The organism is Nocardioides silvaticus (assembly GCF_003160695.1).
GTDB classification, from domain to species: domain Bacteria; phylum Actinomycetota; class Actinomycetes; order Propionibacteriales; family Nocardioidaceae; genus Nocardioides; species Nocardioides silvaticus.
In genome coordinates this window covers 962,559-1,017,162 of record NZ_QGDD01000001.1, presented here as the reverse complement: position 1 = coordinate 1,017,162, position 54,604 = coordinate 962,559, and the positions used below count along the sequence as shown (strand labels likewise).

Below are 54,604 nucleotides of genomic sequence, written 5' to 3'. Positions count from 1 at the left end.
GGCCAGCCGCCGGTCGGAGACCCGGGCGACCCGGCCGCCCGTCGCCACCTTGGCCGCGTAGGAGGCCCGGTCGGCGACCGTGTTGTGCGGCGTCTGCAGGAAGAGGACCCCGCCCGGAGCGAGCATCTGGTGGACCTCGCGCATCATCCGCTCGCCGTCGCGGACGTGCGCCAGCACGCACCACATCGTGACGACGTCGAACTCGTCCTCGTGCTCCTGCTCGGAGAGGTCGCCGAGGTCGAGGTCGATGCCGCTCAGCTCGCGGGCGACGGCGATCGCGCCCTCGAGGATGTCGTTGCCGGCGACCACGAAGCCGTACTCGTCGCGGGCGACGGAGAGGAACTCACCGGCACCGGCCCCGACGTCGTACAGCTTCGGCTTGTCGAGGTGGGCGACCTCCTTGGCGAGCCAGTCCAGCTTCTCCCGCCAGACCGCGGGGCCGACGCCCTCGCGCTTCTTCTCGACCCAGTCGGCGACGTACTCCACCGACACCTCGTCGGTGGTGACGACCTCGGTCGGCGCCTTGGTCTCCTCGACGATGAACTGGGCGCGGCACGACGAGCAGCGGGCCACGACGATCTCGGTACGACGGGAGGCGGGCCCCACGTGCACCGCGGACGAGCCGCAGGCGGGGCAGCTCATCGGCCGGCCTCCGCAGCAAGCACCTCGTTGATCTTGGCCCGGACCACCGCGCGCCCCTCGTCGTTGGTGTGCAGGCCGTCGTAGGTGTAGCGCCACTGCCAGATGCCGTTCTCGTCGGAGAACTCGTCAATGCAGTCGACCAGCACGATCCGCGGCCCGTCGTCGGACATCGCGGCCGCGGCCTTGTGCATCGCGTCGCGCATCAGGTGGAGGGCGCGGGTGCGCTCCTCGAGGGTGCCGACGACCGGGAAGCCGGTCTGCTCCTCGGCGACGTCGCTCTCCGGCGGCGGAACGTAGACGAGCACCCGCTCGCTGCCGGTGGCCCGGGCGGCCTCGCGGATTCGCTCCAGGTACTGCGGCACGAAGTCGTAGGTGCCCGGCTGCTCCATCCGGGGCACCAGGTGGCAGCGCACGTCGATCTCGCCGAAGCTGTAGATCCACAGCACGTTCTTGGCGTTCTTGGCGCGGCCGACCAGCCGGAAGATGCGCAGGACGGCCGGCGGCAGGCCCTGGCGGGCGATCGAGAACTGCAGCCGCGGGCCGAGGTGGCAGACCCAGCGGCCGTCCTCGATGTGGCGCAGCGGAGCGCCGAGCTCGCGGGCGGGGGTCAGGGCGGCGTGCGAGTCGCCGACCCAGATCTCCTTCAGCCTGCCGGTGAACGCGGCCCGGAGCAGGCGGGTCGACATCACCAGAAACGCGGTGCGGGCGATCGTCACCCGGATGATGTGCCGCGTCCGGTGGAACGGGACGCGGTGCGGGTCGGCGTTGCTCACTGCGCCGCCCACGACGCACAGGCCTCGGCGACGGTCGTGGTGCCACCCGTCGTCACGTCGACCACGGGGAGGTTGCCGATCAGCTTGATCCGGTCGGGCACGCTGCGCATCCGCGACATGGTGCCGTCGGGGTTGCGGGACGTCAGGAACCGGCTGGCGCGGTAGCCCTCGGCCGAGGTCAGGCTCGGCAGGTCGCCGCCGATGTCGTCGCGCACGAAGAACGCGTTGGCGCCGTTGCTCGAGCAGCCGACGAAGCGGTAGCCGCGCTGGTTGGCGAGGTGGACGAAGGCACCGACCGATGCCCCGAAGTAGAGCTGGGAGTAGTGCGCCTCGCTGTTCACGAACGCCGGGTCGTAGGGCACGGTGATCGCGGCGTCGGGCCCGAAGAGGGCGTTGTACTCCATGACGACGATGGCCGGGTTGACCACGTCGACGGCCTCCCACAGCCAGTAGTCGGTGCCGTCGACGTCGATGGACAGCACGCCGATCTCACCGCTGAAGCCGTTGTCGCGGATCAGGTCGTTGATGTTCTCGCGGGTGACGAACGCGCTCACGGGCTCGACGTCGTGCCGCCAGGCCATCCCGGTGCGGAGCACGAACTCCACGTGCGACTCGCCGCCGTCGATCACCAGGCCCCGCCAGTTGTTGTTCTGCACCAGGAACCGGGTGTTGGACTCCCGGTAGTCGCCGGTGCCGATCTCCACGAACGTGTCCGCGTGCGGTCCGATCGAGCGGATCAGGTACTGCAGGATCCCGTCCTCGCCGAACTGGGAAAACACCCGGAACTCGATGTCCTCGAGCTTCTCGGGCTTGGTGACCGAGGAGAGCAGGTGGGTCTCGAGCCGGCCGATGCGGAGGAGCAGCTCGTCGTGCTGGGCGCGGAGGCGCTGCACCACCTGGCGGGCGACCGGGGCGGACGCCACCCGTCGGAGCGAGCGGTAGGCAAGAGCGGACGGCACGGGGCTGACCTCCACGAAGGGCATGCGGGTTTCTGGGATGACCCACGGACGATAGCCGACCTGTCTGCGAGGATTCCGGGCATGGCGGAAACCGGACAGATGACGGCCGAAGAGGTCGGCGGCGGTGCTGCCGGTGCCCGGCGCCGGATGAGCGCCGTCACGATCGACAACATCATCTTCAGCGTCTCCAGCCTGGTCGTCTTCATCTGGTCCGCGCACGTCCTGGAGCCGGTCGACTTCGGCCGGTTCGCCCTCGTCCTCCTCGTCTTCGTCTTCGTCCAGGGCAGCCTGGTCCGGTCCCTGGTCTCGTGGACGGTGATGGTCCACCCCGAGGACGCCGACACCCGTCCACGGGCCGTCCTGGGCAGCGCGCTGCTCCTCGCGCTCGGCGCCGGCGCCCTCTGCCTGGCCGCCGGCGGGCTGTTGCTGCTGGGCGACAGCGGGCTCGGCGCCTCGCTGCTCGTCGTCGGCGCGCTGATGCCCCTGCTCGCCGTGCAGGAGGTCGGGCGGTTCCTCTCCTTCGCCCAGGCCAAGCCGTCCCGCGCGATCGTGATCGACGTGATGTGGCTGCTGCTGACGGTGGTCGCGCTCGTCCTCATCCCGCTGGTCCACGAGATGACGCTGCTCTGGATGGTGCTCGCCTGGGGCGGCACCGGCGCGCTGGCCGGTGCCTGGGTGTTCGTCCAGCAGGGCGTGCCCCGCGGCCACGACATCTCCCTGACCTGGCTCAAGGAGCGGTGGAACTTCTCCTGGCGCTCCCTGGTGGCGGCCAGCTCGAGCGCCACGGTCGCCCTCATCGGCGCCGGTCTCGTCGCGGTCGTCAGCGGGCCGCTCGCGGTCGCGGCAGTCCGTGCGGCGCTCCTGCTCGAGCGGCCCAGCACCACGATCCAGATGGCCGTGGCCACCTCGGCCGGCGCCGACATCGCCCGCGAACGGTCGGACAACGCCGGCCTGCTCGCCCACCAGCGGCGCGCGATGCTGGTCTCGCTGGTGGTGGCCGGGCTCAACTTCGGCGTGCTGTTCCTGATCCCCGACGCGCTCGGCGAGCTGGTGCTCGGCGACGTCTGGCACCTGGTCACCCCGCTGCTCCTCATCATCGGGCTGCGCGTGGTCGCGATGGCAGCGCAGAGCGGGGTCCGGGCGGCGCTGATGGGCCGCCGGCAGATCAGCCAGGTGATGAAGATCGACATCGTCGGCACCGTGCTCTCGATCGTCGGCTTCGTCATCGGCGCCTACCTCGGGGATGCCGAAGGCGCCTACTGGGGCTCGCTCGTCGGCCTGACCCTCACCGTCGCCGGCTGGTGGTGGGCGCTCGTCGCGCACCTGCGCAGCGGCGAGGGATTCGCCGACCCCGAGCCCGCGGCTCCTGCCTCGGACCCGGCTGACCGACCCGTATCCTGACCGCCGTGCTCCTGCGACTCCTCACGCCGCTGCTCCGGACCATCTCCCGGTGGCCGATCCGGATCCGCCAGCGCTGGCAGTGGGCCCGGGACGAGGTCGACGTCTACCCCGGCACCTTCGTCGCCCGGACGGCGGTGCTCGGCAAGCGGGTGCGGATCACCGGTCCGGCCTACGTCGACCCGTGCGAGGTCGGCCCGTACTCGATCCTCGGTCGGCTGATCATCCGGTCCGCGAACCACTACACCGAGTACCTCAACATCCAGGAGATGGCGCAGCGCAAGGTCATCGGCGGCCGGACGATGCTCAAGCCGATGGAGCGCCCGGTGAAGATCGGCGCCGCCTGCTGGATCGGTGACAACATCACGATCCTCGAAGGCGTCGAGATCGGCGACGGCGCGATCGTCGGCGCCGGCGCGGTCGTGACCAAGTCGATCCCCGCCTACGCCGTCGCGGTCGGCAACCCCGCAAGGGTCATCCGCTACCGCTACCCGGAGGAGATCGTCGAGCTGATCAAGCCGGTCGACTGGTGGAACTGGAGCGACGAGAAGCTCCGGGCCAACGTCGACCTGTTCGAGCTCGACCTCGCGACCGTCGACCCGGCGGTGCTGAAGGAGCGGCTCGCGCGGTTGGGCTAGCTCGACGACAGCGTGCGGAACCAGTCGCGGTCGGTCTCGTAGCCGAAGTCGACCAGCGCGGCGCCGGCGTACGAGTCGAAGACCTCGCCGGCCTCCTTGGTGAAGTGGTTGCGCCAGTCGCCGGCCGCGCCCTTGCGGCGGAAGCTGCCGCGGTCCTCCTGCCCGGCCTTGCGGCCCGCGGACCGCGAGAAGTCGTGGCGCTGGACCGCCAGCTCGACCAGCTCGCGATCGACCTCGGCGCCGGCGGCCGCGAGCGCCTGCGCCATCTCGTCGACCGGGTCGGTGTGGAGTCGCTCGAAGGACACGTGGCCGACGCCCGGCCGGTCCCACCAGTCGCGCACGTGGACGTGCCACGGCGTGCCGATGGTCGTCGGGGAGACCGTCATCTGGAACTCGATGAACTTCGGCAGGTTGCCGTGCACGTCGGCGGGATCGAACCGCGGGCCGTAGAGGTCGTCGAAGATCTGCGCGATCCCCTGGGAGAAGCGGGGGTTCTTGTTCAGCCGCAGCGCGCGGGTCCAGTAGAAGTAGAACGACGTCATCACGTCGCGCCCGTCGCGGCGGATGTAGATCGCCTGCGGCATCCGCTCGTCGTAGACGTAGTGCGAGTGCACGACCGCCTTGAACATGATCGGCAGCTGGTAGTCGACCGGCACCGGCAGCCCGAGCGAGGTGCCCATCAGCTCGCAGAGCCAGTTGGTGCCCGACTTGGGGAAGCCGCAGCCGACCCACATGCCGAGGCTGCGCCCCCGCCGCTTCAGGATCTGGTGCGTCGTCGCGGCCGAGAACCGTCGGAGCTTCTCCTCGGCCCAGAGCGTCCGCGGGGACCGGTCGTCGTCGCCGACGATCCCAGCACCGGTCACTGAGAGGCTTCCCGGCGGAACAGGTGGAACGTGTCGTGCAGGTCGATGAGGGCGCGCAGCTCGTCGTTCTCGAAGACCGGCCGCTCGTCGACCTGCACGTAGCCCGCGGCGCGGACCAGGTGCGAGAAGTCCTGCATCGAGCCGTCGATCTCGGTGGAGAGCAGCTGGTGCGGGGTGTTCGGCACGATCAGCAGCCACTCGATGTCGCGCTGGGAGATCTGGCCGAGCCACCACTCGATGGCCTCGAGCGAGCACTCCGAGAAGCTGTGGATGTTGACCGCGAGGTCGTACTTGTCGGCGAGCGTCTCGTACTCCGGCAGCGGCACCACGCGCACCGAGTCCGGGGCCTCGCGGTAGGTGAGGTAGTAGTCGCAGAGGAAGGTGGAGGTGGCGACGCCGTCGATGCAGTCGTAGGCCGCGAGGTTGGGCAGCGCGGCCGAGACCCGGTGCGCCATCCGCCCGTAGCCGGCGCCGATGTCGAGCACCTTGAGGTTCTCGATGCTGCTCAGGCCCATCTGGGCGTCGAGGTAGCTGATCTCGTTGACGCTGTCGAGCAGGTCGCGGCTGACCGGCGGGCGGTTGCCGTAGGTGAACGTCCAGGCGCCGAACTTGCCGTCCTCCTCGAGCCGCTTGAGCAGGCCGAGCCGGTCGCGGGACTCGACGTCGAGCAGGGTCAGGTACATCCGCGCCTCGGCAGCGTTGCGCAGCTGCCGGAACTGCCAGACGTAGGCGTTGTCGCCGCGGAACCACGCGAGCGACAGGTTGCGCTTGAGGAAGCTCTGGCGCCACTGGCTGTGCGCGGTCGCGGAGATGTCGAGGGCGTCGTACGCCTCCTGCAGGGCGACCAGCTTGGGGTTGTCCGTGCGCAGCGTCTGCTCCGCGCCCGGGGGCAGCGGGACCGCGTCGTTGTGGGAGACCCGGGCGTAGCGGCGCGCCTCGTCGTCCATCTTCGTCACCAGGTAGCCGCCGCGCGCAGCGACGGACTTCGCCTGGCGCTTCGCCCAGGAAGACACCAGGGACGGGTTGGCGCGCTTCAGCTTCGCGAGGAACGGGCTCTCAGACTTGGACACAGTGGGCAACCCTAAAGCAGGACGGCGGGTCTGGTGGCATGATCCACGACCTGACCTGAAGGCTGACTGAAAGGCTGGGCCGTGGCGCTCTCGACGCCTGTCGTGCTGATCGCGTTCAACCGCCCCCATCTCGCCCGTCGCACCCTCGCCGCGATCCGCGAGGCTGCCCCGGAGCGGGTGTTCCTCATCGCCGACGGCCCGCGTGCCGACCGGCCGGACGACGCCGCACTGTGCGCCGAGACGCGGGCCGTCTTCGACGAGATCGACTGGCCGTGCCAGGTCGAGCGACGGTTCTCCGAGGTGAACCTCGGCGTGGAGGGAAACGTCGAGCTGGGGCTGGACTGGGTGTTCGCGCAGGTGCCCGAGGCGCTGGTCTTCGAGGACGACTGCACCCCGGACCCGACCTTCTTCCCCTACGCCGAGGAGCTCCTCGAGCGCTACCGCGACGACGACCGGGTCTGGCAGATCGCCGGCAACCGGCACGGGGTCCCGCCCCGGCTCTACAAGGGCAACAGCTATGCGTTCAGCACCTGGGCCAGCGTCTGGGGCTGGGCGACCTGGGCCGACCGCTGGCAGCGGCACCGGGCGGTCTTCACCCGCGACCACGTACGACGCTCGCCCACCGATGCCGGGGACGCGCCGGTCCGCACCGTGCCCGCCGTACCGGCGCCCGGCACCCTCGTCACCCGCGCCGGCCAGCGCCACTTCACGGAGGCGGCGGCCTCCGACGACGTGGTCACCCACGGCTGGGACAAGCACTGGTGGGTCACGATCATGTCCGAGGGCGGGCTGTGCATCGCCCCTGCGGGCAACCTCGTCGTCAACGGCGGCTTCGGCGCCGACGCGACCCACGGCTACTCACCGGGCCGCGAGGACGACCCCGCCGAGCCGATGCAGTTCCCGCTGCGCCACCCGGCGGAGGTCGCCCTGGACGTCGACGTCGAGCGCGAGCTGGAGCTCCATCTCAACCGCGTCGGCGGACCTGCGGCCCGGATCGCCCGGCGGCTGATCAAGTCGCCTAGACTGCGCCGCGCTGCCCGGGCGGCAGTCAACAGCCGCCCGGCGAAGAGCGCCGCGCGCGCCGCCGCCCGGATGACCCAGAGGAGCTGACGTTGCAGACACCGGTCGTCCTGATCGTGTTCCGGCGCCCCGGCGTGACCCAGCGCAATCTCGACGTGCTCCGCGAGGTGCAGCCCGAGCAGCTGTTCGTCGTCGCCGACGGTCCGCGCCCGGGTCTCCCCGAGGAGGCCCGCCAGTGCGAGGAGGTGCGCGCGCTGATCGACACCATCGACTGGCCGTGCAAGGTCGAGCGCAAGTTCGCCGACCGCAACCTCGGGCTCGAGGCCAACGTCGAGCTCGGCCTGGACTGGGTGTTCTCGCAGGTGGACCGGGCGATCGTGCTCGAGGACGACTGCGTCCCCGACCCGACGTTCTTCCGGTTCTCCGAGGAGCTGCTCGACCGCTACGCCGAGGAGAAGCAGGTCTGGCAGATCGGCGGCGACATCCATGCGGTGCCGGAGGAGATGTTCGGCGAGTACAGCTACGGCTTCACCACCTGGGCCAGCGTCTGGGGCTGGGCGACCTGGGCCGACCGCTGGCACGCGCACCGGGCCGAGTTCAACCGGGACCACGCCGGTGCCGAGGACCGCGTCGACGCGACGCCCCGCACCGCCGACGCCGTCCGCACCAAGCCCGCCCCGCCGCACCCCGACGCGCTGGTCAGCGAGGGCGCGCTGCGCCACTTCTCGTTCGTCTCGACCGAGACCGACGGCGACCACTACGGCTGGGACCACCACTGGTGGGTCACGATCATGTCCCGCAAGGGGCTCTCGATCATGCCGTGCATCAACCTCGTCGAGCACGACGGGTACGGCGAGGGAGCGACCCACACCCGGGCCGCGAAGATCCCCTACCCGGCCGAGCAGATCGAGTTCCCGCTGGTCCACCCGCCGAAGGTGGAGCTCAACCGGGAGATCGAGGAGAAGCTCGAGGTCATCCTGCTGCGGCACGACGGCAAGCTCGCCCGGCTGGCGCGCAAGCTGATCAAGCCGCTGTGGATGCGGGCGCTGGTCCGGCGGCTGATCGACTTCCCGCTCGTCCAGAAGCTCGTCCACCGACTGATGGGTCAGTGACCCTCGTGGTCCTTCAGTGAGCCGGCTCCCGGCTCCGCTGCAGCCGGCGTGGCCGCTCCTCAAGCGGGTGCACCGGCTGCTGTCTGTGCTCGCGGGGATGCTCTTCCGTCCGCTCGGCGGGCTCCTCGGCGACCGCGGCCTGCCGCGCACCGCGACCGTGGCCTCCACCGCGACGGTGGAGCGCGAGCCCGACGCCGTCACCCTCCACCCCGCCGGCCCGGCGGAGGTGCTCGAGCGCGGCCCAGCGCAGGGTGAGCCGCCCGCCCACTGGGTCTTCGAGCGCGGTCGACGGGCGGAGGTCCCCGCCCGCTACGTCCTCGAGGTCCGCGACGGCCGGCTGGTGGGTGACTTCGGAGCGACGGTCACCCCCGGTGGCGTCCTCGACTACCAGACCAGCGGCTACTTCGGCCTCGCGAGCTGGCGCGAGCACCCGGTGTTCCTGGGCCCGCGGCTGCCGCAGGTCGAGCGGGTCGACGGCACCGTCCTCAGTCTCACCACCCGGGGCACGGTCGGGAACTACTACCACTTCCTCTACGACGCGGTCGCGCGCTACGGCATCTTCGAGGAGGCACTGCCGGACGAGAAGGTCGACGCGATCGTCGTACCGCACCAGAGCGGCTACCAGCGCCAGATCCTCGAGCTCGCCGGGATCACGGGGACCTTCATCCAGCCCCGCGCCGACCGCACCATCCACGCCGACCGGCTGCTGGTGCCGAGCACGCCCAACCAGGACCTGGTCGCACCCCGGTCGGCCACGGAGTGGCTGCGCGAGCGGCTGCCGTCGACCGGCCGCACCGACACCCCGACCCGGCTCTACCTCTCCCGCGGCCAGGCCCCCGGCGGCCGTCGCTACCTCCACGAGGCCGAGCTCCTGCCGCGCCTGGAGCGCCGCGGTTTCGTGATGATCGACCCCGGCACCCTGTCGGTGCAGGAGCAGATCGACTGGTTCGCCAACGCCGAGATCGTCGTCGCGCCCCACGGCGCCGGCCTGACCAACATCACCTGGAGCCGCCCCGGGCTCAAGGTGCTGGAGATGTTCGCCGGCACCTACGTCCACCTCGGCCTGTGGACGATCGCCGAGGCCATCGGCGGCATGCACTACCGCTACCTCGTCGGCAGCGGCTCCCTCCCCGAGGGCAAGGAGCCGACCGGCATCGTCGACGACATCGACATCCCCGTCGACCTGGTCGAGGCGACCGTCGACGAGCTGTTGATGGCCTAGGCGTTCTCGGCCGGCGCGGGAGCCGGGATCGAGCGGGTGTGGTCCTGCTCGAAGGGCAGCAGGTGGCGGATGACCCGGGCGGGAGAGCCCGCGACCACCACGTTGTCGGGGACGTCCTTGGTGACGACGGAGTTGGCGCCGACGACCGAGCCGTTGCCGACGTGGACGTTGCCGAGCACCACGGCGTGGGCGCCGATCGTGACGTGGTCGCCGAACGTCGGGAACTTGGCGAAGTCGGCGCTGCCGCGGCCGGGCTCACCGAGGACGGCGCCGGGGTAGATCCGGAAGTCGACGCCGGTGCGCACCTCGGCGCCGATCATGACGCCGGAGGAGTGCGCGAGGGCCAGGCCGGGGGCGAGCTTCGCGTCCGGGTGGATCTCCGCGCCCGACCACACCAGCCCGATCGTGCGGATCACGAAGGACAGCGGTCGGAGCGGCGTCTTCGCGAGCGCGTGGGCGATCCGGAACAGGACGACGACCTGGACCTGGGGGGCGGCGAGCGCCTTCCCGACGACCCAGATCCAGAATCCGATTCCGGTACGACGGGTGGGGTCGACGTTCGAGCGCAGGTCGGCTTCGATGGTGCTCAGCAAAGACATGGGCAGGAGTGTGTCAGGGCTCTCGGCGCTCTGCTACGACATCGGCGGTTGTTGGACGTCTTCTTCCGCGGACCGCGACGAGGAGGCGGGCACGGCCTTGCGGGTGCCGCCCGATCGACGGCTCCGGGACTCACGGACGCGGGTCGTTCCCGACCCCGACCCCGATCCCTTGTCCTTGCCCTTGCCGTTCTTGGACTTGCCGTCCCGGACCGGCGAGGTCTCCTCGTAGTAGTAGTAGTAATAGGAGCCGATGGCGCGCTTGGCGACCATGTTGACCACGACGCCGTAGAGCTTGCCGCCGACCTGGTGCAGCCGGTTGACGGCCTCGGTGACCTGGTCGCGGGTGGTCTGGCCGTGGCGTACGACGAGGATCGAACCGTCGGCCAGCGTCGACAGCACCGAGGCGTCGGCCACGGGCAGCAGCGGCGGCGCGTCGATGATGATCATGTCGTAGGACTGGCGCAGGCGCCGGATCAGGTCGTGGGTCACCCGCGACTGCAGGATCTCGGTCGGGTTCGGCGGCTTCGCGCCGCTCGCCAGCACGTGCAGGCCGCTGGGCTCGTGCACCTGGATGGCGTCCTCGATCTGCGCCTTGCCGACCAGCGCGGTCGTCAGGCCGACCGCGGGGTCGACGCCGAGCGTGCTGGCCACGCGCGGCCGACGGAGGTCGGCGTCGATGATCAGCACGGTGCGGCCGGTCTGCGCCAGCGCGACGGCCAGGTTGGTGCCGGTCATCGTCTTGCCCTCGCCGGGCACGGCGCTGGTGACCACGAGCACCCGCGCCCGCTGGTCGAGGTCGATGAACTGGAGGTTCGTGCGCAGCAGGCGGAATGCCTCGGTGCGCGCGGCGAACGCGCCCAGGTCGGTGAGCAGCGGCGCGGCGCGGATCTGGCTGTCGAAGCCGATGCTCGCGAGCACCGGGGCCTCGGTGACCTCCGAGATGTGGTCGGCCGTCCGCACCGTCCGGTCGAGCAGCTCGCGGGAGACGGCCAGCGCGACACCGAGCAGCAGGCCGATCAGGCCGCCGGCGAGCAGGTTGAGGATCCAGTCCGGGCTGACCGCGCTGCCGTTGTACTCCGGCGAGTCGGAGATCGTGAGCGAGATCTGCGAGGTGCCGTCGGACCCGATCGTCTCGATCTCCTCGGCGAACGCCTGGAACTCGGTGGTGACGACGTCGGCGATGGTCTGCGCCTCGCGGGGGTCCTCGTCGGACACGGTGATCGTGAGCGCCGACGTCTCCTGGACGACCTCGGTGGAGATCTTGTCCGAGAGCTCCTTCGGCGTCATGTCGAGGTCGAGCACGTCGATGACCCGCTCGGAGAGCTCGGTGCTCTTCGCGAGGTCGGCGTACGTCGCCACGCGGTTCTGGAGGAAGAACGCCGCACTGGACGCCTCGGAGGCGCTCGACGCGTTGACCGAGACGACCACCTTCGAGGTCGACTCGTACTTCGGAGTCATCAGGAAGTACGAGATCGCGGCGGCCACGCCGAGGCCGAGGAGCAACATCGCGATGATGGTTCGCCACCGACGACGCAGCACCATCAAGAACTGCTTGAAATCCACGGCACTCTCAATCTTGGTCGAATCGCTGCGTACGCATGTGGAGAACGCGGTGACCCCTGTTGGGTCACGCCGGCCCCTCCCCGCCGCTCAGGCATCCTACGAGATAGCACGGGCCGGGACACGGCACTCCCGGCGGATGGCATGCTGTGCCGCGTGTCTCCCGTGGTCCGACGCAGGCGCCGCCCACGCGGATGGCGTGGTCTCGGGCCGTGGCTGCGGGGGCGACCGGCACGCATGGTCTGGCTCGGCGTGGCCGGTGTGGCCGCCCTCTTCGTGCTGTGGACCGGCTGGACGGCTTGGTCGGCGGCTCAGGACCTCGACGAGGTGGAGCGGAGCGCCCGCGTGCTGCGCAACGAGCTCCAGGAGGGCGACCCGGTCGACGCCGCCGAGGCGCTCGAGCGCTACCAGGAGGCGGCCGCGGGCGCGCGCGGCCACACCGACGGCCCGACCTGGTGGCTGATCGAGCAGCTCCCGCTGTACGGCGACGACGCCGAGGCGATCTCGACCGCGGCCGCGGTGCTCGACGACCTCGGTGAGGACGGCATCCCGCAGCTGGTCGACGCCGCGGAGCTCGTCGCCGCCCGTTCCTTCAACCCCGACGACCGCCAGTTCCCGCTGGAGGTGATCGCCTCGGTCGGGGAGCCGGCGCGCGAGAGCGAGCAGGCGTTCGACGAGGCCGCGACCGCGCTCGAGGGAGTCGACGACGGCTCGCTCGTCGGCCCGGTCGCGACCAGCTTCGAGGAGCTGCGGACGATCGTGCTCGACGCCAGGGCGACCCTCGGGTCGGCCTACCGCGCCGCCGAGCTGATGCCGAGCCTGCTCGGCGCGGACGGGCCGCGCGACCACCTGCTCGTCTTCCAGAACAACGCCGAGCTGCGCAGCCTCGGCGGGTTGGCGGGCTCGATCTCCCGCATCCACGCCGACGACGGCGAGGTCGAGATCCGCGAGCAGGAGGGGACCTCCCACTACCTCGGACGCGACCGGCCGGTCATCCCGCTCACCGACGGGGAGCAGCGGGTGTTCGGGCCGGCGCTCGGCCAGTGGTTCATGAACGCGAGCATGACGCCGGACGCGGGCCGCGCCGCGATGTTCGCCGGGGCGTGGTGGGAGCAGGAGATCGGTGGCGAGGTCGACGGGGTGTTCTTCGTCGACCCGGTCGCGGTGTCGTACCTGCTGACCGCCACCGGCCCGGTGCAGGTGCCGGGCTACGGCACGGTGAGCTCCGCCGACGTCGTGGCCAAGGTCGAGAATCAGATCTACCTGACGGCGCCGGACCTGGCCGCGCAGGAGGAGTACCAGAACGCCGTCGCCAAGGCGGTCTTCAACGCCTTCTCCTCCGGACGCGGCAACCCGGTCGCCGTCATCACGAACCTGGTGCGCGGCGTCGCCGAGGGCCGGATCCGGATGCACAGCTTCGTCGACCCCGAGCAGGAGACCATCGCCGGCACCGAGATCGCCGGCGAGCTGACCGCCGACGTCGACGAGGCCCAGGTCGGGATCTACGTCAACGACGCGCTCGAGTCGAAGATGACCTACTACCTGACCTACGACGCCGACGCGGTCGCCCGCTCGTGCTCCGGCTACGCCCAGGAGGTCGTCGGGTCGATCCGGCTCACCAACGCGGTGGCGCCCGGGACCGACGTGCCGCCGACGGTGTCGGGCATCTTCCCCGGCGGCCGCTTCTACGACGAGATCGAGCCGGGCCAGCAGCGGCTCGCCGTGTACGTCGTGGGGCCGGCCGGAGGCTCGATCGACGCGCTCTCGCTGGACTCGCGCTCCTTCGACCCGGTCGCGACCGAGGACCTCGACGGCCGGCCGGTCGCCCAGGTGGTCACCGTCCTGGACAAGGGGGAGACCCAGGAGATCGAGTTCGAGCTCAGCACCGGGCCCGGTCAGACCGGCCCCGTCGAGCTCGACGTGACACCGGGCGCCTTCCCGGGGTCGTCGTCGCGCACCGTGCGCAGCTCCTGCTGACCGACGCCGCCACTTCATCTCAACCGATGGACAGGTGTCTCATCAACTGGGACCCGCCGTAGGCGGCCCACCGCCCCGCACGTAATCTGGCTCCCATGTCGACGACCTGGCTCACCAAGCGGCGCGCAGTGGACAACTGCCGCGTCAGCTCGGCGCTGTGTCGCATGCGCTGAGCGGGGTCTGATCCCGGCGGTCCTCCTCCGTCACGGCTGACACCCGGCGCCCTCTCCGGCCGTCCCGGCCGTCGCGCGTCCCACGACATCCCGCGTCGTGCTGCGTCAGCCCTCTTCCGCTACCTCTGCACGAGACCGAATCCAAGAAGGAACACAACACATGAGCCGCGAGAACTCGCTCGTCACCGCCACCTGGGTGGAGGAGAACCTCGACAACCCGAAGGTGGTGCTGATCGAGGTCGACGAAGACACCACCGCCTACGACAAGGGCCACATCAAGGGCGCCATCAAGCTCGACTGGACCACCGACCTCCAGGACCAGGTGCGCCGCGACTTCGTCAACAAGGCCCAGTTCGAGGCCCTGCTCTCCGAGCGTGGCGTCGCCAACGACGACACCGTCGTCCTCTACGGCGGCAACAACAACTGGTTCGCGGCCTACGCCTACTGGTACTTCAAGCTCTACGGCCACCAGGACGTCAAGCTCCTCGACGGCGGCCGCAAGAAGTGGGAGCTCGACTCCCGCGAGCTGGTCAACGACCTGCCCGAGCGCGCGGCGACGACCTACACCGCCCAGGAGCAGGACACCTCCATCCGGGCCTTCCGTGACGAGACCGTCGCCGCGATCGGCGTGCAGAACCTGGTCGACGTCCGCTCGCCCGACGAGTACGCCGGCCGGCTGCTCGCCCCGGCCCACCTCCCGCAGGAGCAGGCGCAGCGGGCGGGCCACGTGCCCACCTCGATCAACGTGCCGTGGAGCAAGGCGGCCAACGACGACGGCACCTTCAAGTCCGACGAGGAGCTGCGCGAGATCTACGGCGAGGCCGGGCTCGACGACAGCAAGGACACGATCGCCCTCTGCCGGATCGGTGAGCGCTCGTCGCACACCTGGTTCGTCCTCAAGGAGATCCTCGGCCACCAGAACGTCAAGAACTACGACGGCTCCTGGACCGAGTACGGCTCCCTCGTCGGGGTCCCGATCGCGCTGGGCGACGAGCCCGGGGAGGCCTGAACCGATGTGCGGCGCAACTGAGGGTGGCCTGTCGCTCGACGGCGTCAACACCAAGATCGAGGCGATCGTCCAGGGCCAGGTGACCAAGAGCGGCGAGCCCGTGAGCACCGGCTACGTGCGGCTGCTCGACCGCACCGGCGAGTTCACCGCCGAGGTGCCGGTGTCGGCCACCGGTCACTTCCGGTTCTTCGCCGGCGACGGCGAGTGGACGCTGCGCACGCTGGTGCCGGGCGCCGACCCGGTCGACCGGAAGGTCGAGGCAGCGACCGGCAGCATCGCCGAGGTCGACATCGCGGTCTGAGCGACGCACTCCGACCGGCATGACCTTGAACACGACGACCCCCGGGAATCCGGGGGTCGTCGTGCTCGTTCGGGACTGACGTGACCGGCATCGTCGTGCTCCTCCTCGCCGCGGTGGCCGCGGTGGGCTTCGGCCTCTACCGCCGCCACGTCGACGGGCGGTTCGTCGCCCGCGTCGACGCCGGGCCGACCACATGGGACCACGTCGTCGCTGCCGCGCCGGAGTCCCGGCGCGGCGAGCGCGCCACGCTCGTCCAGTTCTCCTCGGCGTTCTGCGCGCCCTGCCGCACCACCCGGGTCGTGCTCGGCGACGTCGCCGCCCAGGAGGACGGCGTCCACCACCTCGAGCTCGACGCCGAGCAGCACCTGGACCTGGTCCGCACCCTCGACGTACGACGCACGCCGACCACCCTCGTGCTCGACGCCGACGGCAACGAGGTGCTCCGAGCGGCCGGGGCGCCGCAGAAGCACCAGGTGCTCGCCGCGCTCGCCCACCCCGGAGCCGGCTCGTGAAGATCGACTCGCGAGGACCGCGGTTCACGGCGTCGGTGACCGCCGTCCTGCTCGCGACCGCGCTGCTGGTGCCCGAGGGCGTCGCCACCGGGCTGATCGCGCTCCAGGCCGCCTTCTTCGCCATCGGCGTCGGTCTCGGCGTGCAGAGCACGCCGACCGGCCTGGTCTTCCGCCACCTGGTCCGGCCGCGGCTCTCCCCGCCCGCCGAGCTCGAGGACCCGGCGCCGCCCCGGTTCGCCCAGGGGGTCGGGCTGGCGTTCACCGTCGTGGCGCTGGTCGGCTACCTCACCGGCGCGGTGCTGGTCGCGCAGGTCGCGGTCGGCCTCGCCCTCGTCGCGGCGCTGCTCAACGCGGTCTTCGCGTTCTGCCTCGGCTGCGAGATGTACCTCCTCGGCGCCCGGCTCACCGCTCGAGCAGCACCGTGAACGGCCCGTCGTTCACCGACGAGACCTCCATCATCGCTCCGAAGACGCCCCGCTCGACCCGGGTGCCGAGCCGCTCGAGCTCGGCGCAGACCGCCTCGTAGAGCGGCTCGCTCACCTCGCCCGGCGCCGCGGCGGTCCAGCTCGGCCGCCGACCCTTCCGCGCGTCGCCGTACAGCGTGAACTGGCTGACCACGAGCACCGGTGCGCCGACGTCGGAGGCCGCCTGCTCGTCACGGAGGATGCGGAGGTCGCGGACCTTGCGCGCCATCCACGCGACCTCGGCGTCGCCGTCGTCGTGGGTGATGCCGAGGTAGACCAGCAGTCCCGGCTCGTCGATCGCTCCGACGACCTCGCCGCCGACGCTGACGGATGCCGACAGCACCCGCTGCACGACCGCACGCACCCGGCTACTCGTCCTCGGCCGCGGCGACGACGAGGTCGGCGATGTTGTCGGCCGCCTCGGCGTAGGGGTGCCAGGGGGAGGTGGACTTGTCGGGGACCACAGCGCCGGCGACCCAGGGGTCGTCGCTGCAGATGTCGTGGCCCTCGGATGCGGTGGCGACGTCGACGTGGGTGACGTCCTCCGCCTCGGCAGCGGCGGCCAGCGCGTCGTTGAGCCCCTCGATGACCGACCGCGCCCACGGGTAGTCGCCCGCCGGCAGCGGGGCCTCCTCGCAGGTGCCCTCGGCGGGGAAGGGCTGCGGGTAGCCGACGACGATGATCTGGGCGTCGGGCGCCTGGTCGCGGACGTCGCGGATCGCGGTGACGACGTTGTCCTCGACCTGCGGCAGCAGCGCCTCGACCGACTGCGCACCTGCAGCCCGGTTCAGGTCCGTGCACGGCGAGCCGCCCTGGTCGCCGTACTTCGCCGCGCAGTACTGGATGCGTCCGAGGAAGCCGAAGTCGTTGCCGCCGAGGCTGATCGTCACCAGGTCGGTGTCGTCGTCGACCGCGTCCAGCTGGGGCGGCGCGGTCTGGTTGGCCCGCTCCTGGGACCCCTCGAGGTCCCGCGTCGAGGCGCCGTTGCAGCTGACGTCGACCAGCTCCATGTCGAGCTCCTCGGCCACCAGGCTCGGGTAGTTGGTCTCTGACCGGCCGCACCAGCTGGCGGGCCGCTGCGGGGGACCGGTGAGGGAGGCGGCCGTGTAGGAGTCGCCGAGCGCGACGTACTCGCCGCCGTCGCGGTCGTCGGAGGAGTCGCAACCGGCGGCCAGCGCCGCCGTCAGTGCCAGCACGGCGCCCCACGCCACCCGCCTCGTCATGCAGCGCAGCGTAGACAACGCATCCGCAGGATCTCGCCGAAGCGACAAGTCGTCCGGCGTTCTGACACGATGACCGGATGGAACACAGCAGGACCGCCGTCGACCCGCAAGCATTGCTGATCACCGTCGCCCCGACGGGCGCGGAGACCGCCAAGGCCGACTTCCCGCAGCTGCCGACCACGCTGGAGGAGCTGGTCCGCACCGCGCAGGAGTGCGAGGCCGCCGGCGCCGGGATGATCCACGTGCACATCCGCGACGACGACCACCTGCCCACGCTCGACCTCGGCCGGCTCACCGACACCGTCCAGGCGCTGCGCGAGGGCACCGACCTGGTGGTGCAGCTCTCGACCGGCGGCTCGGTCCACGACCCGCTGGAGGACCGGCTGAAGGTGCTGGACGCCCAGCCGGACTCCTGCAGCCTGACCATGGGCACCACCAACTTCGGTGACGACGTCTTCAGCAACCCCTGGCCGTTCGTGTGCGACCTCTACCAGCTGAGCCAGGAGCGCCGGGTGGTGCCGGAGTTCGAGCTCTTCGACCTCGGCCAGGTCGCGGCCCTGCACCGGCTGCTCGATCGCTACGGCCTGCCCTACGGCGGCAGCGTGCACTGCGACCTGGTGATGGGCGTGCCCGGGGGCATGCCCGGCACGGCCGACGCCCTCGTCGCGGCGGTGGCCGCTCTCCCGGAGCAGGTCACCAGCTGGTCCGCCACCGGCATCGGGCGTACGACGCTGCCGGTCGCGCTGGCCGCGCTCAGCAAGGGCGGGCACCTCCGCGTCGGCATGGAGGACGTGCTCACCATCCGCAAGGGCGAGCCGGTCGAGTCCAACCGGCAGCTCGTCGAGCGTGCGGTGGCCCTGGGAGAGATCGCCCAGAAGCGCCCCATGACCCCGGCAGAGACGCGTAGCCTCCTCGGCATCGCCAACTGAGGTGTGACCTCGGGCAAGCACCGTCGTTGGTGAAGCGGGGAAAGGTCCGTTTCGACAACCAGACGCTCCAGGAAGGGGCACAAGATCGGTGCGCGTGCTCGTTCACGACTACAGCGGTCACCCGTTCCAAGTCGAGCTCAGTGGAGAGCTTGCCCGCCGCGGACACGACGTCACCCACTCGTGGTGCGAGGCGCACGTCTCCGGTAAGGGCAACCTGGGCGGTCACGACAACGTCCACTTCGAGGCCATCGGCCAGGGTGAGGTCGTCGAGAAGCTCAGCTTCGGGCGACGCCTCGTCCAGGAGGTGCGGTACGGCTTCCAGCTGTCCCGCCAGATCCGCCGCCGTCGCCCCGACGTGGTGCTCTTCGGCAACGTGCCGGTGCCGATGATGGCGGTCGTCACGATCTTCCTCGGCCTCACCCGGACCCCGTGGGTCTCCTGGCAGCAGGACGTCCAGGGCGTCGCGATGCGCTCGTTCGCCGGCACCAAGCTGAGCCGGGCGTTCCACGTCTTCGCCACGGTCGCCGGCTGGGTGGAGCGCTGGTGCAACCGCCGGGCCGACGCGATCGTCGTCATCTCCGACGCCTTCCTCGACGTCCACCGCGCGTGGGGCACCGCCGGCAAGACCACGGTGATCCCCAACTGGGCGCCGCTCGGCGAGCTGGTGCCGATGCCCCGCGACAACCCGTGGGCCAAGGAGCAGGGCGTCGACGCCGTGCCGAACCTGGTCTACTCGGGCACCCTCGGCCTCAAGCACAACCCGCGGCTGTTGGTGCAGGTGGCCCGCGCGGTCCGTGACCGCGGCACCCCGGTCCACCTGACGGTGGTCACCGAGGGCAGCGCCGTCGAGGAGCTCGCCGACGAGGCGAAGAAGCTCGACGTGCCGGTCACCCTGCTGCCGTTCCAGCCCTACGAGCGGCTCTCGGAGGTGCTCGGCTCCGGCGACGTGCTGCTGGTCGTGCTCGACAAGTCGGCCGGCGCCTTCTCGGTGCCGTCCAAGACGCTCTCCTACCTCTGCGCGGCCCGTCCGATCCTGGGCCTGATGCCCGACGAGAACCTCGCCGCGCACCTCATCGACGCCGTCGGCGGCTGTGTGCTGCCGCCGGACAGCAGCTCGGTCCCGGCGGCCGCTAACTGGGTCGCCGAGGTCCTCGACGACAGCGACCTGTGGGACAAGCTCGGCCGCCGGGCCCGTGAGCTCGCCGAGCGCGAGTTCGAGCTGACCCTGTGCGGGAGCAAGTTCGAGGAGATCCTGCTCCGCGTCGCCCGCTAGGGTTTCAGCGCCTCCAGGACCAGCTCGGCCTCGGCCTCGGCCGCGGCGGCGTACGGGTGCAGCCTGCGGGCGCCCTCGGGCGGCGGCTCTCCGATGGGAGTCCACCCGGCCACCCAGGGGTCGTCGGAGCAGACGTCGTGCCCCTCGCTGGCGGCGTACATGTCGATGAAGGTCAGGTCCGCCTCGTCGGCCACCGCCTGCAGCGCGGCGTTGATGCCCAGCATGATCTGGCGGGCGTACTCGTAGTCGCCGTCGGGGAGCGGGAGCAGGTGGCAGGTGCCCTCGTCGGGGGCGATCCGCGGGTAGCCGAGCACGATGATCCGGGCGTCCGGCGCCCGGTCCTGGACCTCCTCGATGCCGCGCCGCACGTTGCGCTCCATGTCGCGCAGCCTCGGCTCCATGCTGTCCTCGCCCAGCTCGGCGTCCTGGTCGGCGCACGGCGACCCCGGCGTGCCCGCCTGGCTCAGGCTGGCGCACCCGATGATCCGTCCGATCAGGCCGTAGTCGTTGGCGCCGAGCCGGAAGGTGACCAACCGGGTGTCCTCGTCGAGGCCCTGGACCTGGGGCGGCCGCAGCTTCTGGAAGGTGATGTCCTTCGCGCTGCACGCGGCGACGCACTGCTCGTCGAGGAGGTTCTCGGTCGCTGCCCCGTCGCAGCTGTTGTCGGTGAGCTCGAGGCCGAGCTCGTCGGCCACCAGGTGCGGGTAGTTGACGGTGGTGTTGTTGCAGCCGGTGCTGGTCGCGTTGGGTCCCGTGCCGGGCACCGCGGTGTAGGAGTCGCCGAGCGCGACGTACGCGTCCCCGGGGCGGATCACCCGCGGCGCCGGTCCGTCCGGCTCGTCGGAGTCGCAAGCGGTCAGCACCGAGGCGACGGCCACCAGGGTGAGGGGTACGACGACGCGGCGCCTCATGACTCCAGCGCCTCCAGGATCAGCTCGGCGGCGGCCTGGGACTCGGCCGCGTAGGGGTGCCAGGCAGTCGCGCCGTTCGGCCGGATCGGCGCACCCGCCACCCACGGCTGCTCGCCGCAGATGTCGTGGCCCTCGCTGACGGCGTACATGTCGATGTAGGTGACGCCCGCCTCCTCCGCCGCACCCTCGAGCGCGGTGTTGAGCCCCTCGATGATCCGGCGCACGTAGTCGTAGTCGTCGTCGGGCACCGGGAGCAGGTCGCAGGTGCCCTCGTCGGGGGCGACGTGCGGGTAGCCGAGCACGACGACCGTGGCGTCCGGCGCCCGCTCCTCGATCTCCGCCAGCGCGGCGTCCAGGTTGGCCCGCACGTCGGGCAGCCGGTTGTCCAGGCTGTTGTCGCCGCTCGCGTCGAGGTCGGAGCACGGGCTGCCGGACTCGCCTTCGAAGTTCCGGGCGCACTGGATGATCCGCGCGAACAGCCCGTAGTCGTTGGCGCCGAGGCGCATCGTCACCAGGTCGGTGTCGTCGTCGATGGCGTCGAGCTGCGGCGGGTTCTCGCGCCGCTGGCCAGGCACGATGCTCGGGATCTGCTGGGCGTTGGTCAGCGAGCCGGTGCTGGCGCCGTTGCAGCTGTTGTCGAGGAGCTCCAGCCCGATCGCCTCGGCCACCCGGTGCGGGTAGTTGACCCGGGTGTTCTGGCAGCCGCTCCGGTCGGCGTTGTCGCCGGTCTGGGGTGCGGCGGTGTAGGAGTCGCCGAGCGCGACGTACTTGTCACCCTTCTCCACGACCCACGCCCGCGCGTCGCGGGCCGGGTTGTCGGCCTCGCAGGCGGTCAGCCCGACGACGGCGGCGAGGAGCGCGACCACCAGGGCACACCGCTGCTTCACGAAGCGCACCCTACGGCCTGGACCCAACGGAGACGCTCAGTAGACCAGCGCCTGGGCGCCCTCGCGCAGGGCCTCCTCGACGAACACCGGCGCGCCGGCGATGCGGACGCCGGGCAGCAGGTGCTCCTGGGAGAGCAGCCGCCGGGCCGCGCACTGCGAGCAGGCCGTCACGGTGCCGAGCTCGAGGACGGTGGCCAGCAGCTCCGGCACCGGGGTGGCCAGCGGCAGCGCCAGCTCGTCGCCACGCTCGGCGGTGGCCAGCCAGACGGCCTCGCCGGTCAGCCAGAGCGAGACGGGCGTGCCGCCGGCCGCGGCGGCCGCAGCGACGGTGAACCCCTGGTTGGACCGCTCGGGCGCGTCGATCCCGCAGGTCACCTTCACCACGAGCTCACGCGTCATGCGCCCACCCTAGGTCCGACCCGCCCGCCTAGGATGATCGACCGTGGCCTTCGAGATCCCCCAGAACCTGCACCCCGACTGCGGACCGATCGCGTGGCTGCTCGGCACCTGGCGCGGCAACGGCCACGGCGACTACCCGACGATCGAGAAGTTCCAGTTCGGGCAGGAGCTGATCTTCCAGCAGGACGGGCGCCCGTTCTTCCACTACCTGTCCCGCTCGTGGATCGTCGACGAGGAGGGCAAGAAGGTGCGCGACGCCGCGCAGGAGACGGGCTTCATCCGGGCCCGACCCGAGGGCAAGGTCGAGGTGCTGCTCGCGCACATGACCGGCTTCGTCGAGATCTGGTACGGCGAGGCCGACAACGGCAAGCTCGAGATCGTCACCGACGCCGTCGCGCGGACCGACTCGGCGAAGGAGTACGTCGGCGGCAAGCGCCTCTACGGCAACGTCGAGGGCGACCTGCTCTACGCCTACGACATGGCCGCGATGGGCCAGCCCCTCCAACCCCACCTGTGGGCGAGGCTGCAACGTGCCTGAGGCAGACTGGCGGCGTGCGCTGCGGGAGAAGGGCTACCGCCTGACCCCCCAGCGCGAGCTGATCCTGGCCGCGGTCGACGAGCTCGGCCACGCCACCCCCGACGAGGTGCTGGCCCACGTCCAGCGGCAGGCGTCGTCGGTCAACGCCTCCACGGTCTACCGGACGTTGGAGGTGCTCGAGGAGCTCGGGCTGGTCCGGCACGCCCACCTCAGCGACCGCGCGCCGACGTACCACTCGACGGCCGGGCACGAGCACTTCCACCTCGTCTGCCGCGGCTGCCACCGGGTGATCTCGGCCGATGCCGAAGAAGCTGCGCCGTTCGTGGAATCCCTGACCACCCGTCATGCGTTCTCCCCAGACCTGGGGCACCTGACCGTGTTCGGCCGGTGCCACGACTGCGAAGGGACGTCATGACCAGCACGACGAGTCCGCTGCTGAACCTCGGTGGTGCCGTCGCCGGCGACGGCATCGACGCACCGGTGGCCGCGCACTACGGCTCGCTGTACGGCGAGCAGCGCGCGCTCGCCGCGGGGGAGGGGTTCGTCGACCTGTCCCACCGCGACGTCGTGCGGATCAGCGGCCCCGACCGGTTGACCTGGCTGCACTCACTGACCACCCAGCAGTTCGAGGGCCTCGAGCCCGGCGCCTGGACCGAGGCGCTGGTGCTGAGCCCGCAGGGGCACGTCGAGCACGCGTTCGCCGGTGTCGACGACGGGGAGGCGTTCACGGCCCACACCGAGCCGGGAGCGGCCGCCGCGCTCATCGACTTCCTCGAGCGGATGAAGTTCATGATGCGGGTCGAGGTCACCGATGTCACCGCCGACGTCGCGGTCGCCTGGCGCCCGGGCAAGTACGACCTGGTACCGCGTGCGCAGCTCACGGCGTACGCCGAGGCCGCCGGCCCCGCTGCCGGCCTCTGGGCCTTCGAGGCGCTCCGGATCGAGCGCGGCGAGCCGCGCTTCGGCATCGACACCGACCATCGCACGATCCCCAACGAGGTCGGCTGGATCGGCCCCGCCGTCCACCTCGACAAGGGCTGCTACCGCGGCCAGGAGACCGTGGCCCGGGTCCACAACCTCGGCCGCCCGCCGCGCCGGCTGACCCTCCTGCATCTCGACGGCTCGGAGAACCGGCTGCCCGTCGTCGGCGCCGACGTCACCGACGGCGCCGGCAAGGTCGTCGGCCGGGTCGGCTCGTCGGCCCGTCACCACGAGCTCGGCCCGATCGCCCTCGCCCTGCTCAAGCGCAACGTCCCCACCGACGCGCCCCTCCTCGTCGACGGCCTCCCGGCCGCGCAGGAGGTCGTCGTCGACCCGGACGTCGGGCTGCACTTCCGCCGCTGAGGCCGGCCCAGACGAAGAACGACGACGCCCTCTCCGGCCGGTGGTCGGAGAGGGCGTTGCGTGTCGAGTTCGGTCAGCCGTTGATCATCCCGGCGCCGACGGTGACGCCGGTGGCCTCGTCGATGAGGATGAACGAGCCGGTGGCGCGGTTCTTGGCGTAGGCGTCGCTCAGCAGCGGCACAGTGGTGCGCAGCTGGACGCGGCCGATCTCGTTGACGCCGAGCTCCTTGGTGTCCTGGTCGCGGTGGAGCGTGTTGACGTCCAGGCGGTACTGGATGTCCTTCACCAGGGCGCGACCGGTGCGGGTGGTGTGCTTGATCGCGAGCTTCTGCCGCGGCTTGAGCGGCGTCGTCGTCATCCAGCAGATCATCGCGTCGACGTCCTGGCGCGGCTCGGGGGCGTTCTTGACGCGGGCGATCATGTCGCCGCGGGAGACGTCGACGTCGTCCTCGAGGTGGACGGTCACCGACATCGGCGGGAAGGCCTCGCTGATCTCCTGGTCGAACAGGTCGATCCGCGAGATCTTCGACGTCATGCCGGAGGGGAGTACGACGACCTCGTCACCCGGCTTGAGCACGCCGCCCGCGACCTGGCCGGCGTAGCCGCGGTAGTCGTGGAACTCGTCGGACTTCGGCCGGACGACGTACTGCACCGGGAAGCGCGCGTCGATCAGGTCGCGGTCGGAGGCGACGTGGACGTGCTCGAGGTGGTGCATCAGGGTCGGGCCGGAGTACCAGTCCATGTTCTCGGAGCGGTTGACGACGTTGTCGCCGTTGAGCGCCGAGATCGGGATGACCTCGAGGTCCGGGATGTTGAGCTTGGTCGCGAACTGCGTGAACTCGGCGTGGATCTTCTCGTAGATCTCCTGCGAGTAGCCGACGAGGTCCATCTTGTTCACGGCCAGCACCAGGTGCGGGACCCGGAGCAGCGACAGGATCACCGCGTGCCGGCGGGACTGCTCGGTGAGGCCCTGGCGGGCGTCGACGAGCACCAGGCCGAGGTCGGCGGTCGAGGCGCCGGTCACCATGTTGCGGGTGTACTGCACGTGCCCGGGGGTGTCGGCGATGATGAACTTGCGGTTCGGCGTGGCGAAGTAGCGGTAGGCGACATCGATGGTGATGCCCTGCTCCCGCTCCGAGCGCAGGCCGTCGGTCAGCAGCGCGAGGTCGGTGTAGTCGTAGCCCTTGCCGACGCTGGTGGCCTCGACGGCCTCGAGCTGGTCCTCGAAGATCGACTTCGAGTCCAGCAGCAGCCGGCCGATCAGCGTCGACTTGCCGTCGTCGACCGAGCCGGCCGTGGCGAAGCGGAGAAGGTCCATGTTGGTCGTGCTCATCAGAAGTAGCCTTCCTTCTTCCGGTCTTCCATGGCGGCCTCGGAGAACCGGTCGTCACCACGGGTGGCGCCGCGCTCGGTGACCCGGGCGATGGCGACCTCGGCGATGATCTCCTCGATCGTGGAGGCGGTGCTCTCGACGCAGCCGGTCAGCGTCAGGTCGCCGACGGTGCGGAACCGCACGGTGCGCTCCTCGACGACCTCGCCCTCACGGCACGGGTTGTGCTCGCTCTCGCTGAGCAGCATGCCGTCGCGCTCGAACACGCGGCGCTGGTGGGAGTAGTAGATCGACGGGATCTCGATGCCCTCGCGGCCGATGTAGTCCCAGATGTCCAACTCGGTCCAGTTGGAGATCGGGAAGATCCGCATGTGCTCGCCCTCGTGCAGGCGGCCGTTGTAGAGGTTCCAGAGCTCGGGGCGCTGGTTCTTGGGGTCCCACTGGCCGAACTCGTCGCGGTGGGAGTAGACGCGCTCCTTGGCGCGGGCCTTCTCCTCGTCGCGCCGGCCGCCGCCGAACGCCGCGGTGAAGCCGTTCTCCTCGATGGCGTTGAGCAGGGTGCCGATCTGGAGCCGGTTGCGGCTGGTCTTGCCGTCGTCGACGACGATGCCGTTCTTGATGGCCTCCTCGACCGACGCCACGATCAGGCGGACACCGAGCCGGTTGACCCAGTTGTCACGGGTGGCGAGCACCTCGGGGAAGTCGTAGCCGGTGTCGACCTGCAGCACCGGGAACGGGATCTTCGCCGGGTAGAAGGCCTTCTCGGCCAGACGCATCATGACGATGGAGTCCTTGCCGCCCGAGAACATCAGGACCGGCTTCTCGAACTCCGCCGCGACCTCGCGGAAGATGTGGATGGACTCCGCCTCCAGCTGGTCCAGCTGGCTCAGTCGGTAGTCGACGTGGGTCTGGGACATGCGGGCCATCGTGCCATGCAGAACCTGCCAAGGTGACATCCGCGGGAAGCCCGTAGACAAATCTACGAGTTTGGTCGATAGGGTGGGCGCGTGGCGGGGTCTCGACAAGCTCGACCACCGACGACCGCCCGACCGCCGACGACCGCTCGACCACCGACGACCGCTCGACCACCGGCCGGCTCGAGCATGGCGGACTTCGTCGCCCGGCTGGGGTCGCGCGCGTCGGTGCCGGGGGAGGTCCGCTCGGCGCTCGGGGCCGAGGAGTACGCCGCGCTGCTGGCCGGCGACGTCGCGGTCCCCGACCTACGGCGCGGTCGGCTGGCGCCAGGGGGACTGCGGGCGGTGCTGGAGGCGATGGCCCGGCCGCCGTCGGCGGAGCTCAACAAGGCCCGGCTCGCGGCGATGTCCGGGATCCCGGGCACCACGATCACGCCGTACGTCGACGCGCTGGCCGACCTCGGCCTCGTCCACCTGCTGCCGGGTGCGCGAACCACGGTCGCGAAGCGGGCCGTCGCCCGGCCCCGCGTGGTGTTCGACGACCCCGCGCTCGCGCGCCGGCTGGCCGGCGACAGCACCGCGGCGCTGACCGAGCTCGGCGGCCGGGCCCGGCTGGCGCCGTACCTCGAGGGCATCGTCGCCGCCGAGCTGCTGCGCCAGCAGCGCACCAGCGAGGTGGACTTCCGGGTGACCCACCTGCGCGAGCGCAACGGGCTCGAGATCGACGTGCTCGTCGAGCTCCCCGACAACACCGTCTACGGCATCGAGGTGCGCACCGCGGCCGGCTTCCGGCCGCACCAGTTCCGCGCACTCGAGGCGCTGGCGGACCGCGCCGGCTCCCGCTTTCGGGGCGGCATCGTGCTCAACACCGCACCGGTCGGGTTCAAGTACCGTCTGGGGATGTGGGGTCTCCCGATCTCGGCGCTGTGGGACTGGGAGTCGTAGCCCGGCGGCGCCGGTCGCCCGGCACCCGCTCCAGCTCGGCGACGGTCGGGGCGCCGAACATCGGCAGCCCGGTCTGCTTGCGCAGCAGGCCCCACACGACGGGCACCAGGACGAGCATCGCGACGCCGACCAGCGCGACGACGATCGCCTCGAGGGTCTCGTGCCCCTCGCCGAACGGGTGCAGACCGGCCTTGAAGAGCAGCGCGACGCCCGACATCGTCAGCACGACCACGATGCCGCGGCGGATGTAGGACTGCGGCACCCGCGGCGCGATCCGGCTGCCGATGATCGTGCCCGGCACCGAGCCGATCACCAGCGGGATCAGCAGGTCCCAGTCGAGGCCGTGGATGGCGATGTTGGCGATCGCAGCGGCCAGCACCAGCGGCACCGCCTGCACCAGGTCGGTGCCGACCAGCTTCACCGCCGACAGGCCCGGGTAGAGCATCAGCAGCGCGATCATGATGACCGAGCCGGAGCCCACGCTCGTGACGCCGACGAGCAGGCCGCCGAGCATGCCGACGAGCAGGGTCGGGACCGGCCGGATCCTCGGGTTCTCCTCCGGCTGCACGCCGCCCCCGCGCACCCGGCGCAGGTTGATGTAGAGCCGCAGGGCGTACGTCGACGCCGCGAACAGCAGCGCGATGCCGATGCAGAGCTTGAGGGTCTGCTCCAGCTGCTCGGGGTCGTCGGTCAACGCATCGACCAGGTAGGGACCCACGAACGCCATCGGTACCGAGCCCGCGACCAGCCAGGCGGCCAGGCGCAGGTTCGGCGAGCCCTCGCGAGCGTGCGTGATCGCGCCACCGGTCTTGTAGATGGCGGCGGCGGTGAGGTCGGCGGTGACGATCGCCGAGGTGTGGCCCACCCCGAGGAAGATCAGGGCGGGCGTCATCAGCGCCCCGCCGCCCATGCCGGTGAGGCCGACGACGATGCCGACGAAGAAGCCGGCCGCGGCGATCGAGAGCGCGGTGAGGGTGAGCAGGTCGTCCATCGACTACTGGCTCCTTCCGGTGCCCGCCAGGCGGGGCATCACGACGCGCAGGAGGCCGTCGATCTGGTGGGCGGCCTCCTCGTTGGCGGCGCGGCCACGGTTGAAAGGGTCGCCGATCTCGTGCTGCGGGGAGGCGGAGGCGCGCCGGTGGCCGGCGTAGGTGACCAGCTCGTGGCCGCTGACAGAGGGCGCCACCCGCGCGACGGTCTCGGCGAACTGGCCGAGCGTGAAGACCTTGCGGAACGCGCCCGGCGCCTCCTCGAGCACGAACTCGCGGTGCACGGTCTCGGCGGTGAGCACCAGGTCGGCGGCCTGGATCAGGTCCCGGGTGAGCGGGCGGCTGCGGAACGCGGCGATCTGCTCGTCGCCCACGCCGCGCCGGGCCAGCACGCCCGCCATCGTCGGATCGACGCCGCGGTCACGGAAGCCGTGGGTGCCGGCACTGGCGAACTCGATCGCGGCCGGGTCGTCGAGGAACGCCCCGGCGCGCAGCTCCATGTAGGGCGAGCGGCAGATGTTCGCCGTACACACGAAGAGCACGGCGACCGGGCGGTCGATCCGGTCCGTGGTCGGGCGCAACGCCCCCTCGGACACCTGGTCGACGTGGGCCGACACGGTCGGTCCGGCCGGGGTGGCGGTGCGGCCGGCGGTCGGCGCGCGGTGGTCGACCAGGTCGAGGTGCCCGCTGTCGCGGAGCGCGACCAGCACGTCGTCGAGCGCGTCGTCGATCGTGCGCCCGGTCGTGTCGACCCGGACGTCGGCGTCCTGCGGCTCCTCGTAGGGGGAGGAGATGCCGGTGAACTCGGGGATCTCGCCGCGGCGCGCCTTGGCGTAGAGGCCCTTGCGGTCGCGGCGCTCGCACTCCTCCAGCGGCGTGGCCACGTGGACGAGGAAGAACGCGCCGCCGGCGTCGGCGACGTACTGCCGGACCTGCTGGCGGGTCTCGTCGAACGGAGCGATCGGGCTGCAGACCGCGACGCCGCCGTGCCGCGCGATCTCGGCCGCCACCCAGCCGATCCGGCGGATGTTGGTCTCGCGGTCCTCCTTGGAGAAGGTGAGACCGGCCGACAGGTTCCGCCGCACGACGTCGCCGTCGAGGCTGGTGAGGCTGCGGCCGCCGCGCTCGAGCAGCCGGTCCATCAGCGCCTGCGCGAGGGTGGACTTGCCGCTGCCGGAGAGACCTGTGAAGAAGATGACCAGGCCCTGCTCGCCCGGTCCGGGCCGGTCCTCGTGGACGATGTCGGCCACGTCGGCGGCCGGCACCTCGCCGGCGGCGAGCTCGACGACCGGGTCGGTGCCGGCGTAGTTGGCGACGACCTGGGCCCGCAGCGCGGCGTCGGCCTCGGCGTCGCCGTGCGCGGCCAGGGGTACGGCGACCACGTCGATCGCGGTGCGCCCCGAGGCCGTGAGCTTGTCGGCCACCCGCAGCGTCGCGCGCAGCAGGCCGACGGGGGAGAGGGCCGGGGTCCCGCGCCCGACGAGGGCCAGCAGGGCGAGGTCGCCGCGGTTGCGCAGCTGCCCGATCTGGTCCTCGCTCATCGCGTCGGTCACCGTGACGAACGTGCGGCCGGCGTACTGCGCGCGCACCTGCTCCGGGGACAGGTAGAGCCGCCGGAACGGGCCGTACTGGGCGTGGGTCAGCGGCGTGACCGCGCCGTCCGACGACACCCGGGCGAGCGGCAGGCCCTCCGGGTCGACCAGCTCGACCGGCTCGCCGGCGGCCAGCCGCTCGTTCAGCTCCTCGGGGAGGGTCAGCGTGACCGGGCTGCCGGGCTCGTTGAAGCGGGTGGTCGGCGCCATCGCCCCGACCGACAACAGCTCGAGGTCGTCGAGCTCCCGCGGCGACGGGCAGTGCTGGGCAAGGGGTGGACGCGACACTCTGCGCATCTTGCCAAACCCACGAAAGACACTAGGAATTCTCTTCCACCCCTTGGCGATGCGGGGGGCTGCCGACCCCCTGTGAACCAGGTCACTTGCCGTCAGTTTGCAAAATGCTAACTGTTGCAAGCACACTGGGGACATGGTGAAGGCGAAGGTGACCGAGCTCGCGGGTAGCGGGCTCTCGACGGTCGGCGCGCTGGGCGACTACCTCAAGGAGCAGCGCACGCAGTCGCGCCTGTCCCTGCGGCAGCTCGCCGAGCAGGCCGGCGTCTCCAACCCTTACCTGAGCCAGATCGAGCGTGGGCTCCGCAAGCCGTCGGCCGAGGTGCTCCAGCAGATCGCCAAGGCGCTGCGCATCTCCGCGGAGCAGCTCTATATCCGGGCCGGCATCCTCAGCCCGGATGACGGCGTGGGTGGGTCGGTCGAGCTCGCCGTTCTCGGCGACACCGGCCTCACCGAGCGGCAGAAGCAGTCGCTCCTCGACGTCTACGCGTCGTTCCTGGCGCTCAACGATGCCGAAGCGGTGTCCGCACCGACCGGCGACGGCGAGCCCAGCGAGGCCGACGAGGCGACGACCGCCCGCTCCTGAAACCGAAGCACGACCCAACAAATGAGAAGGGTGTTCATCACCATGCCGAAGTTCGAGCTCCCGAAGTTCGAGGTCCCGAAGATCGAGGTCCCGAAGGTCGAGGTCCCCAAGATCGGTCTCACCACCATCGACCTGCCCGACGTGGTCGTGCCCGCCGCCGCCGCGCGGCCGCTGTACGCCGGTGTCGGCGTCACCGACCTGGCCGTCGAGAAGGTCAAGGGCTACGTCACCGACGTCCAGAAGTCCGTCAAGGACCTCGAGGTCCCGCAGCCGAAGTCGCTGCAGGACAAGGCTGTCGCGCAGTTCAACGACACCCGCGCGAAGTTCGAGGCCAAGCTCGCCGAGCTGCAGGCCGACGCCAAGGCCCTGCCGGCCAAGGTGCGCGGTCAGTACGACGAGAACATCGCCGTCCTCACCCAGCAGTACGCCGACCTCGCCAAGCGCGGCGAGTCGGTCGTCATCAAGCTGCGCAAGGGTGACGCGGTGAAGGCCCCGGCCCCGGTCGCCGGCTCGGTCGCCAAGAAGGCCCCGGCCAAGAAGACCCCCGCGAAGAAGGCTCCTGCCAAGAAGGCTCCGGCCCAGAAGGCCGCCGCCAAGAAGGCTCCGGCCAAGAAGGCTCCGGCGCAGAAGGCTGCCGCCAAGTGAGCTGATGCTCCTGCTGCGAGGCCCCGAGGGATTCCCTCGGGGCCTCGTGCATTTCGACCGATAGGATCGGCGCACCATGGATGTGTTCCTGTTCGAGAGCTACGTGTCGCTCGCGGTGTACTTCGTGCTGCTCGTCATCAAGATCTTCGCGTTCGTCAACGCGCTGCTCTACTCGGCGGAGTCCTACCTCGCGGCGGACAAGCTCAACAAGCCGACCTGGTGCATCCTGCTCGGTGTCGCGGTGGTGCTCCAGCTGCTGCCGCTGCCGCTGATGATCGTCAACCTCGCGATGACGGTGGCCGCCCTGGTCTACCTCGCGGACGTGCGGCCCGCGCTGGCCGGTCTCCGGCGCAGGTGAACACGTTCTACCTTTTTTGGGGAATGTTCGCCTGATCCGTACCTTCGGTATCCCTGCTGTCGTTACCGTCAGTGACAACGACGGCCGACGGGACGTCAGGGACTCGGGTCAGGTCCTCGGACAGTGGGAGAAGACGTGATTGGTGACAGCGCGGTTCGGCCGTGGGGGTCGTGGCAGGTGCTGGACGAGGGCGACGGCTTCAAGGTGAAGCGGATCGTCGTCGAGCCGGGCGCCCGCCTCTCCTACCAGACCCACGAGCACCGGGCGGAGCACTGGACCGTGGTCTCGGGCGTCGCGACCTGCGTCATCGACGGCGAGGTGAGCGTGCTCAACGTCGCCGACTCCGTCAACGTCGCCATCGGCCAGCCGCACCGGATCACCAACGAGCACGACGAGCAGCTCGTGATCATCGAGGTCCAGCACGGCAGCTACACCGGCGAGGACGACATCTGCCGGCTCGAGGACGACTACGGCCGGGTCGAGGTCGCGTCCTGACCTGTTGAGCCGACCGGCTCACTGACCGCGGGCGGCGTAGGCCGCCTCGGTCGCCTCCTTGTGCGGGCGCCACCAGTCGGCGTGCGCCCGGTACCAGTCGATGGTGCGCGCCAGGCCGGCCTCGAGGTCGTCGTACGACGGACGCCAGTCGAGCTCGTCGCGCAACCGGGTCGCGTCGATGGCGTAGCGCCGGTCGTGCCCGGCGCGGTCGGCGACGAGGTCGAAGTCCGCCTCGTCGCGCCCCATCAGCCGCAGGATGGTCCGAACGACGTCGAGGTTCGAGCGCTCGCCGTCGGCGCCGACCAGGTAGGTCTCGCCGATCCGCCCGCGCTCCAGGATCGCCAGCAGCGCCGTGCTGTGGTCGTCAGTGTGGATCCAGTCGCGCACGTGCGCCCCGTCGCCGTAGACGCGCGGCCGGCGGCCGTCGAGCACGTTGGTCACCTGGCGCGGGACGAACTTCTCGATGTGCTGCCACGGGCCGTAGTTGTTCGAGCAGCAGGAGATCGTGGCGCGCACGCCGAACGCGCGCACCCACGCGCGCACCAGGTGGTCCGAGCCGGCCTTCGACGCCGCATAGGGCGTGCCGGGGCGGTAGGCGCTCTCCTCGGTGAACCGCTCGGGGTCGTCGAGCGCGAGGTCGCCGTACACCTCGTCGCTGGAGACGTGGTGCAGCCGCCCGTCGTGGCGGCGCACCGCCTCGAGGACCGTGAACGTGCCGACCAGGTTGGTCTGCACGAACGGCGTCGGGTCGCGCAGCGCGTTGTCGTTGTGGGACTCCGCGGCGAGGTGCACGACCACGTCGTGCTCGGCGACGAGCGGGTCGACGACGGTCGCGTCGGCCACGTCGCCCACGACCAGGCGGAAGCGGTCGGCGGGGAGGTCCTCGAGCGCGGCCGGGCTGGCGGCGTAGGTGAGCTTGTCGAGCACCGTCACCGACGCGTCGGTCCGGTCGAGGACGTGGCGGACGAAGCTGCTGCCGATGAAGCCGGCGCCGCCGGTCACCAGGATCCGCTGAGCCACATGCGGCATCCTAGGCAGCATGCGGGGGATCATCCTGGCGGGCGGCACCGGCAACCGGCTCGCCCCGATCACCCAGGCGGTCAGCAAGCAGCTGGTGCCGATCTACGACAAGCCGATGGTCTACTACCCGCTGTCGACGCTGATGCTGGCCGGGATCCGCGAGATCCTCGTGATCACGACGCCGCACGAGGCCGACCTGTTCCGCCGGCTGCTCGGCGACGGCGCGCACCTGGGCATCGAGCTGTCGTACGCCGTGCAGGCCTCCCCGGACGGGCCGGCGCAGGCGTTCCTGATCGGTGAGGAGCACGTCGCGGGAGGCACGTCGGCGCTGATCCTCGGCGACAACATCCTCTACGGGCCGGGGCTCGGCGGCCGGCTGCGCCAGTTCAGCGAGATCGACGGCGCCGCGGTGTTCGCCTACCCGGTGGCCAACCCGGAGAGCTACGGCGTGATCGAGCTCGACGCCCACGGGCGGCCGGTGGCGCTGGTGGAGAAGCCGGCGCGCCCGCGCGGCAACCTGGCGGTGCCGGGTCTCTACTTCTACGGTCCCGACGTCGTCGAGCGGGCGAAGGCGCTGCAGCCGTCGGCGCGCGGCGAGCTCGAGATCACCGACCTCAACGTCACCTACCTGCAGGAGGGCCGGCTGACGGTCGAGGTGCTGCCGCGCGGCTCGGCCTGGCTCGACTCCGGGACGTTCGAGGCGCTCAACGACGCCAGCAACTACGTGCGCACCCTCGAAGCGCGGCAGGGCACCAAGGTCGCGGCGCCGGAAGAGGTCGCGTGGCGGATGGGCTTCATCGACGACGCCCAGCTCCAGCGGCTGGGGGAGGCGCTGCCGGCCAGCGGGTACGGCGACTACCTGCTCGGGCTGTTGGGCGACCAGTTGGGCGATCGGTTGGGTCCGAACCCCTAGGCTTTCGCCCCATGAAGGTTCTCGTGACCGGCGGTGCCGGCTACCTCGGCTCCATCACCTCGAAGGCCCTCGAGCAGGCCGGCCACACGCCCGTCGTGCTCGACTCGCTGCTCGTGGGTCCGCGCCAGTTCACCGAGGGGCGGGCGTTCTACGAGGGCGACATCGCCGACCGGGCCCTGCTGCGCCGGATCGTCGACGAGCACCCCGACATCGACGCCACGATCCACATGGCGGCGCGGATCGTCGTACCGGAGTCGGTGGCGCTGCCCTACGAGTACTACCGCGACAACGTCGCCAAGTCGCTCGAGCTGTTCGACGAGCTGGAGCAGCTCGGCAAGCCGCGGATCCTCTTCTCCTCCACCGCGTCGCTCTACGCGCTCCAGCCGGCGTTCGAGGTGCGCGAGACGGACCCGGTCGAGCCGACGTCGCCGTACGCCCGGACCAAGCGGATGATGGAGATGTGCCTGGAGGACATCGCTACGGCGACCTCGCTGCGCGCGATCATCCTGCGGTACTTCAACCCGATCGGCACCGACCCGGACCTCGAGACCGGCTACCACCTCAAGGACGCCACTCACGTCGTGCCGCTGCTCGCGCAGACCGCGCTCGGCTACCGGGACTCGTTCACGATCACCGGCACCGACCTGCCCACCCGCGACGGCACCGGTCTCCGCGACTACATCCACGCCTGGGACCTGGCGAAGGCCCACGTGCGCGCGGTCGAGAAGTTCGACTCGGTCATCGAGGCCGAGGGCGCGCCGTACTCCTACATCAACATCGGCGGCGGTGACGGCGTCACCGTCAAGGAGCTCATCGCTGCCGTCGAGCGCGTCGTCGGCAAGCCCGTCCCCACCACCGAGGCCCCGCCCCGCCCCGGCGACGCCGTCGGCGCCTACGCCAACGCCGACAAGGCCGCCCGCCTCCTCGACTGGCGCACCGAGGCCTCCCTCGACGACGCCATCGCCTCCGCCCTCGCCTGGGGCGAGAAGCGCAAGGACGTCCTCGGCTACGAGTGACGGCTGCCCCGGTCGGCGAGGAGGGAGCGAACGACCGCGTCGAGACGCGTCTCGATACGTCCTCGCCTGGCGGCTCGGACTACTCGACGACCGAAGGGCTCGGACTGCTCGACGACCGATGGGCTTGGTGGTCGTCGAGTAGGGAGCGAGTGCAGCGAGCCTGGTGGTCGTCGAGTAGGGAGCGAGTGCAGCGAGCGACCGTATCGAGACGCGTCTCGATACGTCCTCGCCTGGCGGCTCGGACTACTCGACGACCGAAAGGCCAACCGAAGGGCCCGGGCTGCTCGACCGACGAGGTCGGTTAGTAGGCGCCCTTGCCGAGGACGACGACGCCGAGGGTGCGCCACAGGATGTGGAGGTCCTGGAGCATCGACCAGTGGTCGACGTAGTAGAGGTCGAGGCGGATGGCGTGCTCCCACGAGAGGTCGGAGCGGCCGGAGACCTGCCACAGGCCGGTCATGCCGGGGCGGACGTGGAGCCGGCGGCGAGCGGCGGCGTCGTACTGCGCCACCTCGTTGGGGAGCGGCGGGCGGGGGCCGACCAGGCTCATGTCGCCGCGGACGACGTTCCAGAGCTGAGGGAGCTCGTCGAGGGAGAACCGGCGCAGCCAGCGACCCGGCTTGGTGATGCGCGGGTCGTCCTCCATCTTGAAGAGCCCGCCCTCGTAGCCGCTGGCGACCTTGAGCGCGGCGAGGAGGTCCTCGGCGTTCGGCACCATCGTGCGGAACTTGGCGCAGCGGAACGGCACGCCCTGGCGGCCGACGCGGGACTGGTTGAAGAGGACCGGGCCGCCGTCGTGCAGCTTGATCCGCAGCGCAATGAAGGCCAGCAGCGGGCTGAACAGGACCAGCAGGACGCTCGCGCCGACGACGTCGAACATCCGCTTGCCGATCTTGGTCGCCTGCGACCAGGCGGGGGTGCCGAGGTGCATCAGCGGCAGGCCGCCGACGGGGCGGAGCGTCGCGCGGTCGCTGATGGTGATGCCGGTGGCGCTCTGGGCGACGACGACGTCGATGCCGCGCTCCTCGAGCTGCCAGAGCTTCTCCTGGAGGTCCTGCGCCGAGCTCGACGAGCCGCCGGCGAACAGGATCAGCCGGGCGTCGGAGGCCAGCGCGGCGCGGGCGACGTCCTCGGTGGAGCCGACGACGGGCACGCCGCCGACGGTGTGGCTCGCGTCGCCCGGAGGCGTCACGGCGCCGATCACCCGGTAGCCGAGCCAGGGCGTGCGGTTGAGCACGCCGTGCACGTCGTCGACGTACGCCGGGGAGCCCGCGATGAGCACGGGCACGGCCAGGTGACCACGGATACGCAGCCGGTGCAGCACGTTGCGCGCCCCCCACCGAGCGAGCAACAGGCCAGGAAGACCGACTGCGAAGAGCAGGACGAAGAAGGCACGCGAGACATCGGCCTGGGTGACGAACAGGATCAGCGCCAGCAGCCCGGTGTAGGCGAGCGTCGCGTTGAGCACCCGCTTGTACTCGTCGCTGCCGCCGCCGAGCACCTGCCGGCGGTAGCCGCCGCCGAGGGCGACGACCAGGATCCAGCCGAGGGCGACGAGGGTGCCGCTGCCGGTGCTGGCCAGGTTCTGGCTGGCGTCCGGGTCGAACATCGGCATGCCGTTCTGGAAGTACGACGCCGAGCCGCCCGCCGCGGCGATGACCGCCAGGTCGAGGGCGATGAGGGAGTGCGGCAGGAACCGCAGGCTCCGGCTCGCGGGTGCCGAGAGGGCCTTGGTGCGCGTGGCGCCGACGTGCCCGACTACCGCCGTCACCAGATCACCTCAACCGTCGTGTCCAAGACAAAGGGGGTGCTGCACGTGCCGAAGTCCCCTTCGTCGGCACGCAGGACCAACGACCTGATAAGTGATCGGTTACACCGCTCACGGTGATGTCTAGACCACGCCCGCGAGCCGATGGATTCCATGTCAACAATCGCCGGAAACGCCGGACAGCCTAGGCTCGAGCCCCTATGATCCGCGCTTCGCTCGCCGCTGTCGTGCTGCTGCTCGGCGGCTGCTCGGGCGTCTCCGAGACCCCGGTCGGCGAGCGGTCCTCGCCGGCCACCCGGACCCCTTCGACCCCCCGCGCGGAGGTGCCGCGGACGACAGTGACCGCCGAGACCCTCGTGCCCGTGCTGCCGCTCGCCGGCCGGGTCGTCGTGCTCGACCCCGGCCACCAGCTCGGCAACGGCCGGTTCCCCTCGGAGATCGGCCGCCTGGTCGACGCCGGAGGCTTCACCAAGCCCTGCAACACCACGGGCACGTCGACCGACGCCGGCTACCCCGAGGCGACGCTCAACTGGGAGGTCGCCCGGCTCACCGGACGGCTGTTGCGCCGGCTCGGCGCTCGCGTCGTGCTCACCCGGTCGTCGAACGCGGCGGGGGAGTGGGGGCCGTGCGTCGACCAGCGCGGTCGCGCGGGCAACCCCGGCGAGCCGGGCCCGACCGCCGACCTGAAGATCAGCATCCACGCCGACGGCTCGCGGACGCCGGGCGCTCACGGGTTCCACGTCATCGCCCCCACCGATCGGGAGCCCTGGACCTCCGACATCGCAGCTCCGTCGTTGCGGCTGGCCGAGGCCATCAGGGACGCGCTCGTCGAGGAGGGGCTCCCGCCGTCGACGTACGCCGGCAGCGCGGGCATCGACGTCCGCAGCGACCTCGGCACCCTGAACCTGGCCGACGTCCCGACCGTGCTGGTCGAGCTCGGCAACATGCGCGACGCCGGGGACGCAGCCCTCATGACGAGCGGCTCGGGACGGCGGGGGTACGCGGCCGCCCTCGCGGACGCAGTGGAGCACTACCTGACCTTGTGAGAGCCTGCGTGCTGGTGCTCATCGTCGTCCCTGATCGGGCGGGTCTGCGCGTGGGTCTGGATCGCCGACATCCGGTTGCGCCGTTTGCCGCCGTAGTGACCTCCGTGCGGGCAGGCCTTGCCGTACTTGGCCCGGCACCGGGCCTTCCTCATCCATCTGCGGAGAGCACGCATCAGGAAACCGGAACTTTCTCCCCCCAGTGAGAGAACTGCCGACTTCTTCCCGAGTCAGGGCACACAGTCTGCCCGCTGTTCCCGCCTGCGTCCCCGGATCCGATACATTCCCGCCGCTCGAGGGCGGGACGGGGCCGGTCGGCCCGGGTCGGAGCCGGTCGGTAATGTCGAAGACATGGCTGCCGAACGCTCGGGACGCCCGTGAGCGGCACGCGGACCGCGCACTGGGACGACTGGACCCTCGAGGAGCTGCGGCAGGCCAAGGGCGACACCGGGGTCAGCCTCGTCGTCCCCGCCCGCAACGAGGCCGGCACCGTCGGTGACGTGGTGGCGCGGGTGCGTGAGCGCCTCGTCGACACCGTCGAGCTGGTCGACGAGATCGTCGTCATCGACAGCGACTCCACCGACGCGACGTACGACGCCGCGGCCGGTGCCGGCGCGATCGTGCACCGCTCCGCGGAGATCCGCCCGGACCTCGGCACCCACCCGGGCAAGGGCGAGGCGATGTGGAAGTCGCTGTTCGTGACCCGCGGCGACGTCATCGTGTTCATGGACGCCGACCTCACCGACTGGGACACCCACTTCGTCCCCGGCCTGCTCGGCCCGCTGCTGACCTGGCCGGACGTGCAGCTGGTCAAGGGCTTCTACGAGCGGCCGGGCGAGGACGGACCGCTCGACGGCGGCCGGGTGACCGAGCTGGTCGCCCGTCCCCTCATCTCGCTGCTCCACCCCGCCCTGCAGGACGTCGTGCAGCCGCTGGCCGGCGAGTGGGCGGTGCGACGACAGCACTTCGCGTCGCTGCGGGTGCCGACCGGGTACGCCGTCGAGCTGGCCTCCCTCGTCGACACCGTCACCGCGCTCGGCCCGGCCGCGATCGCCCAGGTCGACCTCGGCAAGCGGGCCCACGGCCACCAGCCGCTCCTCGACCTCGGCGCGATGGCGGTGCAGATTCTCGCCGCCACCCTCCACCGCGCCACCCCCGCCGACCCGTCGCAAACTCACGCCGAGAACCCGCCGACCCGTCGCGAAGTTCGCGACGGGTCGACGATCCTGCGGCAGTTCCTCCAGGGACCGGTCCCCCTCGACCGGGTCGTGGAGATCGTGGAGCGACCGCCCGCGGAGACCTACCTCTGATGCTCGAGCTCGGCCGCCACACGTTCGCCGACGACGCCACGCTGATGATGGCGATCGTCAACCGCACGCCCGACTCGTTCTACGACAAGGGCGCCACCTGGGCCGAGGACGCCGCGTTCGAGCGGGTCGCCGCGGTCGTCGAGCAGGGGGCGGAGATCGTCGACATCGGCGGCATCAAGGCCGCGCCCGGCGAGGAGATCGGCCCCGCCGAGGAGAAGGCACGGGTCGTCGACTTCGTAGCGCGGGTGCGGGAGGCCTACCCCGACCTCGCGATCTCCGTCGACACCTGGCGGGCCGAGGTCGGCGACGCGGTCTGCGCGGCCGGCGCGGACCTGCTCAACGACGCCTGGGGTGGCGCCGATCCCGACCTGGTCGACGTCGCTGCCGCGCACGGCGCCGCGATCGTCTGCACCCACACCGGCGGGGTGACGCCGCGGACCCGCCCCTTCCGCATCGAGTACGACGACGTGGTCGCCGCCGCGATCGCCGACACCGTGGCCTACGCCGAGCGCGCGCTCGCGGCCGGTGTCGCGCGGGAGTCGATCGTGATCGACCCGGCCCACGACTTCGGCAAGCACACCTTCCACTCCCTCGAGCTCACCCGGCGGCTGGGGGAGATGGTCGACACCGGCTGGCCGGTGCTGGTCTCGCTCTCCAACAAGGACTTCGTCGGCGAGGCCCTCGGCCTCCCGGTGGGCGAGCGGCTCACCGGCACCTTGGCGACGACCGCGATCTGTGCCTGGGCGGGGGCGCGGATCTACCGCGTCCACGAGGTCGTCGAGACCCGGCAGGTGGTCGACATGGTGGCGACGATCGCGGGTCGCCGGCCGCCGCAGCGCGCCATCCGGGGGCTGCAATGAGGATCGTGCTGGTGCCGGGAGTGCCGGCGCTGCTGCCGTCGTACGCCTCGATCGAGGACCCGGTCGCCGACCTCCGCGCCGCCTGCCACCACGCCGTCGCCGAGCTCGGTCCGCGGGTGCGGGTGCTGGCATCGTCCCCCCTCGGCGAGCGGGTGGCGCGCCACCTGCTCGGCGCGGCCGGTGCCGAGGAGAGTGAGGCCGACCCGACCGGCGCGCTGGTCGTCGCCAACGGATCGGCGAAGCGGACGGTCAAAGCGCCCGGCCACCTCGACGAGCGCGCCGAGGCGTTCGACGACGACCTGCGCCGCGCGCTGGTCCAGCCGCTCCCGGCCGGACTGGCCGGCATCGACGTCGACCTCGCCGCCGAGCTGTGGGCCGACGTCGGCGCGATGCCCGCTCTCGCGGAGCTGCTCACGCCCGGGACGACGGCGGAGGTCGACTACGACGACGCGCCGTACGGCGTGCAGTACTGGGTCATCCGCTGGTCCTGATCCGCGCCGAGCGGGCACACTGACCGCGTGGAGATCAGAGGTCGGGAGATTCCGGTCTGGGTGCAGGCCGCGGCGACGATCGGCGTGTTCACCGCCCTGCTGTGGGTGATCGAGATCGTCGACGCGGCGATGGACCACCGGCTCGACCAGTACGGCGTGCAGCCCCGGTCGGACGAAGGGCTGCTCGGCATCCTGCTTGCCCCGCTCCTGCACGGCGGCTGGGACCACCTGTCGGCCAACAGCGGTCCGCTGCTCGTGCTCGGGTTCCTCACCCTCGCGGCCGGACTGCTGCGCGGGCTGGCGGCGGCCGCCGTGATCTGGGTGGTCGGCGGCGTGGGCGTCTGGCTGGTCGCGGGAAGCAACACCAACCACATCGGCGCGTCCGGGCTGGTCTTCGGCTTCCTCGTCTACGTCGTCGTGCGCGGCGTGGTGAACCGGAGGTTCTGGGAGATCGCCCTCGGCGCCGTCGTCCTGTTCATCTACGGCGGGATCCTGTGGGGCGTGCTGCCCGGCCAGCCGGGCGTGTCCTGGCAGGGCCACCTGTTCGGGGCGATCGGCGGCGCGATCGCAGCGGTGGTGGTCAGCCACCGCCGCGACGAGGTGCTGCGCGGGTTGGTGCCGGGCCGCGACTGAGGCTCAGGCCGAGCCGCGCACCACCAGCGAGGGCGGGAAGATCACCCGGATCGCCTGCCGCTCGCGCTCGCCCTCGATCTGCTCCAGCAGCAGCCGGGTCGCGTGCTCGGCCATCTCGCCGATCGGGTTGCGGATCGTCGTGAGCGGCGGCACCGTGCGCTCGGAGACCCCGAGGTCGTCGTACCCCGTCACCGCGACGTCGTCCGGCACCCGCCGGCCCAGCCCGGACAGCACCCGCAGCGCGCCGGCCGCCATGAGGTCCGAGGCGACGACCAGACCGTCGAGGTCGGGGTGGCGCGCCAGCAACTCCTTGGCGGCGTTCTCGCCGCCGAGCTCGGTGAAGTCGCCCTCGACGACGGCGTCGTCGGGCAGCCCCGCTTCGCGCATCGCGGCGCGGTAGCCCTGCAGCCGGTCGGCACCGGCCGCCATGTCGCCGGGCCCGGTGATCGTGCCGATCGCGCGGCAGCCGCGTTCGATGAGCAGCTCCGTCGCCAACCGGCCGCCCGCGACGTTGTCGGTGTCGACGTAGGCCACCTTGTCGGCGCTGGTGAACGGGCGCCCGACGAACGCGCACGGCAGCGCGAGCGCGGCGAGGTAGTCGGCCAGCCGGTCGTTGCGGTGGTGGGAGACGACCAGGGCGCCGTCGATGTGGCGCTTGCGGAGGTAGCGCAGCATCCGCCGCTCCTCGTCGCCCGGCCGCGCGAGCAGCAGCACCAGCTGCAGGTCGCGGGCGGCGAGCACCCGGTTGACGCCGCGCAGCGTGTGCACGAAGAACGGGTCGGTGAAGACCCGCTCGTCCGGCTCCGGCACGACCAGCCCGATCGAGTCGGTGCGCCGGGTGACCAGGCTGCGCGCGGCCTGGTTGGGGGAGTAGCCCAGCGACTCCACCGCGGCCTGCACGGCGGCCTGGGCCGTGGCGCTCACCCGGTTGCCGCCGTTGATGGCCCGCGACGCCGTTGCCCGGGACACCCCGGCCAGGCGCGCGACCTCGTCGAGGGTGGGGGCGTCCCCGGGTCCCTCGTTCGGCTGCTGCACACGGGCCACGCTAGTCGTCTCCAGGGACGATCCCGGTCGCGGCGACGCCGGCGTACCAGCGGGCGCTGGCCTTCGGCGTGCGGACCTGCGTGTCGTAGTCGACGTGGACGATGCCGAACCGCTGGCCGTAGCCGTAGGCCCACTCGAAGTTGTCGAGGAACGACCACACGAAGTAGCCGCGCACGTCCACGCCGCGCTCGATGGCGTCGTACGTCGCCCGCACGTGGCCGCGGACGAAGTCGAGCCGGTCCTGGTCGTCGACCGTGCCGTCGGGGCCGACCACGTCGGGGAACGCGGCTCCGTTCTCGGTGATGTAGAGCGGCGGCGGGTCGTACTCCTCCTTCAGGCGCACCAGCAGCCGGGTCAGCCCCTCGGGCTGGATCTCCCAGTCCTGCGCGGTCACCGGGTAGCCGCGGCGCGGGAAGCTGAGGTCGTCGCCACCGGGGTACGGCGAGAGGACCGGCCGCTCCGGCTGCCGGGCGCGCGAGCCGAGCAGCTCGTCGGCGTCGTGCCGGGCGGTGGAGGGCCCGTCGCCGTGGTAGTAGTTCACGCCGAGCACGTCGAGCGGGGTGCTGATCAGCGCGAGGTCGCCGTCCTGCACGACGTCCTGCCACGGGCGGTCGCGCCAGGTCATGCCCTCGGTGAGGGCGTCCAGCCCCTCGGCGTACCGGCCCTTCAGGATCGGGTCGAGGAAGACCCGGTTCCACAGGTGGTCGACCTTGTCGGCGGCGGCGACGTCGCCCGGGGACGTGGGGTCGAACGGGTCGGGCACGGTGAGGTTGAGGGTGATCCCGAGCTCGGCGGAGGTGCCGCGGCGGCGCAGCTCGTCGACGACCAGGCCGTGGCCGAGCATCAGGTGGTGGGCCGCGACCAGGCCGGCGACACCCTCCTGCCGGCCGGGGGCGTGCTGGCCGCCGGTGTAGCCGAGGAAGGCCGAGCACCACGGCTCGTTCATGGTGGTCCAGTACGGCGCGCGGTCGCCGATGGCGTCGTACAGGGTGAGGGCGTACTCGGCGAACCGGTAGGCGGTGTCGCGGTTGGTCCAGCCGCCGACGTCCTCCAGCGCTTGGGGGAGGTCCCAGTGGTAGAGCGTGATCCACGGCGTGATGCCGGCCTCCAGCAGCGCGTCGGTCAGCCGCGCGTAGAAGTCGATGCCCTTCTGGTTGGGGGCTCCGGCGTCGGGTCGGACCCGCGGCCACGCGGTGGAGAACCGGTAGGCGCCGATGTTGAGCGACTTCATCAGCGCGACGTCGTCGGCCATCCGGTGGTAGTGGTCGCACGCGACGTCGCCGTTGTCGCCGTCGATCACGGCGCCGGGGACCCGGGCGAAGGTGTCCCAGATCGACGGCGTCCTGCCGTCCTCGGCGACCGCTCCCTCGATCTGGTAGGCCGCGGTGGCCGTGCCCCAGAGGAATCCGTCGGGGAAGCGCAGGCCGTCGACGGTGTCGGTGGCGGTTCCTGCGGTGGGGTGCTCGATGCGGGAGGTCATCCCTTCACAGCTCCTTGCATGATGCCGGCGACCAGGTTGCGGCCGGCGACGACGAACAGGATGAGTAGCGGGATCGTGGAGAGCCCCGCGCCCGCCAGGACGAGCGCGTAGTCGGTGGTCTGGCCCTGGCCGGTGAGGGCCAGCCGGTCGAGCGCGATCTGCAGCGTCTCGGTCTCCTGCAGCGCGACCAGCGGCCACATGTAGTCGGTCCACACCGTCATGAAGGTGAAGACGAACAGGATGGCCATCGCCGGGCGCGCGGCGGGCACGGCGACCGTCCAGAACGTGCGGAGCATGGTGGCCCCGTCGACCCGGGCGGCCTCGATGAGCTCGTCGGGGATCGCGTCGAGGAGGTACTGGCGCATGAAGAACACGCCGAACGCCGTCACCAGGCTCGGCAGCGCGACGGCGAGCAGGGTGTCGAGCAGGCCGTAGTCGCGCATCAGGATGAACAGCGGGACGATCGCGAGCTGGGTGGGGACCGCCATCGTCATGACGACGAACCCCATGAGCACGTTGCTGCCGCGGAACCGCAGCTTCGCGAAGCTGTAGCCGGCCAGCGTCGAGAAGAACACGACCGAGGCAGCCGCACCGCCGGAGACCAGCAGGCTGTTGAGCATCGCCTGCCAGAAGTCGACGGTGTCGAACACCCGCCGCGCGTTCTCGAGGAAGTGCCCGCCCGGCAGGAGCGGCGGCGGCTTCTGGGCGGCTTCCCCCTTGGTGTGGGAGCCGATCATGAACGACCAGTAGAGGGGGAGCGCCGACCCGATCACGAACGCGGCGAGCAGCGCGTAGACGACCCAGCCCGGGCGGCGGTCGGCGGCGGACCCGGCGCTCACGAGCCGCTCCTGCGGGTGAGGAGCCGGGTGATCGCGAAGTTGAGCAGCGCGATCCCGACGATGATGAGGAAGAGGATCCACGCCGCGGCCGACGCGCGGCCGTAGAACTGGTCCTCGATGCCCTTCACGTAGATGTAGAGCGTCGTCGTCATGAACTGGTGGTCGGCGCCGCCCTCGCGGTTGGGGGTGTCGTCGAAGAGCCGCGGCTCGGTGAAGATCTGCAGGCCGCCGATGGTGCTGGTGACGATGACGAAGATCATCGTCGGCCTGATCATCGGCAGGGTGACCGACCAGAACTGCCGGATCCGCCCGGCGCCGTCGAGGGAGGCCGACTCGTAGAGGTCGCGTGGCACCGCCTGCATCGCGGCCAGGAAGATCAGTGCGTTGTAGCCGGTCCAGCGCCAGTTGACCATGCTCGCGATCGCGAAGTGGCTCCACCACCGGTCGACGTGCCACCGGATCGGTTCGAGCCCGAGCCCGTCGATCACGGCGTTGACGAGACCGGACTTGTCGGCGAACACGCTGCCGAAGATGAGGACGGCGGCGGCCGGGGCGACGACGAACGGGACCAGCACGCTCATCCGCCAGAACGTCCGTCCTCGCAGGTGGGTGTCGAGGAGCGCCGCGACGCAGACCGCGACGATGACCTGCGGCACCGACGACATCAGGAAGATGCTGAAGGTGTTGACGAGCGACTTGATGAAGACCGGGTCGTTGAGGACGAACCGGAAGTTCTCCAGTCCGGAGAACTCGCCCTGCTGGTAGTAGAGCCGGTCCCAGTCGTGGAGCGAGAGCCAGCCCGTGTAGAGCAGCGGGTAGAGGCCGACCAGGCCGAACAGGATGAAGAAGGGGGAGATGTAGAGGTACGGCGAGAGCTTGACGTCCCAGCGCGAGCGGCGCTGGCGGCGCAGCAACCGTCGGTCGGTCGTGGGTGGCGCCGGCTCGGGTTTCACCTCGCCGGCCTGCTCCTCGGTCAGCATCCTGGTCTCCGTCGTCTCCGTGGTCTCCGTGGGCACCGCGTTCGGTAGTGGCGCCAGGCCGCCCGGGGCGGTTGGTTCCGGGCGGCCTGGCGGGTTCGCGTCAGCCAGGGATCACTGGAGTGCCGCGACCTCCTGGGTGAAGGTGTCCCAGGACTTCTGGGGGTCGGTGCCCTGGTCGACCCGGTTGATCGCATCCTGGAACTTTCCGAGGATGTCGGAGTAGAGCGGACCGTGGTAGGGCTGGACGGTGATCGCCTCGGCGCGGTTGGAGAAGATCTCGCCGGCAGGGGCGTCGTTGAAGTACTCGTCGGTCGCCCCCGTCACCGTGGGGTCGGCCAGCGCGTCGACCTGCGAGGGGAAGTTGCCGGTGAGCTGGAAGATCTTCGCCTGCTGCTCAGGGGCGGTGATCCAGGTGATGAACTCCAGCGCCTCGGTCTGGTGCGGCGAGGTCTTCGGGATCGTCAGGTAGGACCCGCCCCAGTTGCCGCCGCCGCCGGGGAAGACGTCGGCGATGTCCCACACGACGCCCTTGGGCGCCGGGTCACCGGTGTTGTCGCGGATGTTGCTGCGCATCCAGCCCGGGCACGGCACCGTCGCGACCTTGCCGTCGTTGAAGTTGGCGGTCCAGTCGTCGCTCCACTGGGGGACCTGCGGCGAGAGCGACTCCGAGTAGCGGGAGACCGTCTCGTAGACGTTGGCGAGCCCCTCGTTGTCGAGGTTGACGGTGTTGTCGGCCTCCTCGAAGGGGTACTCGACCTGGTTCAGCATGGCCTGGGCGACCGAGCCGCTGGCGTCGTACCAGTAGGCGTCGGAGTTCTTGACGAACTCCTCGCCGAGCGCGAAGTAGTCCTCCCAGGTGGTCATCAGCGCGGCGACCTCCTCGCGGTCGCTCGGCAGGCCGGCCTCCTCGAAGAGGTCGGCGCGGTAGCAGATGGCCTCGGGGCCGGCGTCGGTGGCGTAGCCGAGCAGCGCACCGTCCTCGGTGGTCGCGGCCGCCTCCTTGAAGTCCAGCCAGCGGCCCTCGACCTCGTCCTGCGAGAGGTCGACCCAGCGGTCGGGAGCGGCGACGAGGGCCGGCATGAAGTCGCCCTCGACGGCGACGATGTCCGGGAGCCCGGAGCCCGCCTGCAGCTTGGTGTTGAGCTCGTTCTTCCAGTCGTCCCAGAGCGAGACCTTGGTCTGCTCGACCTGGATCTCGGGGTTCGCCGCGTTCCACTCCTCGATGAGGGCGTCGTAGCCGAACTCGCCGAACGTGGTGATGGTGAGCGACTCGCCCTCTTCGAGGCTCTCCTGCTCGGCCGACTTGGTGGGGTCGTCGTTGCCACCGCAGGCCGCGGCGAGCGTGACGACGAGGGTGGTGATGGCGCCGGCGGCGAAGGTGCGCCGGATGCGGGGGAGGGGCGTGTTGCTCACGGTGACACTCCTGACGTGCTGCTGTTCGTCGTTGCTTCGACTCCGGCTCGAGCCGGACCTGTGGGGTGGACGGGTGTGAGAGCGCTTCCACACTTTTTCCGCCGTCACCATGACATGCGTCACACGGGGTGTCAACGATTCTGTCGCAGGAGCGCAAAATTCGTGTTTCAGCTGGGTTGCTGGGTCTGAGAGCGCTTCCACTAGACGGCGGCCGCTTCTCGCCGTACGGTGTCTCGCGATCGATCGACCCGCTGAGAGGACCGCCATGGCGACGGTGCGTTTCGACCATGCTGAGCACATCTACCCGGGTGCCAGCCGGGCAGCTGTCTGCGACTTCGACCTGACCATCGAGGACGGCGAGTTCATGGTGCTCGTCGGCCCGTCCGGGTGCGGGAAGTCGACGTCGCTGCGGATGCTGGCCGGGCTCGAGGAGTGCACCTCGGGCTCGATCTGGATCGGCGACAACGACGTCACGAAGGTCGCACCGAAGGACCGTGACATCGCGATGGTGTTCCAGAACTACGCGCTCTACCCGCACATGACGGTCGCCGACAACATGGGCTTCGCGATCAAGATCGCGGGCGTGCCGAAGGCCGAGCGCCGGCAGCGGGTGGAGGAGGCGGCCAAGCTGCTCGACCTCACCGAGTACCTCGACCGCAAGCCGCGCGCCCTCTCCGGCGGCCAGCGGCAGCGCGTCGCCATGGGCCGCGCGATCGTCCGGAAGCCCCAGGTCTTCCTGATGGACGAGCCGCTCTCGAACCTCGACGCCAAGCTGCGCGTCTCCACCCGCACGCAGATCGCCGCCCTCCAGCAGCGGCTCGGCGTCACCACCGTCTACGTCACCCACGACCAGGTCGAGGCGATGACGATGGGCGACCGGGTCGCCGTCATGAAGGACGGCGTGCTCCAGCAGGTCGACACCCCGCTCGCCCTCTACGACCGCCCCGCCAACCTCTTCGTCGCCGGCTTCATCGGCTCCCCCGCCATGAACCTGCTCTCCGCCAAGACCGCCGGCGACGGCGTCGCGGTCGTCGACGGCTACGAACTCCCGATCTCCCGCGCCGCAGCCGCCTCCTCGACCGGCGAGGTCACCATCGGCGTACGCCCCGAGGCCTGGCGCGTCGCCGCCCACGGCGAAACCGGCTACCCCGTCACCGTCGCCGTCGTGGAGGACCTCGGCGCCGACGCCTTCCTCTACGCCACCCCCACCGGCGTCTCCGACCAGCCCGCCGACGGCGTCCTCCACCAGGTCGTCGCCCGCGTCGAGGGTCGCCACGACTTCCAACGCGGTCAGCAGGTGCTGCTCACCGCCGACCCCGAGCGGGTGCACCTCTTCGACACGGCTACCGGGGAGAGGTTGGCGGGGTAGGGGTTGGTGGCGGGGCGGGGTGCTCGGGAGGGCGCGGGATACCCGGCCGGCCGGGTATCCCACGGGTTGTCAGCCATTGCAGAGGCGGACAACCCATGGGAGGAGCGGACAACCTAGGGCCGTCACGCGGCAGCAGCCATCAGGTTGCGGATCCGCTGGACGATGACCTCCGGGCGCTGCAAGTCGTCCCAAGTGATGCGGACGCAACGCCAACCAGTGAGCATGCAGATCTGCTCCTCGCGATGCTTTTCGCGCAGGACCACGTCGGCGACGGTCTCGCCTGGTCCGAGGTGCTTGACATATTTCTGCAAGCCGTCGAACTCGAGGAACAGCCGGTGCTCGGGCCACGCGAAGTCGACCCGACCGATCACCGTGCCGTTCTCGTCGCACACCTCGACCTGCAGCTCCGGGCGGGGAAGGCCTGCGCGCCAGATCATGTAGCCGGTGCGTGTCTCGCCGACTGACTCGTGAAGGCCGTCCGCCAGCCGGACCACCAGGTCGGTAGTGAGGGTCGACGGCCAGCTCGTCATCAAGGCGTACCGCGACCTCAACTGCTCGGAAGTCGTGAGCCCGCGCCGGAGGAAGTCGTCGGCCACGCAGATGCAGGCCTCGACGGGGGCGACGGTCGTGGTCTCGAGCAGCGCTCGCGTGGGCGCCATCACCCGCCGCCCGTCGACATCGACGACGTCGCCGTCGAGGAGGACGCCGCGATGCTGACGCACGCCGGCAGCCGATCGACCGGTCTTGCCGTCGGGTCTGGTCAGGTGGGAGACCGAGAGGTTAAGGCCCCACAGCGGTCCTCCGTTGAAGGCGACCGCCGAGGTGTGGGACGGGATGACCTCCACATTGGACTGCCGGATCGTGGCCAGGCAGAACAGGCGGTACCGCTCGGCGGTGTCGGCCGCGCGCCAGGTCTGACCGAAGACGTAGGCGCCACGTCGCACCCGGTGCCATGCCTTCGTGTCGACCAGCTTCTTGATCGTGTCGTCCCGGTAGCCGAGGTCGTTGGCCTCGTGCCGGAGGAACACACCGTGGTCGACGCAGATGGCGAGCAGTCGCGGGTCCATGCCGAGACCATCCCGCCGTACGCGGCTCGCCGCCACCCGGCAGGAGCCGAGCTGTGGATAAGTCAGTCGGTGGCAAGCCTGAGGACCGTGCGGCGCCCGGACTTGTCAGCCTGAGCCACGCGTTGTCCGCTCTTGCAATGGCTGACAACCCGCGGGATACCCGGTCGGCCGGGTATCCCGCGCCCGGCAGCTACCTTCACCGCCCGGCGCCCCCGCCCCTACCCGGTCAGCGCGTACCCTTCCGCGCCCGGGAGGCCATCTTGGCCCGCTCGTTCTGGTCGAGGACGACCTTGCGGATGCGGACGGTCTCGGGGGTGATCTCGACGCACTCGTCCTCGCGGCAGAACTCGAGGCACTGCTCGAGCGAGAGCTTCTTCGGGGGGATGAGCTTCTCGAAGTTGTCGGAGGTGGCGGACCGGATGTTGGTCTGCTGCTTCTCCTTGGTGATGTTGACGTCCATGTCGTCGGCACGCGAGTTCTCGCCGACGATCATGCCCTCGTAGACCTCGGTGGACGGCTCGACGAAGAGGATGCCGCGCTCCTGCAGCGAGGTCATGGCGTACGCCGTCGCGGCCCCTGCGCGGTCGGCGACCAGTGAGCCGGAGGCGCGTGAGCGGATCTCGCCGGCCCAGGGGAAGTAGCCCTCGGAGATGTGGTGGGCGATGCCGGTGCCGCGGGTCTCGGTGAGGAAGTCGGTGCGGAAGCCGATCAGGCCGCGGGCGGGTACGACGAACTCCATCCGCACCCAGCCGGTGCCGTGGTTCGTCATGCCCTCCATCCGGCCCTTGCGGTTGGCGAGCAGCTCGGTGATCGTGCCGAGGAACTCCTCGGGTGCGTCAATGGTGAGCCGCTCGAACGGCTCGTGCAGCTTGCCGTCGACCTCCTTGGTGACCACCTGCGGCTTGCCGACGGTGAGCTCGTAGCCCTCGCGGCGCATCTGCTCGACGAGGATCGCCAGCGCCAGCTCGCCGCGGCCCTGGACCTCCCAGGCGTCGGGGCGCTCGGTGGGGAGGACCCGGAGCGAGACGTTACCGATCAGCTCGGAGTCGAGGCGGTCCTTGACCAGGCGGGCTGTGACCTTGTGGCCCTTGCCGCCCTTGCCGACCAGCGGGGAGGTGTTGGTGCCGATGGTCATCGAGATCGCCGGCTCGTCGACGTGGATGAGCGGCAGCGCGACCGGGTTGTCCGGGTCGGCCAGCGTCTCGCCGATCGTGATGTCCGGGATGCCGGCGACCGCCACGATGTCACCCGGTCCGGCGCTCTCGCCGGGCTTGCGCTCGAGGCCCTCGGTGACGAGCAGCTCGGTGATCTTGACGTTCTTGACCTCGCCGTCGCGGCGCATCCACGCGACCTGCTGGCCCTTCTTCAGGGTGCCCTGCTTGATCCGCAGCAGCGCGAGCCGGCCGAGGAACGGGGAGGCGTCGAGGTTGGTGACGTGGGCCTGGAGCGGCGCGCCGTCGTCGTACTCCGGCGCGGGGATGGTCTCCAAGATCGTGCGGAACAGCGGCTCGAGGTCGGAGCCCTCGGGCAGCCCGCCGTTCTCGGGCTTGGAGAGCGAGGCGATGCCGGCCTTGCCGGAGGCGAACACGACGGGGAAGTCGAGCGCGTCCTGGCTGTGGTTCTCGTCGAGCAGGTCCATGAACAGCTCGTAGGTCTCGTCGACGACCTCGTCGATGCGGGCGTCGGCGCGGTCGGTCTTGTTGACCACGAGGATCACCGGCATGTCGGCGTTGAGCGCCTTGCGGAGCACGAACCGGGTCTGCGGAAGCGGGCCCTCGGAGGCGTCGACGAGCAGCACGATGCCGTCGACCATCGACAGCCCGCGCTCCACCTCGCCACCGAAGTCGGCGTGGCCGGGGGTGTCGATGATGTTGATCGTCATCGCGCCGCCGGCGAGCTCCTGCGCCGACGGCCCCGTGTAGTGGACGGCCGTGTTCTTGGCGAGGATTGTGATGCCCTTCTCGCGCTCGAGGTCGCCGGAGTCCATGACCCGCTCGGCGACGCCCTCGGCCTGGTGCGCGGTGAAGGCGCCCGCCTGGTGCAACATCGCGTCGACCAACGTGGTCTTGCCGTGGTCCACGTGCGCCACGATGGCGACGTTGCGCAGGTCGGTTCGCTTCATCTCAGACACGAGGGAACAGCCTATCCGCGCATCCCCGGTGACCTTGCATCGTGAGAGACTGCGGCCATGCAGACGATCGGCCTCGTCGGGGGCATGAGCTGGGAGAGCAGCGCGGCCTACTACGAGTTGCTCAACCGTGGGGTCGAGGAGCGGCTGGGCGGTCTCCACTCCGCCAAGACCGTCATGGCGAGCGTCGAGTTCGCCGAGGTCACCGCCCTGCAGGAGGCCGAGGACTGGGACGGCGTCGCCGACGTCCTCGCCGCCGCCGCGAGGTCGGTCGAGCGGGCCGGCGCGGAGTTCCTGATGCTCTGCACCACGACCTTCCACCGCGTCGCCGAGCAGGTCGAGGCCGCGATCGACATCCCGTTGCTCCACCTCGCCGACGTCGTCGCCGAGGCCGGCCGCGCCCAGGACGTCGAGTCGATGGCCCTCATCGGCACCCGGTTCGCGATGAGCCGCACCTTCTTCACCGAGCGGATCTCCCGCCACGGCCTGGAGGTGCTCACGCCCGACGCCTCCCACCACGACGAGCTCAACCGGATCATCTACGACGAGCTGGTCCACGGGAAGGTCGTCGACGACTCGCGGAAGTACGTCGTCTCCCTCATCGACGAGCTGTGGGACGCCGGCGCCGGCGGCATCATCCTCGGCTGCTCCGAGCTCGAGCTCCTCGTCAAGCAGGCCGACTCCGACCTGCCGGTCTTCCCCTGCACCACGCTGCACGTCGAGGCGGCGCTCGACCGCGCCCTCGGCTGACGCGCCCTCGCCCGAGCGTTGCCGGATGCGGTAGCGCCCTGGGAAAGACCCCGAGGTCCCGCCGCCGGACGTGCTCCAATCGTTCGTGAGGGAGCGCCGACACGGTCGGCGAGGTCGGGGGACCAGGGGAGGAACCGATGCGATTCGGTCGCGCGTACCGTCGCGCCGTCGGGCTCGGAGTCTGCGGGGTAGCGATCGGCATCGCTGCGCTCGCACCGTTCAGCGAGCGCACGACCGCGACGCTGGACCTGCGGGGCTCCGTCGCCGGGAGCGGGCGGACGGCCGAGCCCGTGCCGCCACCCACCGGCGGCGCGCTCGCCGCCACCGTCACCTGGCCCCAGGCCGCAGCGGACCTGGAGCCGGAGGACATCTGCATCGTCGTGTACGACGACGACGGCCTGGTCATGGACGGCGGCGAGGATGTCGTCGCGGCGATCCCCGGGCAGCCGGTCGCCGCCCGGTGGACAGCGGTCGGTCTCGCCGAGGGCCGCTACACGCTGTGGGTCGCCCAGTGCCCGAGCGCCGCCGACGACACCCGACGGTTCGTGGAACCGCAGTACCTCGGCGGCGGAGCGGACGCGGACGTGGCCACCTGGGTCGAGGTCACCGAGGGCAACCACGTCGACGTCGGCACCATCGCGCTGCACGCCGCGCCGCTGGCGACCTGGCCGGAGGCCTCCTAGCCCTCAGGGCTCCTCGATGCCCTAGGTCGTCGGGAGCCGGTGCACCTTGTGCTGGGCGGCCTGGGCCCGCGGACGGATGACGAGCGAGTCGATGTTGACGTGAACCGGGCGGGTGGCGACCCAGGTGATGGCGTCGGCGACGTCCTCGGCGGTCAGCGGGTCCGGCACGCCGGCATAGACCGCGTCGGCCTTCTCCTGGTCGCCGCCGAACCGCACCAGCGCGAACTCGTCGGTGCGGACCATGCCCGGCGCCACCTCGCAGACCCGCACCGGCTGGTCGTACAGCTCCAGCGGCAGGGTCTCGGTCACGACCTTGGTGCCGTGCTTGGCCGCGGTGTAGCCGCCCCCGCCCTCGTAGGCGACCCGGCCCGCCGTCGAGCCCACGTTGACGATGACCCCTGCGCCGCCGCTGCGGAGCAGGGCGGGCAGCAGGGAGCGGGTCACCTGCACCAGCCCGATCACGTTGACGTCGTACATCCGGCGCCACTCCTCGGGGTCCGCCTCCGCCACGGGCGTCGCGCCGAAGGCCCCGCCCGCGTTGTTGACGAGCAGGTCGAGCCGGTCCCCGACCGCAGCCACCAGCGCCGCGACGTCGTCGGCGTCCGTGACGTCGCAGACGACCGCGGTGCCGCCGATCTCCGCCGCCAGCGCCTCGATGCGCTCCGCCCGCCGAGCGGCGCAGATCACGTCGTACCCCTCCGCCGCGAGCCGGCGGGCCGTGGCCGCTCCGATCCCGCTGGACGCTCCGGTGACGACAGCCTGAGGAGAGCGCGACATGGGTACCAGTCTTGCAGTCGGGAATGCACGGCTGCCGACCCTGGTTGAGGGCTACGGTCGAGTGCGAGCCACGGCTCAGGAGGTGTGCATGACGGAGATCCGCCGGGTGGCGATGGTCAGCCTCCACACCTCTCCCCTCGACCAGCCGGGCACGGGCGACGCCGGCGGCATGAACGTGTACGTCGTCGAGGTGGCCCGCCGGCTGGCGGCGCGCGGCATCGAGGTCGACATCTTCACCCGGGCCACGAGCAGCATCCTCGACCCCGTCATGCCGCTGTGCGACGGCGTCCAGGTCACCAACGTGCACGCCGGGCCCTTCGAAGGCCTCACCAAGGAGCAGCTGCCCGGCCAGCTGTGCGTCTTCGCCCGCGAGGTGCTGCGCGCCGAGGCGGCGCAGCCGCTGGGCCACTACGACGTCGTGCACTCCCACTACTGGCTCTCCGGGCAGGTCGGCGCGCTGGCGCGGGACCGGTGGGGCGTGCCGCTGGTGCACTCCATGCACACGATGGCCAAGGTGAAGAACGAGGCGCTCGCCGAGGGCGACACGCCCGAGCCCGCCGAGCGGCTCATCGGCGAGGAGCAGGTCGTCGAGGCCGCCGACGTCCTCATCGCTAACACCGACCTCGAGGCCAAGCAGCTGATCAACCTGTACGACGCCGAGGCCGGTCGCGTCGAGGTCGTCCACCCCGGCGTCGACGCCACCGTGTTCCGCCCGCAGGACCAGGCCGCCGCGCGGGCGTCCCTCGGCATCCCCGCCGACGCCCACGTGCTGCTCTTCGCCGGCCGGATCCAGCCGCTCAAGGCGCCGGACGTGCTGCTGCACGCCACCGCCGAGCTGCTCCGCCGCCGCCCCGAGGTCCGCAGCCGCCTGGTCGTCCCGATCGTCGGCGGTCCCTCCGGCAGCGGTCTCGAGCGGCCCACCGCGCTCGCCAACCTGGCCGACGAGCTCGGCATCACCGACGTCGTGCGGTTCGTGCCGCCGGTGCCGCAGGACGAGCTCGCGGCCTGGTACGCCGCCGCCACGCTCGTCGCCGTACCCTCCTACAACGAGTCGTTCGGGCTGGTCGCCGTCGAGG

The 54,604-nt window shown here is 71.0% G+C and carries 59 protein-coding genes (2 of these 59 only partly in view); 32 read left to right on the top strand and 27 right to left on the bottom strand.

What is annotated here, in order from left to right; genetic code table 11:
• The 3 genes in view from DJ010_RS04765 to DJ010_RS04755 are tightly spaced (each overlapping or abutting the next) and all read right to left on the bottom strand, a layout consistent with a single transcriptional unit that may run on beyond the window.
• On the bottom strand, positions 1 to 642 hold the 5' portion of the coding sequence (locus DJ010_RS04765) for a methyltransferase domain-containing protein (RefSeq protein WP_109692423.1). 255 nt of this gene lie to the left of the window's left edge; 642 of the gene's 897 nt are visible here — the first part of the coding sequence; the start codon lies at positions 640 to 642; its stop codon lies off the left edge, out of view.
• Positions 639 to 1,427, bottom strand: coding sequence for an SGNH/GDSL hydrolase family protein (locus DJ010_RS04760; RefSeq protein WP_109692422.1), 789 nt, complete (start codon positions 1,425 to 1,427; stop codon positions 639 to 641). Before DJ010_RS04760 ends, DJ010_RS04765 begins: the two co-directional genes overlap by 4 nt.
• The gene (locus DJ010_RS04755; RefSeq protein ID WP_109692421.1) at positions 1,412 to 2,398 is read right to left on the bottom strand and encodes a hypothetical protein; all 987 of its coding nucleotides are present in this window, start codon (positions 2,396 to 2,398) and stop codon (positions 1,412 to 1,414) included. Before DJ010_RS04755 ends, DJ010_RS04760 begins: the two co-directional genes overlap by 16 nt.
• A gap of 57 nt (positions 2,399 to 2,455) precedes the next feature.
• On the opposite strand from DJ010_RS04755, the gene DJ010_RS04750 reads away from it, so the two are divergent.
• Both DJ010_RS04750 and DJ010_RS22625 read left to right on the top strand, forming a co-directional pair.
• Positions 2,456 to 3,775: an MATE family efflux transporter gene (locus tag DJ010_RS04750; RefSeq protein ID WP_146207261.1), complete on the top strand. Its 1,320-nt coding sequence runs from the start codon at positions 2,456 to 2,458 to the stop codon at positions 3,773 to 3,775.
• Between the two features lie 5 nt (positions 3,776 to 3,780).
• The gene (locus DJ010_RS22625; protein ID WP_109692419.1) at positions 3,781 to 4,410 is read left to right on the top strand and encodes a DapH/DapD/GlmU-related protein; all 630 of its coding nucleotides are present in this window, start codon (positions 3,781 to 3,783) and stop codon (positions 4,408 to 4,410) included.
• Here DJ010_RS22625 and DJ010_RS04740 read toward each other — a convergent pair.
• Positions 4,407 to 5,273, bottom strand: a complete 867-nt coding sequence (locus DJ010_RS04740; RefSeq protein WP_109692418.1) for a sulfotransferase domain-containing protein — start codon at positions 5,271 to 5,273, stop codon at positions 4,407 to 4,409. The genes DJ010_RS22625 and DJ010_RS04740 overlap by 4 nt on opposite strands.
• A complete protein-coding gene (locus DJ010_RS04735; protein ID WP_158282931.1) occupies positions 5,270 to 6,343 on the bottom strand; it encodes a putative sugar O-methyltransferase in 1,074 nt (357 codons plus the stop codon). The genes DJ010_RS04740 and DJ010_RS04735 overlap by 4 nt, the downstream gene beginning before the upstream one ends.
• Positions 6,344 to 6,424: 81 nt before the next feature.
• Between DJ010_RS04735 and DJ010_RS04730 the strand changes: the two genes are divergently transcribed.
• From DJ010_RS04730 to DJ010_RS04720, 3 genes are read left to right on the top strand one after another with little or no spacing between them, the layout of a single operon-like run.
• The gene (locus tag DJ010_RS04730) at positions 6,425 to 7,453 is read left to right on the top strand and encodes a glycosyltransferase family protein (protein WP_146207260.1); all 1,029 of its coding nucleotides are present in this window, start codon (positions 6,425 to 6,427) and stop codon (positions 7,451 to 7,453) included.
• A 2-nt stretch (positions 7,454 to 7,455) separates the two neighbouring features.
• Positions 7,456 to 8,475 carry a hypothetical protein gene (locus DJ010_RS04725; RefSeq protein WP_109692415.1) on the top strand — a complete coding sequence of 340 codons (1,020 nt, stop codon included), beginning with the start codon at positions 7,456 to 7,458 and terminating at the stop codon, positions 8,473 to 8,475.
• Between the two features lie 16 nt (positions 8,476 to 8,491).
• Positions 8,492 to 9,697, top strand: a complete 1,206-nt coding sequence (locus tag DJ010_RS04720) for a glycosyltransferase family 61 protein (RefSeq protein ID WP_109692414.1) — start codon at positions 8,492 to 8,494, stop codon at positions 9,695 to 9,697.
• On the opposite strand, the gene DJ010_RS04715 is transcribed toward DJ010_RS04720, so the two are convergent.
• Complete coding sequence (locus DJ010_RS04715) at positions 9,694 to 10,296, bottom strand: serine O-acetyltransferase (protein ID WP_109692413.1); 603 nt, start codon at positions 10,294 to 10,296, stop codon at positions 9,694 to 9,696. The two genes, DJ010_RS04720 and DJ010_RS04715, sit on opposite strands and share 4 nt — an antisense overlap.
• Positions 10,297 to 10,329: 33 nt before the next feature.
• Complete coding sequence (locus DJ010_RS04710; RefSeq protein ID WP_109692412.1) at positions 10,330 to 11,859, bottom strand: tyrosine-protein kinase domain-containing protein; 1,530 nt, start codon at positions 11,857 to 11,859, stop codon at positions 10,330 to 10,332.
• Positions 11,860 to 12,093: 234 nt separating this feature from the next.
• Between DJ010_RS04710 and DJ010_RS04705 the strand changes: the two genes are divergently transcribed.
• From DJ010_RS04705 to DJ010_RS04685, 6 genes are all read left to right on the top strand, one after another.
• Positions 12,094 to 13,833 (top strand): DUF4012 domain-containing protein, encoded by a 1,740-nt coding sequence (locus tag DJ010_RS04705; RefSeq protein WP_146207259.1) that lies wholly within the window; start codon positions 12,094 to 12,096, stop codon positions 13,831 to 13,833.
• A 95-nt stretch (positions 13,834 to 13,928) separates the two neighbouring features.
• Positions 13,929 to 14,006 (top strand): putative leader peptide, encoded by a 78-nt coding sequence (locus tag DJ010_RS23015; RefSeq protein WP_368732092.1) that lies wholly within the window; start codon positions 13,929 to 13,931, stop codon positions 14,004 to 14,006.
• Between the two features lie 160 nt (positions 14,007 to 14,166).
• Positions 14,167 to 15,015 (top strand): sulfurtransferase, encoded by an 849-nt coding sequence (locus DJ010_RS04700; protein WP_109692410.1) that lies wholly within the window; start codon positions 14,167 to 14,169, stop codon positions 15,013 to 15,015.
• Between the two features lie 4 nt (positions 15,016 to 15,019).
• Positions 15,020 to 15,316 (top strand): DUF1416 domain-containing protein, encoded by a 297-nt coding sequence (locus DJ010_RS04695; RefSeq protein WP_109692409.1) that lies wholly within the window; start codon positions 15,020 to 15,022, stop codon positions 15,314 to 15,316.
• 80 nt (positions 15,317 to 15,396) lie between these two features.
• Positions 15,397 to 15,828: a thioredoxin family protein gene (locus DJ010_RS04690; RefSeq protein WP_109692408.1), complete on the top strand. Its 432-nt coding sequence runs from the start codon at positions 15,397 to 15,399 to the stop codon at positions 15,826 to 15,828.
• A complete protein-coding gene (locus DJ010_RS04685; RefSeq protein ID WP_109692407.1) occupies positions 15,825 to 16,253 on the top strand; it encodes a DUF4395 domain-containing protein in 429 nt (142 codons plus the stop codon). The genes DJ010_RS04690 and DJ010_RS04685 overlap by 4 nt, the downstream gene beginning before the upstream one ends.
• On the opposite strand, the gene dtd is transcribed toward DJ010_RS04685, so the two are convergent.
• Both dtd and DJ010_RS04675 read right to left on the bottom strand, forming a co-directional pair.
• A complete protein-coding gene (gene dtd / locus DJ010_RS04680) occupies positions 16,231 to 16,656 on the bottom strand; it encodes a D-aminoacyl-tRNA deacylase (RefSeq protein WP_109692406.1) in 426 nt (141 codons plus the stop codon). The two genes, DJ010_RS04685 and dtd, sit on opposite strands and share 23 nt — an antisense overlap.
• 4 nt (positions 16,657 to 16,660) lie before the next feature.
• The gene (locus tag DJ010_RS04675) at positions 16,661 to 17,515 is read right to left on the bottom strand and encodes an SGNH/GDSL hydrolase family protein (protein WP_158282930.1); all 855 of its coding nucleotides are present in this window, start codon (positions 17,513 to 17,515) and stop codon (positions 16,661 to 16,663) included.
• A 77-nt stretch (positions 17,516 to 17,592) separates the two neighbouring features.
• Here DJ010_RS04675 and DJ010_RS04670 point away from each other — a divergent pair, with 77 nt between their 5' ends.
• Entirely contained in the window at positions 17,593 to 18,444 is an 852-nt protein-coding gene (locus DJ010_RS04670) for a beta-keto acid cleavage family enzyme (protein WP_109692404.1), read from the top strand.
• 88 nt (positions 18,445 to 18,532) lie between these two features.
• On the top strand, positions 18,533 to 19,717 hold the full coding sequence (locus DJ010_RS04665; RefSeq protein ID WP_109692403.1) for a glycosyltransferase family 4 protein: 1,185 nt from the start codon (positions 18,533 to 18,535) through the stop codon (positions 19,715 to 19,717).
• On the opposite strand, the gene DJ010_RS04660 is transcribed toward DJ010_RS04665, so the two are convergent.
• From DJ010_RS04660 to DJ010_RS04650, 3 genes are read right to left on the bottom strand one after another with little or no spacing between them, the layout of a single operon-like run.
• Complete coding sequence (locus DJ010_RS04660) at positions 19,714 to 20,628, bottom strand: SGNH/GDSL hydrolase family protein (RefSeq protein WP_109692402.1); 915 nt, start codon at positions 20,626 to 20,628, stop codon at positions 19,714 to 19,716. The genes DJ010_RS04665 and DJ010_RS04660 overlap by 4 nt on opposite strands.
• Entirely contained in the window at positions 20,625 to 21,515 is an 891-nt protein-coding gene (locus DJ010_RS04655; protein ID WP_158282929.1) for an SGNH/GDSL hydrolase family protein, read from the bottom strand. The genes DJ010_RS04660 and DJ010_RS04655 overlap by 4 nt, the downstream gene beginning before the upstream one ends.
• 36 nt (positions 21,516 to 21,551) lie before the next feature.
• Positions 21,552 to 21,914 carry a DsrE family protein gene (locus tag DJ010_RS04650; RefSeq protein ID WP_109692400.1) on the bottom strand — a complete coding sequence of 121 codons (363 nt, stop codon included), beginning with the start codon at positions 21,912 to 21,914 and terminating at the stop codon, positions 21,552 to 21,554.
• 43 nt (positions 21,915 to 21,957) lie between these two features.
• On the opposite strand from DJ010_RS04650, the gene DJ010_RS04645 reads away from it, so the two are divergent.
• Genes DJ010_RS04645 through ygfZ form a run of 3 tightly spaced genes read left to right on the top strand, consistent with a single transcriptional unit; the run spans position 21,958 to position 23,796 of the window.
• Positions 21,958 to 22,452, top strand: coding sequence for a heme-binding beta-barrel domain-containing protein (locus tag DJ010_RS04645; protein ID WP_109692399.1), 495 nt, complete (start codon positions 21,958 to 21,960; stop codon positions 22,450 to 22,452).
• Positions 22,445 to 22,867 (top strand): Fur family transcriptional regulator, encoded by a 423-nt coding sequence (locus DJ010_RS04640; RefSeq protein WP_109692398.1) that lies wholly within the window; start codon positions 22,445 to 22,447, stop codon positions 22,865 to 22,867. Before DJ010_RS04645 ends, DJ010_RS04640 begins: the two co-directional genes overlap by 8 nt.
• Entirely contained in the window at positions 22,864 to 23,796 is a 933-nt protein-coding gene (ygfZ, locus tag DJ010_RS04635; protein ID WP_109692397.1) for a CAF17-like 4Fe-4S cluster assembly/insertion protein YgfZ, read from the top strand. Before DJ010_RS04640 ends, ygfZ begins: the two co-directional genes overlap by 4 nt.
• A 73-nt stretch (positions 23,797 to 23,869) precedes the next feature.
• On the opposite strand, the gene DJ010_RS04630 is transcribed toward ygfZ, so the two are convergent.
• Both DJ010_RS04630 and cysD read right to left on the bottom strand, forming a co-directional pair.
• Positions 23,870 to 25,129, bottom strand: coding sequence for a sulfate adenylyltransferase subunit 1 (locus tag DJ010_RS04630; RefSeq protein ID WP_245927188.1), 1,260 nt, complete (start codon positions 25,127 to 25,129; stop codon positions 23,870 to 23,872).
• Positions 25,129 to 26,043, bottom strand: coding sequence for a sulfate adenylyltransferase subunit CysD (gene cysD, locus DJ010_RS04625; protein ID WP_109692396.1), 915 nt, complete (start codon positions 26,041 to 26,043; stop codon positions 25,129 to 25,131). The genes DJ010_RS04630 and cysD overlap by 1 nt, the downstream gene beginning before the upstream one ends.
• Positions 26,044 to 26,229: 186 nt before the next feature.
• On the opposite strand from cysD, the gene DJ010_RS04620 reads away from it, so the two are divergent.
• Positions 26,230 to 26,985: a DUF4143 domain-containing protein gene (locus DJ010_RS04620; protein ID WP_109692395.1), complete on the top strand. Its 756-nt coding sequence runs from the start codon at positions 26,230 to 26,232 to the stop codon at positions 26,983 to 26,985.
• Here DJ010_RS04620 and DJ010_RS04615 read toward each other — a convergent pair.
• Together DJ010_RS04615 and cysC are read right to left on the bottom strand one after the other, a co-directional pair.
• The gene (locus DJ010_RS04615) at positions 26,924 to 27,976 is read right to left on the bottom strand and encodes a sulfite exporter TauE/SafE family protein (protein WP_109692394.1); all 1,053 of its coding nucleotides are present in this window, start codon (positions 27,974 to 27,976) and stop codon (positions 26,924 to 26,926) included. The genes DJ010_RS04620 and DJ010_RS04615 overlap by 62 nt on opposite strands.
• Before the next feature lie 3 nt (positions 27,977 to 27,979).
• Complete coding sequence (cysC, locus tag DJ010_RS04610) at positions 27,980 to 29,854, bottom strand: adenylyl-sulfate kinase (protein ID WP_245927186.1); 1,875 nt, start codon at positions 29,852 to 29,854, stop codon at positions 27,980 to 27,982.
• Positions 29,855 to 29,996: 142 nt separating this feature from the next.
• Between cysC and DJ010_RS04605 the strand changes: the two genes are divergently transcribed.
• The 4 genes from DJ010_RS04605 (at position 29,997) to DJ010_RS04590 (ending at position 31,944) form a co-directional block, all read left to right on the top strand.
• Positions 29,997 to 30,446 (top strand): helix-turn-helix domain-containing protein, encoded by a 450-nt coding sequence (locus DJ010_RS04605; protein WP_109692392.1) that lies wholly within the window; start codon positions 29,997 to 29,999, stop codon positions 30,444 to 30,446.
• A gap of 42 nt (positions 30,447 to 30,488) precedes the next feature.
• Entirely contained in the window at positions 30,489 to 31,091 is a 603-nt protein-coding gene (locus tag DJ010_RS22245) for a hypothetical protein (RefSeq protein ID WP_170124593.1), read from the top strand.
• Positions 31,092 to 31,167: 76 nt separating this feature from the next.
• Positions 31,168 to 31,449 carry a DUF2516 family protein gene (locus DJ010_RS04595; RefSeq protein ID WP_109692391.1) on the top strand — a complete coding sequence of 94 codons (282 nt, stop codon included), beginning with the start codon at positions 31,168 to 31,170 and terminating at the stop codon, positions 31,447 to 31,449.
• 135 nt (positions 31,450 to 31,584) lie between these two features.
• On the top strand, positions 31,585 to 31,944 hold the full coding sequence (locus tag DJ010_RS04590) for a phosphomannose isomerase type II C-terminal cupin domain (RefSeq protein WP_109692390.1): 360 nt from the start codon (positions 31,585 to 31,587) through the stop codon (positions 31,942 to 31,944).
• Positions 31,945 to 31,962: 18 nt separating this feature from the next.
• Here the strand turns inward: DJ010_RS04590 and rfbB are convergent, their stop codons facing one another.
• A complete protein-coding gene (rfbB, locus tag DJ010_RS04585) occupies positions 31,963 to 32,964 on the bottom strand; it encodes a dTDP-glucose 4,6-dehydratase (protein ID WP_245927184.1) in 1,002 nt (333 codons plus the stop codon).
• 19 nt (positions 32,965 to 32,983) lie between these two features.
• Between rfbB and rfbA the strand changes: the two genes are divergently transcribed.
• On the top strand, positions 32,984 to 33,877 hold the full coding sequence (gene rfbA, locus DJ010_RS04580) for a glucose-1-phosphate thymidylyltransferase RfbA (RefSeq protein WP_109692388.1): 894 nt from the start codon (positions 32,984 to 32,986) through the stop codon (positions 33,875 to 33,877).
• An 11-nt stretch (positions 33,878 to 33,888) separates the two neighbouring features.
• A complete protein-coding gene (galE, locus tag DJ010_RS04575; protein ID WP_109692387.1) occupies positions 33,889 to 34,893 on the top strand; it encodes a UDP-glucose 4-epimerase GalE in 1,005 nt (334 codons plus the stop codon).
• 301 nt (positions 34,894 to 35,194) lie between these two features.
• Here the strand turns inward: galE and DJ010_RS04570 are convergent, their stop codons facing one another.
• Positions 35,195 to 36,664, bottom strand: a complete 1,470-nt coding sequence (locus DJ010_RS04570; RefSeq protein WP_158282928.1) for a sugar transferase — start codon at positions 36,662 to 36,664, stop codon at positions 35,195 to 35,197.
• 197 nt (positions 36,665 to 36,861) lie between these two features.
• On the opposite strand from DJ010_RS04570, the gene DJ010_RS04565 reads away from it, so the two are divergent.
• Entirely contained in the window at positions 36,862 to 37,707 is an 846-nt protein-coding gene (locus DJ010_RS04565) for an N-acetylmuramoyl-L-alanine amidase family protein (protein ID WP_109692385.1), read from the top strand.
• Here DJ010_RS04565 and DJ010_RS21970 read toward each other — a convergent pair.
• Positions 37,692 to 37,859 (bottom strand): hypothetical protein, encoded by a 168-nt coding sequence (locus DJ010_RS21970; RefSeq protein ID WP_158282927.1) that lies wholly within the window; start codon positions 37,857 to 37,859, stop codon positions 37,692 to 37,694. The genes DJ010_RS04565 and DJ010_RS21970 overlap by 16 nt on opposite strands.
• Positions 37,860 to 38,081: 222 nt before the next feature.
• On the opposite strand from DJ010_RS21970, the gene DJ010_RS04560 reads away from it, so the two are divergent.
• Genes DJ010_RS04560 through DJ010_RS04545 form a run of 4 tightly spaced genes read left to right on the top strand, consistent with a single transcriptional unit; the run spans position 38,082 to position 40,998 of the window.
• Complete coding sequence (locus DJ010_RS04560) at positions 38,082 to 39,014, top strand: glucosyl-3-phosphoglycerate synthase (RefSeq protein ID WP_109692384.1); 933 nt, start codon at positions 38,082 to 38,084, stop codon at positions 39,012 to 39,014.
• On the top strand, positions 39,014 to 39,874 hold the full coding sequence (folP, locus tag DJ010_RS04555; protein ID WP_109692383.1) for a dihydropteroate synthase: 861 nt from the start codon (positions 39,014 to 39,016) through the stop codon (positions 39,872 to 39,874). Before DJ010_RS04560 ends, folP begins: the two co-directional genes overlap by 1 nt.
• Positions 39,871 to 40,365 carry a class III extradiol ring-cleavage dioxygenase family protein gene (locus DJ010_RS04550; protein WP_109692382.1) on the top strand — a complete coding sequence of 165 codons (495 nt, stop codon included), beginning with the start codon at positions 39,871 to 39,873 and terminating at the stop codon, positions 40,363 to 40,365. Before folP ends, DJ010_RS04550 begins: the two co-directional genes overlap by 4 nt.
• Before the next feature lie 27 nt (positions 40,366 to 40,392).
• Positions 40,393 to 40,998 (top strand): rhomboid family intramembrane serine protease, encoded by a 606-nt coding sequence (locus DJ010_RS04545; protein ID WP_245927182.1) that lies wholly within the window; start codon positions 40,393 to 40,395, stop codon positions 40,996 to 40,998.
• Between the two features lie 3 nt (positions 40,999 to 41,001).
• Here the strand turns inward: DJ010_RS04545 and DJ010_RS04540 are convergent, their stop codons facing one another.
• The 5 genes from DJ010_RS04540 to DJ010_RS04520 form a co-directional block, all read right to left on the bottom strand.
• Positions 41,002 to 42,033: a LacI family DNA-binding transcriptional regulator gene (locus DJ010_RS04540; RefSeq protein ID WP_109692531.1), complete on the bottom strand. Its 1,032-nt coding sequence runs from the start codon at positions 42,031 to 42,033 to the stop codon at positions 41,002 to 41,004.
• A gap of 10 nt (positions 42,034 to 42,043) precedes the next feature.
• Positions 42,044 to 43,522 (bottom strand): glycoside hydrolase family 1 protein, encoded by a 1,479-nt coding sequence (locus tag DJ010_RS04535; protein WP_109692381.1) that lies wholly within the window; start codon positions 43,520 to 43,522, stop codon positions 42,044 to 42,046.
• Positions 43,519 to 44,361: a carbohydrate ABC transporter permease gene (locus DJ010_RS04530; protein ID WP_245927181.1), complete on the bottom strand. Its 843-nt coding sequence runs from the start codon at positions 44,359 to 44,361 to the stop codon at positions 43,519 to 43,521. The genes DJ010_RS04535 and DJ010_RS04530 overlap by 4 nt, the downstream gene beginning before the upstream one ends.
• Positions 44,358 to 45,341 (bottom strand): carbohydrate ABC transporter permease, encoded by a 984-nt coding sequence (locus DJ010_RS04525; protein WP_109692530.1) that lies wholly within the window; start codon positions 45,339 to 45,341, stop codon positions 44,358 to 44,360. Before DJ010_RS04525 ends, DJ010_RS04530 begins: the two co-directional genes overlap by 4 nt.
• A gap of 111 nt (positions 45,342 to 45,452) precedes the next feature.
• The gene (locus DJ010_RS04520) at positions 45,453 to 46,754 is read right to left on the bottom strand and encodes an ABC transporter substrate-binding protein (protein ID WP_245927180.1); all 1,302 of its coding nucleotides are present in this window, start codon (positions 46,752 to 46,754) and stop codon (positions 45,453 to 45,455) included.
• 265 nt (positions 46,755 to 47,019) lie between these two features.
• Between DJ010_RS04520 and DJ010_RS04515 the strand changes: the two genes are divergently transcribed.
• Positions 47,020 to 48,123 (top strand): ABC transporter ATP-binding protein, encoded by a 1,104-nt coding sequence (locus DJ010_RS04515; protein ID WP_109692379.1) that lies wholly within the window; start codon positions 47,020 to 47,022, stop codon positions 48,121 to 48,123.
• 122 nt (positions 48,124 to 48,245) lie between these two features.
• On the opposite strand, the gene DJ010_RS04510 is transcribed toward DJ010_RS04515, so the two are convergent.
• The gene (locus tag DJ010_RS04510; RefSeq protein WP_109692378.1) at positions 48,246 to 49,190 is read right to left on the bottom strand and encodes a putative endonuclease domain-containing protein; all 945 of its coding nucleotides are present in this window, start codon (positions 49,188 to 49,190) and stop codon (positions 48,246 to 48,248) included.
• A 226-nt stretch (positions 49,191 to 49,416) separates the two neighbouring features.
• On the bottom strand, positions 49,417 to 51,312 hold the full coding sequence (typA, locus tag DJ010_RS04505) for a translational GTPase TypA (RefSeq protein ID WP_109692377.1): 1,896 nt from the start codon (positions 51,310 to 51,312) through the stop codon (positions 49,417 to 49,419).
• Between the two features lie 66 nt (positions 51,313 to 51,378).
• On the opposite strand from typA, the gene DJ010_RS04500 reads away from it, so the two are divergent.
• Positions 51,379 to 52,068: an aspartate/glutamate racemase family protein gene (locus DJ010_RS04500; protein ID WP_109692376.1), complete on the top strand. Its 690-nt coding sequence runs from the start codon at positions 51,379 to 51,381 to the stop codon at positions 52,066 to 52,068.
• 137 nt (positions 52,069 to 52,205) lie between these two features.
• Complete coding sequence (locus DJ010_RS04495) at positions 52,206 to 52,751, top strand: hypothetical protein (protein ID WP_109692375.1); 546 nt, start codon at positions 52,206 to 52,208, stop codon at positions 52,749 to 52,751.
• Between the two features lie 21 nt (positions 52,752 to 52,772).
• On the opposite strand, the gene DJ010_RS04490 is transcribed toward DJ010_RS04495, so the two are convergent.
• Positions 52,773 to 53,528, bottom strand: a complete 756-nt coding sequence (locus DJ010_RS04490) for an SDR family NAD(P)-dependent oxidoreductase (RefSeq protein ID WP_109692374.1) — start codon at positions 53,526 to 53,528, stop codon at positions 52,773 to 52,775.
• Positions 53,529 to 53,616: 88 nt separating this feature from the next.
• Between DJ010_RS04490 and mshA the strand changes: the two genes are divergently transcribed.
• Positions 53,617 to 54,604: the 5' portion of a D-inositol-3-phosphate glycosyltransferase gene (mshA, locus tag DJ010_RS04485; protein ID WP_109692373.1), read on the top strand. Its footprint extends 275 nt past the window's final position; only the first 988 of its 1,263 coding nucleotides appear in the window; the start codon lies at positions 53,617 to 53,619; its stop codon lies off the right edge, out of view.

What these genes read in the sequence shown, in the direction of transcription:
- DJ010_RS04595 (WP_109692391.1), top strand. Translation starts at nt 31,168, where the DNA reads ATGGATGTGTTCCTGTTCGAGAGCTACGTGTCGCTCGCGGTGTACTTC.
- DJ010_RS04675 (WP_158282930.1), bottom strand. Translation starts at nt 17,515, where the DNA reads ATGACGAGGCGGGTGGCGTGGGGCGCCGTGCTGGCACTGACGGCGGCG.
- DJ010_RS04500 (WP_109692376.1), top strand. Translation starts at nt 51,379, where the DNA reads ATGCAGACGATCGGCCTCGTCGGGGGCATGAGCTGGGAGAGCAGCGCG.
- DJ010_RS04615 (WP_109692394.1), bottom strand. Translation starts at nt 27,976, where the DNA reads ATGGACGACCTGCTCACCCTCACCGCGCTCTCGATCGCCGCGGCCGGC.
- DJ010_RS21970 (WP_158282927.1), bottom strand. Translation starts at nt 37,859, where the DNA reads ATGAGGAAGGCCCGGTGCCGGGCCAAGTACGGCAAGGCCTGCCCGCAC.
- rfbA (WP_109692388.1), top strand. Translation starts at nt 32,984, where the DNA reads ATGCGGGGGATCATCCTGGCGGGCGGCACCGGCAACCGGCTCGCCCCG.
- DJ010_RS04605 (WP_109692392.1), top strand. Translation starts at nt 29,997, where the DNA reads ATGGTGAAGGCGAAGGTGACCGAGCTCGCGGGTAGCGGGCTCTCGACG.
- DJ010_RS04695 (WP_109692409.1), top strand. Translation starts at nt 15,020, where the DNA reads ATGTGCGGCGCAACTGAGGGTGGCCTGTCGCTCGACGGCGTCAACACC.
- DJ010_RS04510 (WP_109692378.1), bottom strand. Translation starts at nt 49,190, where the DNA reads ATGGACCCGCGACTGCTCGCCATCTGCGTCGACCACGGTGTGTTCCTC.
- ygfZ (WP_109692397.1), top strand. Translation starts at nt 22,864, where the DNA reads ATGACCAGCACGACGAGTCCGCTGCTGAACCTCGGTGGTGCCGTCGCC.
- DJ010_RS04550 (WP_109692382.1), top strand. Translation starts at nt 39,871, where the DNA reads ATGAGGATCGTGCTGGTGCCGGGAGTGCCGGCGCTGCTGCCGTCGTAC.
- DJ010_RS04670 (WP_109692404.1), top strand. Translation starts at nt 17,593, where the DNA reads ATGGAACACAGCAGGACCGCCGTCGACCCGCAAGCATTGCTGATCACC.
- DJ010_RS04750 (WP_146207261.1), top strand. Translation starts at nt 2,456, where the DNA reads ATGGCGGAAACCGGACAGATGACGGCCGAAGAGGTCGGCGGCGGTGCT.
- DJ010_RS04490 (WP_109692374.1), bottom strand. Translation starts at nt 53,528, where the DNA reads ATGTCGCGCTCTCCTCAGGCTGTCGTCACCGGAGCGTCCAGCGGGATC.
- typA (WP_109692377.1), bottom strand. Translation starts at nt 51,312, where the DNA reads ATGAAGCGAACCGACCTGCGCAACGTCGCCATCGTGGCGCACGTGGAC.
- DJ010_RS04650 (WP_109692400.1), bottom strand. Translation starts at nt 21,914, where the DNA reads ATGACGCGTGAGCTCGTGGTGAAGGTGACCTGCGGGATCGACGCGCCC.
- folP (WP_109692383.1), top strand. Translation starts at nt 39,014, where the DNA reads ATGCTCGAGCTCGGCCGCCACACGTTCGCCGACGACGCCACGCTGATG.
- DJ010_RS04525 (WP_109692530.1), bottom strand. Translation starts at nt 45,341, where the DNA reads ATGCTGACCGAGGAGCAGGCCGGCGAGGTGAAACCCGAGCCGGCGCCA.
- DJ010_RS04620 (WP_109692395.1), top strand. Translation starts at nt 26,230, where the DNA reads ATGGCGGACTTCGTCGCCCGGCTGGGGTCGCGCGCGTCGGTGCCGGGG.
- DJ010_RS04755 (WP_109692421.1), bottom strand. Translation starts at nt 2,398, where the DNA reads ATGCCCTTCGTGGAGGTCAGCCCCGTGCCGTCCGCTCTTGCCTACCGC.
- DJ010_RS04515 (WP_109692379.1), top strand. Translation starts at nt 47,020, where the DNA reads ATGGCGACGGTGCGTTTCGACCATGCTGAGCACATCTACCCGGGTGCC.
- DJ010_RS04495 (WP_109692375.1), top strand. Translation starts at nt 52,206, where the DNA reads ATGCGATTCGGTCGCGCGTACCGTCGCGCCGTCGGGCTCGGAGTCTGC.
- cysD (WP_109692396.1), bottom strand. Translation starts at nt 26,043, where the DNA reads ATGTCCCAGACCCACGTCGACTACCGACTGAGCCAGCTGGACCAGCTG.
- DJ010_RS04535 (WP_109692381.1), bottom strand. Translation starts at nt 43,522, where the DNA reads ATGACCTCCCGCATCGAGCACCCCACCGCAGGAACCGCCACCGACACC.
- DJ010_RS04700 (WP_109692410.1), top strand. Translation starts at nt 14,167, where the DNA reads ATGAGCCGCGAGAACTCGCTCGTCACCGCCACCTGGGTGGAGGAGAAC.
- DJ010_RS04630 (WP_245927188.1), bottom strand. Translation starts at nt 25,129, where the DNA reads ATGAGCACGACCAACATGGACCTTCTCCGCTTCGCCACGGCCGGCTCG.
- DJ010_RS04565 (WP_109692385.1), top strand. Translation starts at nt 36,862, where the DNA reads ATGATCCGCGCTTCGCTCGCCGCTGTCGTGCTGCTGCTCGGCGGCTGC.
- DJ010_RS04715 (WP_109692413.1), bottom strand. Translation starts at nt 10,296, where the DNA reads ATGTCTTTGCTGAGCACCATCGAAGCCGACCTGCGCTCGAACGTCGAC.
- DJ010_RS22245 (WP_170124593.1), top strand. Translation starts at nt 30,489, where the DNA reads ATGCCGAAGTTCGAGCTCCCGAAGTTCGAGGTCCCGAAGATCGAGGTC.
- DJ010_RS23015 (WP_368732092.1), top strand. Translation starts at nt 13,929, where the DNA reads ATGTCGACGACCTGGCTCACCAAGCGGCGCGCAGTGGACAACTGCCGC.
- galE (WP_109692387.1), top strand. Translation starts at nt 33,889, where the DNA reads ATGAAGGTTCTCGTGACCGGCGGTGCCGGCTACCTCGGCTCCATCACC.
- DJ010_RS04660 (WP_109692402.1), bottom strand. Translation starts at nt 20,628, where the DNA reads ATGAGGCGCCGCGTCGTCGTACCCCTCACCCTGGTGGCCGTCGCCTCG.
- DJ010_RS04705 (WP_146207259.1), top strand. Translation starts at nt 12,094, where the DNA reads ATGGTCTGGCTCGGCGTGGCCGGTGTGGCCGCCCTCTTCGTGCTGTGG.